The following is a 57,671-nucleotide window of genomic DNA, read 5'->3' on the forward strand; positions in this document are numbered from 1 at the left end:
CGCCGCCCGCCTGACCGTCCGTGGACCCCTGGTCACCAGCGATGCCAAGTTCGGCGACTCCATCGCCGTCAACGGCGTGTGCCTGACGGTCGTGGAGCAGAGTCCCGACGAGTTCACCGTCGACGTGATGGCCGAGACCCTGAACCGCAGCTCGCTGGCCGCGCTCGGCGCCGGCAGCCCGGTCAACCTCGAACGCGCCATGGCCGCGGGCGGTCGCTTCGGCGGTCACATCGTGCAGGGCCACGTGGATGGTGTCGGTGAGATCGTCTCGGTGACGCCGTCCGAGCACTGGACCATCGTGCGTATCGCGGTCCCCGACGAACTGAGCCGCTACATCGTGGAAAAGGGATCGATCACCGTCGACGGGGTCTCCTTGACCGTCGCGGCACTCGGTGACGCCACCTCCGGCGGCACGTGGTTCGAGATCTCCCTCATCCCGACGACGCTGCAGGAGACGAATCTGGGATCCATCACCGCGGGCAACCCGGTGAATCTCGAGGTCGACGTGATCGCCAAGTACGTCGAGCGCCTTCATCCCGCCCTGCGGGAGCGTGCCCACCCACAGGTGGCCACCACGGGCGACGATGGCAGACACGACACGTCAGAAGTGGAGTGATGAAATGACGAGCGGTATGACGGTAGGCGGTGGCGCAGTGACTGGTGGCGAAGTGACCGATTCGGCCGAACACGTGGCACATCAGGGTGTTCGGTTCGACTCGGTCGAACGGGCGATCGCCGACATCGCGGCCGGCAAGGCCGTCGTGGTCGTCGACGACGAGGACCGAGAGAACGAGGGCGATCTGATCTTCGCCGCCGAGATGGCGACTCCCGAACTCGTCGCGTTCATGGTCCGCTACACGTCCGGCTACCTGTGTGTCCCGCTTGCCGGTGAGGACTGCGATCGTCTCGGCCTGCCCCCGATGTACTCGATGAACCAGGACAAGCACGGGACCGCTTACACGGTGACCGTCGATGCCCGCGAGGGCATCGGCACCGGTATCAGCGCAGCGGACCGGGCCACCACGATGCGGTTGCTGGCGGCGCCGGAGAGCAGCGCGGTCGACTTCACCAGGCCCGGGCACGTCGTGCCGTTGCGCGCCAAGGAGGGCGGGGTGCTCCGACGTCCCGGTCACACCGAGGCCGCCGTCGACCTGTCCCGACTGGCCGGACTCGCGCCGGCCGGCGTCATCTGCGAGATCGTCAGCCAGAAGGACGAGGGCTCGATGGCGCAGACCGACGAGTTGCGCGTGTTCGCCGACGATCACGACCTCGCGCTCATCTCGATCGCCGATCTCATCGCCTGGCGACGCCGGCACGAGAAGCACGTCGTCCGGGTTGCCGAGGCCCGGATCCCCACCCGACACGGTGACTTCCGGGCCGTCGGGTACTCGAGCATCTACGACGACGTCGAACACGTCGCGCTGGTCCGGGGCGACATCACCGGACCCGACGGTCTCGGCCACGACGTCTTGGTCCGGGTGCACTCGGAATGTCTCACCGGTGACGTGTTCGGGTCGCTGCGATGCGATTGCGGCCCGCAGCTCGACGCCGCGATGGAGATGGTTGCGGCCGAAGGGCGCGGGATCGTGCTCTACATGCGTGGACACGAGGGACGCGGCATCGGTCTGCTGCACAAACTGCAGGCATATCAGCTGCAGGATTCGGGCTCCGACACCGTGGACGCCAACCTGCAGCTCGGGTTGCCTGCCGACTCGCGCGACTACGGACTCGGGGCGCAGATCCTCGTCGATCTCGGGGTGAGTTCGATGCGGCTGCTCACCAACAACCCCGCCAAGCGCGTGGGGCTCGACGGTTACGGACTGCAGGTCGTCGACCGGGTGGCGATGCCGGTGCGGGCCAACGCCGAGAACCTCCGATACCTGCGCACCAAGCGGGACCGGATGGGCCACGACCTCGTCGGCCTCGACGAGTGGGTGGAGACCGACGGCGAGGCAGGTCCGGCGTGAGCGGTCACGGCGAACCGACCCTCGACCTCGCGGACGCGAGCGCCCTGAGCCTGGCGATCGTGTCGTCGCAGTGGCACGACACCATCTGTAGCGCGCTGCTCGACGGCGCGGTCCGCGCGGCGCGCGCCAACGGCGTCGACGATCCCACGATCGTGCATGTGGCCGGTGCCATCGAGCTCCCGGTGATCGTGCAGGCGCTGGCCCGCAACCACGACGCCGTGGTGGCGCTCGGTGTGGTCATCAAGGGTGAGACGCCGCACTTCGAATACGTCTGCGACGCGGTGACCGCCGGCCTGACCCGTGTCTCGCTCGACGAGTCGACTCCGGTGGGCAACGGTGTGCTCACCACCCTCACCGAGGAGCAGGCGCTGGCCCGGGCCGGACTGCCGGACTCCAAGGAGGACAAGGGCGCCCAGGCCACCACGGCCGCGCTGGCGTCGGCGCTGACCCTGCGGGCGCTGTCCCGGGGCGAACTCCGGTGAACACCGACACCGCCGTGCAGTGGGACCTCGTCTACCGCCCTCGCCGGATGCCGCGCATCGCGGTGGCGGCGGCGGCGGTGGTACTCGCGATCCACATCACGTTCGCGGCGCTGCTGACGATCTCGGACACCGGCGTGCATGTCGGCGGCGCCGATCAGTTCGGGCTGGCCCTGATCGGTCTGGTCGAGGCCGCCGCGATCCTGTTGTTCACCCAACCGCGTCTACGCGTCGGACCGGCCGGGGTGGGGGTTCGCAACCTGGTCGGCGAGCGGGTGTTCGAGTGGGACCGGGTGTACGGCCTGACCTACCCCGACAAGGGCCTCGCCGCGCGGCTGCTGCTGCCCGCCGACGAGCACGTCCCTGTCCTCGCGGTGCAGGCCTGGGACTCCGACAGGGCGGTGGCCGCGATGACCGGGTTCCGTGAGCTCGAGGAACGCTACCGGCCGTCGCGCTAGCACGGGCCGCCCGATCGCCCTCCGGAGTCGTGTCGCACCACTCGACTAGCCTGGGACACGTGGCCGACCCGACAACCTACCGTCCCGCCGCGGGGACGATCCCCACCGATCCGGGGGTCTACAAGTTCCGCGACGTGCACGGCCGGGTCATCTACGTGGGCAAGGCCAAGAACCTCCGATCGCGGCTCACGTCGTACTTCGCCGACGTCGTGTCCCTGCATCCCCGGACCCGGCAGATGGTCACCACCGCCGCGTCGGTCGAGTGGACGGTCGTCGGCACCGAGGTGGAGGCCCTTCAGCTCGAATACAACTGGATCAAGGAGTTCGATCCGCGGTTCAACGTCCGCTACCGCGACGACAAGAGCTATCCCGTGCTGGCGGTCACCCTCAACGAGGAGTACCCACGCCTGTTCGTCTACCGCGGTCCGCGACGTCGGGGGGTCCGCTACTTCGGTCCCTACTCGCATGCGTGGGCGATCCGCGAGACGGTCGATCTGCTCACCCGGGTGTTCCCCGCCCGGACGTGCTCCACCGGCGTGTTCAAACGGCACCGGCAGATCGACCGGCCGTGCCTGCTCGGCTACATCGACAAGTGTTCGGCGCCCTGCGTCGGCCGGGTGTCCGCCGACGAGCACCGCGAGATCGTCGAGGACTTCTGCGACTTCCTCGCCGGTCGGACCGACCAGATGATCCGCAAGCTCGAACGTGAGATGACTTCGGCCGCAGAGGAACTCGATTTCGAGCGCGCGGCGCGGCTGCGTGATGACGTCGGCGCGATGCGCCGCGCGATGGAGAAGCAGGCGGTGGTGCTCGGTGACGGCACGGACGCCGACGTGGTCGCCATGGTCGGCGATGAACTCGAGGTGTCGGTCCAGGTCTTCCACGTTCGCGGCGGACGTGTCCGCGGCCAGCGCGGATGGGTGGTCGAGCGGTCCGACGACGACTCGATGGGGGAGCAGGTGTCGCAGTTCGTCACCCAGTTCTACGGCGCCCAGGTCGATCTCGACGCATCGGTGCAGATCGACGACGGCCGCGCGCGGGGCGAGTCGATCCCGCGCGAGGTGCTGGTCCCCGAACTCCCGGACGATCAGGCGGAACTGCAGGAGTGGCTGTCCGAGCTCCGGGGCAGCCGGGTGGCGCTGCGTGTACCGCAGCGCGGCGACAAGAAAGCGCTCTTCGACACGGTGGCCCGGAACGCATCAGAGGCGTTGACACAACACAAGTTACGGCGGGCAGGTGACCTCACGACACGCTCGGCGGCGCTGACTGAACTGCAGGAGACACTCGGCCTCGACCAGGCACCGTTGCGGATCGAGTGCATCGACATCTCGCACGTCCAGGGCACCGACGTGGTGGCATCGCTGGTGGTCTTCGAAGACGGATTGGCGCGCAAATCGGACTATCGCCACTACTCGATCCGCCAGGCGGCCGGCGAGGGACGGTCCGACGACGTCGCGTCGATCGCCGAGGTCACCCGTCGCCGGTTCCTGCGTCATCGTCAGGACCAGGAGGCACCGGAGCGGCCCGCGGTGGATCCGGAGTCCGGCCGGCCCCGGAAGTTCGCTTATCCGCCAAACCTTTTCGTGGTCGACGGCGGAGCGCCCCAGGTGCACGCCGCGTCATCGGTTCTCGACGAACTCGGCGTGACCGACGTGGCGGTCATCGGTCTGGCCAAACGGCTGGAGGAGGTCTGGGTCCCGGGCGATGATGAACCGGTGATCCTGCCCCGGACCAGTGAGGCGCTGTTCCTGCTCCAACGGGTGCGCGACGAGGCGCATCGGTTCGCGATCACCTTCCACCGGAGCAAGCGCAGCAAGCGGATGACCGAGTCGGTGCTGGACGGGGTACCCGGTCTCGGCCGGACCAGACGCACCGCGCTGGTCACCCATTTCGGATCGGTGGCGCGCCTGCGGGAGGCGACGCTGGAGGACATCTCCGGTGTGCCCGGGATCGGGATGGCGACGGCCCGGGCGGTCGCGGCGGCCCTGTCCGGCGACACCGCGGCCGACGGCACCGCGCCAGACGGTGATGTTCCCGAGAGCGCCGATCCGGTGTACACATCCGACCGAGTGGAGGAGACGACCGGTGACCGAGCACCCTGACACCGTGAGCACCGACGACACCGACGCCGTGGGCGGCCTGATCGTGCTGTTCGTCGCGGGTATGTCCGGTGCCGGCAGATCGACGGCGGCCAACGTCCTCGAGGACGACGGTTGGTACGTGGCCGACAACGTGCCACCCACCCTGATCTCCACGATGATCGAGATGGTCCGTGAGTCCGACCCGGCCATCTCCCGGCTGGCGATGGTGATCCGCGCGTCCGACGAGGCGATCGGCAGTCAGCTCGACGACGTCCGAAAGACGTTGGAGGCGTCGGGTGCCCGCACGATGATCCTGTTCCTCGATGCGAGCGAACAGGTCCTCGTCCGTCGCTTCGAACAGGTCCGGCGCCGCCATCCCCTGCAGGGCAGGGAGACCCTGGTCGACGGCATAGCGCGGGAACGGGTCATCCTCGCACCCATCAAGAACGCGGCCGATCTGGTGGTCGAGACCTCCGCGCTGACCGCGGCCAAGCTGCGGGAGGTGGTCGAGGGGGTGTACCCCGACGAGGCCGACAACCGGCTCAGCGTGGCGGTGCAGTCCTTCGGGTTCAAGTACGGACTGCCGATCGATTCCGATCTCGTCGCCGACGCACGCTTCCTGCCGAACCCGCACTGGGTACCCGAACTGCGGGAACAGACGGGTCGTGACGGGCCGGTCCGCGATTACGTGCTCGGCCAGGACGGTGCGGGGCGTTTCGTCGACCTCTACCTCGAACTCGTCGGTCTGGTGACCCCGGGTTATCTCCGGGAAGGCAAGCGGTACATGACGATCAGCATCGGCTGCACCGGTGGGAAGCATCGCAGTGTGGCGATCTCCGAGGCGATCGGCGCCAGACTGCGCGCGCTGACCGACGGCGGAGGTGCCGCCAGGTACGACGTCCGGGTGATGCATCGCGATCTGGGCCGCGAATGAACGCCCCGGACGAGTCGGCCGCCCGCATGCGGATCGTCGCCCTCGGCGGCGGTCACGGGCTGTACGCGACCCTGACCGCGATGCGCTATCTCAGTTCCGACGTCACGGCGGTGGTGACCGTCGCCGACGACGGCGGGTCGTCGGGCCGGTTGCGCGCCGAGCTCGGGGTGATCCCGCCCGGTGACCTGCGGATGGCCTTGTCGGCCTTGATGTCCGCGCCCGCCGCCCTGGCGGCGCGGTCGTCGGAGCCGGGCCGCCTCAATCGGGACGGGCATCAGTTGTGGGCGAACACCTTTCAGCATCGGTTCGGGGGACGCGGCGCGTTGGCCGGACATCCGATCGGCAACCTGCTGCTGGCGGGGCTGACCGAGATGACCGGCAATCCGGTGGCGGCCCTCGACGAACTGATCGACGTGTTCGACATCGACGGCCGGGTCCTGCCGATGTCGACCGGTCCGCTCGAGATCGAGGCCGACGTCTCCGGCCTGGAGAGCGATCCGCGGATCAGTCGCTGCATCCGCGGGCAGGTGGCGGTGGCCACGACACCGGGGAAGGTTCGTCGGGTGCGGCTGCTGCCGACCGAACCACCGGCCTGCGACGAGGCACTCGAGGCGATCCGCACCGCGGACCTGGTCGTCCTCGGGCCCGGATCATGGTTCTCCAGTGTCATTCCGCACGTGCTCGTACCCGAACAGTTGAATGCGTTGGGGGAGACGGCGGCCCGCAAGATGCTGTTCGTGAACCTCGCCCCCGAGCCCGGCGAGACCACCGGATTCTCGGTGGAACGACACCTGCACGTGTTGCACGCACACGCCGATGTCCTCCGGGTGGATGACATCGTCGTCGACGCGGCATCGGTCCCGGCCGGACGTGAGAGGGATCACCTGGTCCGTGCGGCCGCATTGTTCGGCGCCCAGCTGCATGTCGGTGACCTCGCTGTTCCCGGCCGGCACGTCCATGACCCGGAGAAAGTCGCCACCCTGGTGAACCAACTGTGCGAAGGTGAATTGAGTCGATACGCTGTCCGGGCGCAAGAATCGCAGTGAGTCGTGCACGCCGATGACGGCATGATGATGGCGCCATGGTGGTGACACGGAGTCGGGAGGGCGCGGTCGAGGACCGCAGCATCCCGGCCCCGCGGACGCGCGACCTCCGCGCGGCGGGGATGCCTCGCTGATGCGGATGCAGATGGAGGTCCCCTCCTGGCGCACCACGGCGCGACCCGTGACAGGAGGATCGTGACAGGAGGGCAGGGACCGGTGGCGATGACCGCAGCGGTGAAGGACGAACTCTCTCGTCTGACGGTGACTCAGGTGAGTTGCCGCAAGGCGGAGGTGTCGGCGTTGCTCCGCTTCGCCGGCGGGCTGCACATCGTGGCGGGCCGGGTGGTGGTCGAGGCCGAGGTGGATCTCGGCAATGTCGCCCGCCGACTGCGCAGGGAGATCTTCGATCTGTACGGATACGGCTCCGACGTCCACGTGCTGCGCAGCGGGGGAATCCGCAAGGGCGCCCGCTACATCGTGCGGATCACCAAGGACGGTGAGGGGCTGGCGCGACAGACCGGGCTCCTCGACCTACGCGGACGCCCGGTGCGCGGGCTGCCCGCCCAGGTCGTCGGCGGCAGCGTTGCCGATGCGGAAGCCGCCTGGCGCGGCGCGTTTCTCGCCCACGGGTCCCTCACCGAACCCGGCCGGTCCTCGGCGCTGGAGGTCAGCTGTCCGGGTCCGGAGGCCGCGCTGGCGCTCGTCGGTGCCGCCCGACGACTCGGGGTGTCGGCCAAGGCGCGCGAGGTCCGCGGCGCCGACCGCGTGGTGATCCGCGACGGTGAGGCCATCGGTGCGTTGCTGACCCGGATGGGTGCCCACGACACACGCCTGGTCTGGGAGGAGCGCCGCATGCGTCGCGAGGTGCGGGCCACCGCCAATCGGCTGGCCAACTTCGACGACGCCAACCTCCGCCGGTCCGCCCGGGCCGCGGTCGCGGCGGCCGCCAGGGTCGAGCGGGCGCTCGACATCCTCGGCGACGAGGTGCCCGATCACCTGGTGGCGGCCGGCCAGTTGCGGATCACGCATCGGCAGGCGTCGCTGGAGGAACTCGGTCAGCTCGCCGACCCGCCGATGACCAAGGACGCGGTGGCCGGGCGGATCCGCAGGCTGCTCTCGATGGCGGACAAGAAGGCCCGCACCGAGGGGATCCCGGACACCGAATCGGCCGTCACGTCCGACCTGCTCGACGAAGCCTGACGTCGACCTTCTACCACGCCGGGGCGAATTGCACCCATTGGATGCCCATCTCATGCGGTCCTATTAGGCTGAAGTGGGCCGTGGGTCAGTTCACCATCGTGAACAACGACCGCGTTCCCGGTCCGCAGGCCTTGATGATGAATACCGCTAAGGAGCACAACAGTGACTGTTCGGGTAGGCGTTAACGGATTCGGCCGGATCGGCCGCAACTTCTTCCGCGCCATAGAAGCACAGAAGGCTTTGGGTACCACCGACATCGAGATCGTCGCGGTCAACGACCTGACCGACAACGCGACCCTCGCCCACCTGCTCAAGTTCGACTCCATCCTCGGCCGGCTTCCCCAGGACGTCAGCGTCGACGGTGACTACATCGTCGTCGGCGACCAGCGCATCAAGGCGCTCGAGGTCAAGGAAGGCCCGGCCGCGCTGCCGTGGGGCGATCTGGGCGTCGACGTCGTCGTCGAGTCCACCGGCATCTTCACCGCCCGCGCCAAGGCGCAGGGCCACCTGGACGCGGGTGCCAAGAAGGTCATCATCTCCGCGCCGGCCTCCGACGAGGACATCACCATCGTCATGGGCGTCAACGACGACAAGTACGACGGCAGCCAGAACATCATCTCCAACGCCTCGTGCACCACCAACTGCCTCGGCCCGTTCGCCAAGGTGCTCAACGACGAGTTCGGCATCGTCTCCGGCCTGATGACCACCGTGCACGCCTACACCCAGGACCAGAACCTGCAGGACGGCCCGCACAAGGACCTCCGTCGTGCGCGTGCCGCCGCGATCAACGTCGTTCCCACCTCCACCGGCGCGGCCAAGGCGATCTCGCTGGTCATCCCGGAACTGAAGGGCAAGCTGGACGGGTACGCGCTGCGGGTGCCGATCCCCACCGGTTCGGTCACCGACCTCACCGCGATCCTGGAGAAGGAGGCGACCGCCGAGCAGATCAACGCCGCGATGAAGGCCGCCGCCGAGGGCCCGCTCAAGGGCATCCTCAAGTACTACGACGCTCCGATCGTCTCGAGCGACATCGTCACCGATCCGCACTCGTCGCTGTTCGACGCGGGCCTCACCAAGGTCATCGGCAATCAGGTCAAGGCGGTCTCGTGGTACGACAACGAGTGGGGCTACTCCAACCGCCTCGTCGACCTGGCCGGCCTCGTCGGCAAGTCGCTCTAATCGGACCCTCGAACTCCTAGGAGTAACACCGCCATGGGTGTACCCACACTGAAAGACCTTCTGGATGAAGGCGTTTCGGGTAGGGGAGTGCTGGTCCGGTCGGATTTCAACGTTCCGCTCGACGGGACCACGATCACCGACCCGGGCCGAATCCTTGCCTCGCTGCCGACGCTGTCGGCCCTGATCGACGCCGGTGCGAAGGTCATCATCACCGCCCATCTCGGCCGTCCGAAGGGCGAACCGGATCCGAAGTACTCCCTCGCGCCGGTCGCCGCGCGGCTGGGCGAGGAGCTCGGCCGCAACGTCCAACTGGCCGGTGATGTCGTCGGGACCGATGCGCTCGCCCGCGCCGAGGGATTGACCGACGGTGACGTCCTGCTGCTGGAGAACGTGCGGTTCGACCCGCGCGAGACCTCCAAGGACGAGGCCGAACGGGACTCGCTGGCCAAGGCGCTGGTCGAACTCGTCGGCGACGACGGCGCGTTCGTCTCGGACGGCTTCGGTGTGGTGCACCGCAAGCAGGCGTCGGTCTACGACGTCGCCAAGCTGTTGCCGCATTACGCAGGCAATCTCGTGGCCGCCGAGGTGGAGGTGCTCTCGAAGCTCACCCACGACGTCGCCCGTCCCTACGCCGTCGTGCTCGGCGGGTCCAAGGTGTCCGACAAGCTCGGGGTGATCGAGGCACTCGCACCCAAGGTGGACACCCTGGTCATCGGTGGCGGCATGGCATTCACATTCCTTGCCGCACAAGGGCATCCGGTCGGCACGTCGCTGCTGCAGGAAGATCAGATCGGCGTCTGCAAGGATCTGCTCGAACGCTTCGGCGACGTGATCCGACTCCCGGTCGACGTGGTCGTCGCGGACAAGTTCGCCGCCGATGCGGAGGCGAAGACGGTGCCGGTCGAGGAGATCCCGGACGGCTGGATGGGTCTCGACATCGGTCCGGAATCGGTGAAACGGTTCGCGGCCGTGCTGTCCGGCGCCCAGACCATCTTCTGGAACGGACCCTCGGGCGTCTTCGAGTTCGAGAAGTTCGCCGCGGGTACCCGCGGCGTGGCCGAGGCGATCGCGGCGACCACAAAGGGCGGTGCGTTCACCGTGGTCGGTGGCGGCGACTCGGCCGCGGCGGTGCGCACCCTGGGATTGCCGGATTCGGACTTCTCCCACATCTCGACCGGCGGCGGCGCGTCGCTGGAGTACCTGGAGGGCAAGGAGTTGCCCGGACTGAAAGTGCTGGAGAGCTGATGGGTCGGAAACCGCTGATCGCGGGCAACTGGAAGATGAACCTCAACCACCTCGAGGCCATCGCTCTGGTGCAGAAGATCGCATTTGCCCTGCCCGCCAAGTACTTCGACAAGGTCGATGTCACGGTGATCCCGCCGTTCACCGACATCCGTAGCGTGCAGACGGTGGTCGACGGCGACAAACTCCTGGTGACTTACGGCGCGCAGGACCTGTCCGAGCACGATTCGGGCGCCTACACCGGTGAGATCAGTGGAGCCTTCCTGGCGAAGCTCGGCTGCACCTATGTGGTCGTCGGACACTCCGAGCGCCGCACGATGCACGCGGAGACCGACGAGGTGGTCCTCGCCAAGACCAAGGCCGCGCTGCGGCATGGTCTGACCCCGATCGTCTGCATCGGTGAGGGACTCGAGGTCCGTGAGTCCGGCGAGCAGGTCGCCTACAACGTCGCCCAGCTCAAGGGGTCGCTGGCGGGTCTGTCCGCGGAGGAGATCGGCAAGGTCGTCATCGCGTACGAACCCGTCTGGGCGATCGGCACCGGCCGGGTGGCCAGCGCCGAGGACGCACAGGAGGTGTGCTCGGCGGTCCGCGGCGCACTCGGCGAGATCGCCGACAAGGCGACCGCCGATTCCGTCCGGGTCCTCTACGGCGGGTCGGTGAACGCCAAGAACGTCGGCGACATCGTGGGTCAGACCGATGTGGACGGTGCGCTGGTCGGCGGAGCCTCGCTCAAGTCGGACGAGTTCGCCAACCTGTCGGCCATCGCCGCAGGTGGACCCCTTCCGTGACGATCGGGGCGTAACGCGTAGACTGTGGCAGGTTGTGCCCGGCGGCGGTGATCAGTACTGGTCATCGTGTGTGGCGCGACCTGCCACGGTGCGTTCGTGGCCCACTTCTTGCACCGACGAACAGGACTGACTACACGTGAAGCTCGCACTCGACATCGGATTGGTCATCACCAGTGTGTTGATGGTGGTGCTGGTTCTGCTGCACCGGGGCAAGGGCGGTGGCCTGTCATCGCTGTTCGGCGGCGGCGTGCAGTCCAGCCTGTCGGGGTCCAGCGTGGTCGAGCGAAACCTGGATCGGCTGACCGTCTTCGTCGGCATCATCTGGTTCATCTTCATCATCGGGATCGGCATCGACATCAAGCTCTCGTGAGCGCCTGACCCCACCCTCTTCATCGTCGTCGGCCCGGTGATCTGCCCAGCAGATCACCGGGCCGACGTCATCCCGTCGACGGGTTCCGGGCCGTCGCCGAGATCTCCGGGTCCTCCGAGATGCCACCGCCACCGGAACCCGGGATACTGGCAACCATGAGTGAACCGATCCCCTCTGCAGGTGCCCAGGCATGGCGGCCGTCGATCTCGATCGTCGATCACATCTCGGTCGACGACGAGGGGCGCGCGTTGACCGAGCCCTTGCGTGAGGACATCAGATTGCTGGGCGGCATCCTGGGCGACATGGTGCGTGAGCACTCGGGTTCCGAGGTGTTCGATCTCGTGGAGAGCGCCCGGATCGCCGCGTTCAAGGTGCGGCGCGCGGAGATCGACCGCGACGAACTCGCCGACATGTTCACCGATCTCGACATCTCCGTGGCCCTCCCGGTGATCCGGGCGTTCAGCAACTTCGCGCTGCTGGCGAACCTCGCCGAGGACATCCACCGCGAACGCCGTCGGATGATCCATGTGCGTGCCGGCGACCCGCCACAGAACAGCAGCCTGGATGCGACGTATGCGAAGCTCGCGGCGGCCGACATCGGCGACGAGGAGGTCGGGCGTGCGCTCGCCGACGCCACGGTCGTGCCGGTGATCACCGCCCATCCCACCGAGACACGGCGGCGGTCGGTGTTCGAGGCGCAGAACCGGATCACCGAGTTGATGCGATTCCGGTCGCGCACCGAGCTCACCCCGGCGGAGGACGCCACAGTCGCCGAGGGCATCCGCCGGCAGATCCTCACGCTCTGGCAGACGGCGTTGATCCGGCTCGAGCGCCTCACCATCCAGGACGAGATCCGGTCCGGGCTGCGGTACTACGACGCGTCCTTCTTCGAGGTCGTGCCCAAGATCAACACCGGCGTGCGCGCGGCCCTGCGCGCCGCCTACCCGACGGCCGACCTGGCCGACGATCCCATGCTGCGGATGGGCTCGTGGATCGGCGGCGACCGCGACGGCAATCCGTACGTGACCGACGAGATCGTCACCATGGCCACCACGTTGGCGGCGCGGACCGCGATCGGGCATCACCTCGACGAACTCAAGCAGCTGGCCCAGGAACTGAGCATGTCGACGCGGCTGATGGCGCCGGGGGACGAACTCTACGAACTCGCCGGTGTCCCGCGCGACGACCCGGCCGCCGACGAGCCGTTCCGGCTCGCCTTGCGGCACATCCGTTCTCGTCTGGTCGCCACGGCCACCGAACTGTTCGGCGAAGACGTGATGAAGGCCTCGGATCTGTTCCTCTTCGACGGCGCTCCGGCCTATGCCGCCGCCGCCGAGCTCCTCGCCGACCTCGACGTCATCGACGCCGGTCTGCGCGCGACCGGCGACGACATCATCGCCGACGATCGGCTGTTGTCGCTGCGCGAGGCGGTGCGCACGTTCGGCTTCCACTTGTCCGGCCTGGACATGCGGCAGAACTCCGACATGCACGAGTCGGTCATCGCCGAGTTGCTGGCCTGGGCCGGTGTGCATCCCGACTATCTCTCGCTCGATGAGGCCGATCGGGTGGAGATCCTGACCAGCGAGCTGAATGCCCGCAGGCCGTTGACCCGACCCGACGCCGCGTTGAGCGAGCTCGCCGTCAAGGAACTGAACATCGTCCGGGCGGCGGCCGCCGCCGTCGGGAGATTCGGCCCCCAGGCCGTCCCGAACTACATCATCAGCATGTGCACCTCTGTCAGTGACATGCTCGAGCCGATGATCCTGCTCAAAGAAGCGGGACTGATCGACATCGACGCCGAATCCGGCAAACTGACGTCCAGCGTGCGGATCGTCCCGCTGTTCGAGACCATCGAAGATCTCCAGCAGGGTGCCGAGACGCTCCTGGCAGCGCTCGACATCCCGCTCTATCGGGATCTCGTCGACGGGCAGTTCGGGATGCAGGAGGTCATGCTCGGGTACTCCGACTCGAACAAGGACGGCGGTTACATGGCCGCCAACTGGGCCCTGTACCGCGGTGAACTCGACCTGGTGGAGGCCGCGAAGAAGGCGGGCATCCGGTTGCGACTCTTCCACGGTCGCGGTGGCACGGTCGGCCGCGGTGGCGGTCCCAGCTACGACGCCATCCTGGCCCAGCCGCCCGGCGCGGTGCAGGGTTCCCTGCGGATCACCGAGCAGGGCGAGATCATCGCGGCCAAGTACGCCGAACCGGTCATCGCGGAACGCAACCTGGAGACGCTGCTCGCCGCGACCATCGAGTCGTCGCTGCTCGATGTCGAGGGACTCGGTGACGAGTCCGAGGACGCCTACCGCAACATGGACGAGATCGCCGCGCTCGCCCGGTCGGCGTACAGCGAACTGGTGCACGACACCCCCGGATTCGTCGAGTACTTCACCACGTCGACCCCACTGTCGGAGATCGGCGCACTCAACATCGGCAGTCGGCCCGCGTCACGCAAGCAGACCGAGAAGATCTCCGATCTGCGCGCCATCCCGTGGGTGCTGTCGTGGACGCAGTCCCGCGTCATGCTCCCGGGCTGGTACGGCACCGGTTCCGCGTTCGAACAGTGGGTGGGCGATGACGAGGAGCGGCTCGCCACGCTGCGGCGCTACTACGAGAAGTGGCCCTTCTTCCGCACCGTCATGTCCAACATGGCCCAGGTCCTGGCCAAGTCCGACATGGGGCTGGCTCATCGGTACGCCCAGCTGGTGCCGAACGAGACGTTGCGGGACAAGGTGTTCGGCATGATCGTCGACGAGCATGAGCGCACCATCGCCGTCTACGCGAAGATCACCGGCACCGACGACCTGCTCACCGACAATGCGGCGCTCAAGCGGTCCGTCTACAACCGGTTCCCGTATCTCGAGCCGCTGAATCTCTTGCAGGTCGAGTTGCTGCGCCGGTTCCGCGCGGGGGAGGACTCACCGGCCGTGCGTCGCGGCATCCAGCTGACCATGAACGGTCTCGCCACGGCGCTGCGCAACTCGGGCTAGCGGCCCGCGGGCGAATCAGCCCGGGAGCCGATGGGCGACGTTGCCCGCGATGCCGGGCGAGACGTCGTCGCGGAGCCGGATCGCGTGATCGTAGTACCGCTCGTCGAGGGGGAGGTACCGGATCGGTGCCTCCTGCGCGACACCCCGGAGTCGCCCGGCCAGGTCGTGTTCGACCTCGGGGATGCTCGCCTCGTCGATGTCGCGTGCCCGGGTGATGAGATGTGGCCGGAGCGCCTGCATGCCGGTGTACCACAGGGTTCCGTGCAGCGTCGTCCAGAGCACGTCCTCGACGTCACCGCTGATCCCACGGGGCCCGAGGCTCCCGGCCCGATCGCCTGCGGTGACGATCGTCAGTGCGCGCCGGCCGACCAATCCGCCGTCGCCGTACTTGCGGGCCCTCCCGGTGGCCGGGTCGATCACGTCATAGGCGAAGCCACGCTCGAAGACCCGGTCGATCCAGCCCTTCATGATTGCGGGCATGCCGTACCACCAGAGCGGGAATTGCAGGACCACCAGGTCGGATGCGCAGAGCTTGCGTTGTTCGGCCTCGACGTCGTGGCCGCCTTCGTCACGAAGGACCGGATCCCAGTCCATTGCATAGAGATCTGACCGCGCGACGTCCCAGCCGTTGTCCTGCAACACCTGTGTGCCGACGGTGTAGAGGTGTTTGGTCAGGGATCGTTCGTCCAGATGTGCCACGACCCATAGCGCTCGCATGTCCCGTGCAACGCGTGGGTGTCGTCGAGGCATTCCCCGACCGCATTGTGGACCGCAGGCGCTGCGGACTCCAGCGCTGCGGACTACAGGCGGGCCGCCGCCGGTTGATCGAGGAACCAGACGGTCTCGTCGGTGCCGTGCGCACCGGCGCAGGGCCAGTCGGCGGCGTGGGCGCCGGAGTGTGCGGCGGCGACCGCCTCGGCCTTGTCCGCGCCGGCGACGAGAAACCAGACGGCCTTGCTGCGGTTCACGACCGGCAGCGTCAAGGTGATCCGCCGCGGCGGCGGCTTCGGCGAATCCTCCACGGCGACAACAGTCTTCATCGACTCGGCGGTCGCCGTGGTGTGCGGGAACAGGGAATTGATGTGTCCCTCCCCGCCCATGCCGAGCAGGTGCAGATCGAAATGCGGGACCTGCCCGGCGCCGACGCGACTCAACACGCCGGCGTAGTCGGCGGCCGCGGCGTCGATGTCGTCACCGAATGCGCCATCCGACGGCGCCATCGGATGGACCCGCGCCGGATCGACCGGCACGTGGTCGAGCAGGGCGTCACGCGCCTGCCCGTAATTGCGTTCCGGGTCGTCGTCCGGGACGAATCGGTCGTCACCCCAGAACAACTCGACCTTGGCCCAGTCGATGCCACCGCTGTCGGCGGCGAGCGACCGCAGGATCGCGATCCCGTTGCTCCCACCGGTCAGTACGACCGAGGCGACACCGTGATCGGCCTGCGCGCGGGTCACCAGATCGACGAACCGACGCGCGGCCGTCGTCACCAGGTCGGCCTTGTCGTCGAAGACGAGCGTCTCGGGGATCATCAGGCCACCGCCCCCTCGATCTCGACCTCTGTCACACCGCTCAGCGCCTGTTCGTACACCTCGTCGATGTCCAGGCGCCGCAGCTCCTCGGCGAGCAGCAGCGGGAGTTCGCGACGCGACATCGCGACCCGCCCGTCGGGTTTGCCGGGCATGCAGAGCACCGCGTTGTTGTTCTGGTCGACCGCCAGGACGGTGGGCCCGTCGTCGCGCTGCAATCGCACCTCGAAGCTGCCGACGCGTCGCTTGGTGGGGACGTTCAGGGCGGACCGGAGCCATCCGGCGAGCAGGTCCACACCAGGTGATCGTGCCGGGCCGGTGACCTCGACGGAGAGGATCGGCGTGTGCGGCGGCCGGTCGACCGCCGACGCCAACAGCGCGCGCCAGTGGGTGATCTGGGTCCATGCCAGATCCGAGTCGCCCGGCGCGTAGGTCGCCAGCCGCCGTGCCAGCACCGTCTCCGGATTCGACGACTTGCTGGCGTCGAGGATGCGCCGACGACCCAGCGTGCCCATCGGGTCGGTCGCCGGATCCTCGGGCGCGGCGCCCGGCCACCAGGTGACGACCGGGGTGTCGGGAAGCAGGAACGGGGTGACCACCGACCGCGGATGATCGGCGAGCGCGCCCTGCAGGGTCAGCACCACCACCTCTGACGCGCCCGCGTCGCCGCCGACGCGGATCTCGGCATCGAGGCGGGAGTCGGCGTCGCGGTCGCCGATGCACACCACGATGACCCGGCTCGGGTGTTCACTGCTGGCACCGATCGCCGCCTCGATCGCCCCCTCCGTCGGTTCGCCGTGGTCGGCGCACACCACGAGGGTGAGCACGCGCCCGAGGCTGACCGCGCCCCCGGACTCACGGACCTCGACGATCTTCTTGGCGACCGTGTTGGTGGAGGTGTCGGGCAACTCGACGATCATCGTGCGCCATCCTCTCGGAGGTCTTCAAGGGCGAGGTCTTCATGGGCAAGGTCTTCGGTGGTGAGGTCTTCGGTGGTGAGGTCTTCGGTGGTGAGATCTTCGGGGGTGGGCGTCACCGGGCGTGAGGTCATGGCCGCCGCCACGTGCGACCGACCCGGTCCATCATCGCGTCGGCCGACGCCGGCCCCCAGGTACCCGACTCGTAGGTGTCCGGACGTCCGCTCTCGGCCCACGCCTCGATCACCGGATCCAGGATCTTCCACGACAATTCGACTTCCTCGTTGACCGGGAAGAGTGATGGTTCGCCGAGCAGCACGTCCAGTATCAACCGTTCGTAGGCCTCCGGGGAGGCCTCGGTGAACGCGGTGCCGTAACTGAAGTCCATGTTGACGTCGCGCACCTCCATGCTCGACGCCGGCACCTTGGAACCGAAGCGCAGGGTGATGCCCTCGTCGGGCTGTACCCGGATGACCAGGGCGTTCTGGCTGAGTTCCTCGGTCATCGTCTTGTCGAACGGCAGGTGCGGGGCCCTCTTGAAGACCAGCGCGATCTCGGTCACCCTGCGGCCCAACCGTTTACCTGTCCGCAGATAGAAGGGGACACCCGCCCAGCGGCGTGAGTCGACCTCGAGGGCGATGGCCGCGAAGGTCTCCGTGGTGGAGTCCTGGGAGAATCCCTCCTCCTCCAGCAGCCCCGGCACCTTCTGGCTGCCCTGCCAGCCCGGCCCGTACTGGCCGCGCGCAGTGTTCTCGTCGAGCGGCAGGATGTTGCTGGTCGCGGCGAGAACCTTGATCTTCTCGTCCTGTAACTGCTTGGGCTCGAAGGAGATCGGCTCCTCCATCGCCACCAGCGCCATCAATTGCAGGAGATGGTTCTGGATGACGTCTCGGGCCGCACCGATCCCGTCGTAATAGCCGGCCCGGCCACCGAGTCCGATGTCCTCGGCCATGGTGATCTGCACGTGGTCGACATAGTGGGAGCTCCACAGCGGATCGAACAACTGATTCGCGAAGCGCAGCGCGAGGATGTTCTGGACCGTCTCCTTGCCGAGGTAGTGGTCGATGCGGAACACCGACGACTCGGGGAAGACGCTGTTGACGATCGAGTTCAGTTCCTTCGCCGATTCGAGGTCGTGCCCGAACGGCTTCTCGATCACCACGCGCCGCCAGTTGTCACCCTCCTCGGTCGCGAGACCGCTGCGATGCAACTGCTCGCACACGGTCGGGAAGGCCTTGGGCGGGATCGAAAGGTAGAAGGCGTGATTGCCGTCGGTGCCGCGCTCCTTGTCGAGTCGGTGCAGGGTGTCCTTGAGCCGGTCGAACGCGTCGTCGTCATCGAACGAACCCGACACGAACCGGAAGCCCTCGGCGAGTCGTTCCCACACCTCTTCGCGGAAGCCGGTGCGCGCGTGGTCGCGGACCGCGTCGTGCACCACCTTGGCGAAGTCCTCGTCGTCCCAATCACGGCGGGCGAACCCGACGAGTGCGAACGACGGCGGCAGCAGCCCGCGGTTGGCGAGGTCGTAGACGGCGGGCATCAACTTCTTGCGTGCCAGGTCGCCGGTGACGCCGAAGATGATGAGACTGCACGGACCGGCGATCCGCGGCAGCCGCTTGTCGCGGCGATCGCGAAGGGGATTGCGCCAGACCGAATCCCTGCCGGACAACCCGGTCAGCCCTTCGTGGCCGCGGCGAGTTGTTCGGCGGTCGCCTCGAGCAGTTCGTTCCAGGCATCCTCGAACTTCTGCACGCCCTCGTCCTCGAGGACGACGAACACGTCGGCGAAATCGATGCCGACGGCGGCGATCTTGTCGAACACCTCCTGAGATTCGGCGCCCAGTCCGACGATGGAACCCGTGTTGACCCAACCGTGGTCGGCGAATGCGTCCATCGTCTTGCCCGGCATGGTGTTGACCGTGTTGGGGGCGACGAGCTCGCTCACATAGAGGGTGTCGGGGTAGTCGGGGTTCTTCACCCCGGTCGAGGCCCACAGCGCGCGCTGCGGGCGGGCACCCTGCGCGAGAAGGTCGGGGAAGCGCGACTCGACCTCGAAGACCTCCTGGTACGCCTGGTATGCCAGTCGCGCGTTGGCCAGCGCCGCCTTGCCCTTGAGTCCGGTGGCCTCGGGTGTGCCGATGGCGGCGAGACGTTTGTCGATCTCGGTGTCGACGCGGGAGACGAAGAACGAGGCCACCGAGTGGATGGTGGACAGGTCATGACCCGCCTGCGCGGCGGCGTCGAGGCCGTCGAGGTAGGCGTCCATGACCTCCTTGTAGCGCTCCACCGAGAAGATCAAGGTCACGTTGACGCTGATGCCCTCGGCGAGGGTGCGCGTGATCGCGGGCAGGCCGGCCTTGGTGGCGGGGATCTTGATCAGCAGGTTGGGCCGGTCGACGATCTTCCAGAGTTCGATGGCCTGTGCGACGGTGCCGTCGGTGTCGTGCGCGAGTCGCGGATCGACCTCGATCGACACGCGGCCGTCGACGCCGTGGGACTCCTCGTAGACCGGGGCGAGCACGTCGCAGGCATTGCGGACGTCGTCCGTGGTCACGGTGCGAATGGTCGCATCGACGTCGGCGCCGCGGGCCGCGAGTTCGTTGACCTGTCCGTCGTAGCTGGTGCCCTTGGACAGGGCTGCCTGGAAGATGGACGGGTTGGTGGTCACCCCGACGACCGATTTGGTGGCGGTCAGCCCGGCGAGGTCGCCGGAGCTGATCAGGTCTCGGGACAGGTCGTCGAGCCACACGGATACACCGGCGGCGGACAGTTCGGCGAGCTTCTCGTTCTGGGTCACGATTCTCTCCTCTGGCTTGTGGCCTGTTGTTTGCTGACGGTGCTCCGTGTGGGCCGCGCGACGTCGGGGCAGCGCTATGTGGTGACGGCGCGCTGCGCGGCGGCGATGACCGCTTCGGTGGTGATGCCGAATTGTTCGTAGAGCACCTTGTAGTCGGCGGAGGCGCCGAAGTGATCGAGCGACACGATCTCGCCGCCGGCACCGACGATGCGGTACCACGGCATGGCGATACCGGCTTCCACCGAGACTCGCGGCACCGACGGCGGCAGGACGGAATCCCGGTAGCCCTGCGGCTGCTCGTCGAACCATTCGACACACGGCATCGACACCACGCGAGCCGCGATTCCCTTGTCGGCCAGAGCTTTCTGGGCCTCGACCGCGAGCTGGACCTCAGAGCCGGTGCCGATGAGCACCACGGCCGGGTCGTTGTCGGAATCGCTGAGGACGTAGCCGCCATGGGCCACGCCGTCGGCGGTGGTGCCCTCGAGGATCGGCACGTTCTGTCGGGTGAGCGCGAGGCCCACCGGGTGGTTGCGCCGGCTGAGCAGGTGTTGCCAGGCGTACGCCGTCTCGTTGGCGTCGGCGGGGCGCACCACGTCGAGATGAGGGATCGCGCGTAGTGCGGCCAGATGCTCGACCGGCTGATGGGTCGGGCCGTCCTCGCCGAGGCCGATCGAGTCGTGCGTCCAGACGTAGATCGGATCGATCTCCATCAGCGACGCCAGCCGCACCGCGGGGCGCATGTAATCGGCGAATTGCAGGAACGTGCCGCCGTACGCCCGGGTCGGGCCGTGCAGTGCGATGCCCGACAGGATCGACCCCATCGCGTGCTCGCGGATGCCGAAGTGCAAAGTCCGGCCGTAGGGGTTCGCCGACCATTTCTTGGTGCTGATCGAGGTCGGGCCGAACGAGGCCGCCCCGTCCATCGTGGTGTTGTTGCTACCCGCGAGATCGGCTGAGCCGCCCCACAATTCAGGCAAGATCGCACCCAGCGCGGAGAGCACCTTGCCGGATGCGGAACGAGTCGCCACATCCTTGTCGCCGGGCGTCCAGGACGGCAGTGCGTCGGTCCAGCCCTCCGGCAGCTCGTGGGCGTGCAGGCGGTCGAAGAGCGCCTTGTTGTCCGGATTCGCCGACGCCCAGGAGTCGAACGCGGTGGTCCACTCGGCCTTCGCGGCCTCGCCGCGGGCGATGAGCTCGCGGGTGTGACCGATGACCTCCTCGGAGACCTCGAAGGTCTTGTCGGGATCGAACCCCAGGATCTTCTTGGTCTCGGCGATCTCGTCGTCGCCCAGGGCCGCACCGTGCGCGGCGCCGGTGTTCATCTTGGTCGGTGCCGGGTAGCCGATGATGGTGCGCAGACAGATGATCGACGGCTTGTCGGTGACCGCCTTCGCCGCCTCGATCGCCGCCTCGATGGCCACCACGTCCTCGCCGCCCTCGACGGTCTGCACGTGCCACCCATAGGCCTCGTAGCGCTTGGCCACGTCCTCGGACAGTGCGATGTCGGTGTCGTCCTCGATGGAGATCTGGTTCTGGTCGTAGAAGACGATGAGATTGCCGAGCTGCTGGGTGCCCGCCAGCGACGATGCCTCGGACGTGACGCCCTCTTCGATGTCGCCGTCCGAGGCGATCGCGTAGATGAAGTGGTCGAACGGGCTCGTGCCGGGCGCGGCATCGGGATCGAACAGACCCCGTTCGTACCGCGAGGCCATGCTCATCCCGACGGCGGAGGCGAGGCCCTGACCCAACGGTCCGGTGGTGATCTCCACACCCTTGGTGTGCCGGAACTCGGGGTGGCCGGGAGTGAGTGACTCCCAGGTCCGCAACGCCTCGATGTCGCCGAGTTCGAGGCCGAATCCGCCGAGGTAGAGCTGGATGTACAGCGTGAGGCTGGAGTGGCCACACGACAGGACGAAGCGGTCCCGGCCGACCCAGGTGGTGTCGGCGGGGTCGTGGCGCATGACGCGCTGGAACAGGGTGTAGGCGAGAGGTGCGAGGCTCATCGCCGTGCCGGGGTGGCCGCTGCCGCACTTCTGCACGGCGTCGGCGGCCAGCAGCCGGGCGGTGTCGACCGCGCGGGTGTCCACCTCGGACCAGTCGTCGGGGTGGGTCGGCTGGGTCAACGCGCGAATGTCATCTGAGAGCGCCACGATCGTGCTGTCTCCTGTGCCTTGTCGGTTGCGATGGTGTCGGTTGCCGAAACTGGGCGGCTGATCTGATCGGGGGAGATCCGGTGTCTTCGGCAGCTACGGCCTCCAGAGTAATCTGCCGCACTCGGGCACGGCGCGGCGAGTGACGTGAACGAGGTCAGGAGTCGATTCTTCGATCCCGGAACCCACCGTCTACCATGCTCTGTAGTAGCTCCTTGTGCAGTGTTGCACCGCCGCCGTGGTCCGACGCGCGCCCGGGGCAGACGAGGAGAGGCCGTGAGGATTGGGGATCGTGTGAGCGGAGATACGTCCGCCGCTTCCCGCGCTACCCACGGCTCATCGACCTCGACCGAATCGTCGTCCGATGCGCCCGGGGACTCGTTCCTCGCCCGCAGTCGCGCGACCGTGCTCGCCTACGTCGCACTGACCAAACCGCGCGTCATCGAACTGCTGTTGGTCGCCACCATCCCGGTGATGCTGCAGGCCGACCGCGGACACGTCGACATCGCGCTGATCGCGGCGACGCTGCTCGGCGGCTGGCTCGGCGCGGGTAGCGCCAACACGCTGAACATGGTGGCCGACGCCGACATCGACCAGAAGATGAAGCGCACGGCGCGACGTCCGTTGGCCCGGCATGCGGTCTCGACGCGCAGCGCCCTCGTCTTCGGGATCGTGCTGTGGATCGGTTCGTTCGGAGTTCTCTGGTGGGCGGCCAATCTTCTCAGCGCACTGCTGGTGACCGCGACCATCGCGTTCTACGTCGGCGTGTACACGATGATCCTGAAGCGCCGCACCTGGCAGAACGTGGTGTGGGGCGGGGCGGCCGGGTGCATGCCGACCCTCGTGGGGTGGGCCGCGGTGACCGGGACCATCGGCTGGCAGCCGATCGTGTTGTTCCTGGTGATCTTCTTCTGGACGCCACCGCACACCTGGGCGCTGGCGATGCGCTACAAGGAGGACTACCGCGCGGCCGGTGTCCCGATGCTGCCGGTGATCGCGACCGAGGAGCGGGTCACCCGGCAGATGCTCTTCTACACCTGGGCGACCGTCATCAGCTCGCTGGTCCTCGTCCTGGCCACCAGCTGGATCTACGGTGCCGTCGCGGTGCTGGCGGGCGCCTGGTTCGCGAGCCGGGTGCACAAGCTGTACAAGGAGACGCGTGCGGGTGCCGAGGTCGCGCCCCTGAAGATCTTCCTGCAGTCCAACGAGTACCTCGCGATCCTCTTCTGCGGTCTGGCCATCGACGCCGTCGTGAACCTGCCGCTGATCACCAGCTACTTCTGAGGCCGATCGCGGACGTCGGATGATCACCAACGTCCGCGACCTGCCTGCTCTCGATGACCCCGGTCAGCCCGGGATGAGCACCGTTGTGCCGGTGGTGGAGCGTGATTCGAGGTCGCTGTGTGCCTCGGCGGCGTCGGCGAGACGGTAGTGCTGGCCCACGCGTACATCGATGTCACCCTCCGCGACCGCACCGAGGAACTCCCCGGCACGCCAGCGCAGTTCGTCGGTGTCGGCGATGAAGTGCGCGAGGGTCGGCCGGGTCACCGACAACGAGCCGGCCGCGTTGAGGCGCTGCAGGTCGAACGGGGGGACCGGCCCGGATGCCGCGCCGAACAGGGCGATGGTGCCGCGAACCGCGGTCGACGCGAGCGACTGTTCGAAGGTGTCGGCGCCGACGCCGTCGTAGGCCACCGCAACCCCGCGCCCGTCGGTCAGTGAACGGACCTCCTCGGCCAGCGCGTCGCCGTAGCGCAGTACGTGATCGGCACCCGCCGCCGTCGACAGCGCGGCCTTCTCGTCGCCGGAGACGGTGGTGATGACGCGCAGCCCGCGACGCTTGGCGAGCTGGGTCAGGATCAGCCCGACTCCTCCCGCTCCCGCGTGGATCAGCACGGTGTCACCGCTCTTCGGGTGCGCGCTGCCGTCGAGGAGGTAGTGCGCGGTCAGGCCCCGCAGCATCGCCGAACCGGCGACGTCGTCGGGCACTCCGTCGGGGACGGGTACCGCCCGTGAGGCGGGCACGGCGACGAGTTCGGCATAGCTCGCCGGGCCGTCGACCCAGCAGACCTTGTCGCCCACGGCGACGCCGTCCACCTCCGCACCCACCGAGACGACCTGTCCGGACGCCTCCGAACCCGGGATGTAGGGCGGGACCGAGGGGTACAGACCCCGCCGCAGATATGTGTCGATGAAGTTGACCCCGATGGCCGCGGTCCGCACGAGGACCTCGCCCGGTGCCGGGATCGGGTCGTCGACGGTGCCGTATTCCAGAACTTCCGGACCGCCGTGGCGGGTCACCTGAATTGCGCGCATGGCACTGTTCTACCGCACCGCCCGTCGGGTACCGCTGCGGGAGCGTGCGGGTGGTGGACCGGTATGCTCACCGTCATGAGCGAGCAGTCCGAATCGGAGATCACCGACGTGTCGCCAGTGCCCACCGCGGACACCGACATCAAAGGCGTGGTCGGCTCCATCAAGGGTTTCATCGGCCGGGAGGGTGGATCGGCCAAGGCCGTGCTGCAGCCGATCGGAGCGGCCGGTGTCCGCATCACGCTCGTCGGTGCAGACGGTGGCATCCTCGGTGACCGCGTGGTCGCCGATCTGTCGACCGCGCAGGCCGTCGTCGCGGAGATCGACGGCCTCGAGACGGCCGAGTGGGACCGTGATCTGACGTCGGCGGCGAACGTGTCACCGTCGCACTACCGCAAGATGGCCGGGTGGGTCGCCCGCCAGAAGCGCTTCCCGAAAGCGCGCAATCGCGCGATTCTCTAGCGCGCCTCGCCGGCGGGTGACCACCGCTGACCTGCGGTCGGCTCGACCGCGTCCGCAGGGATGTCGTCGGCAGCGGACGTCCGCATGGTGAACTGCAGGATCAGCCACGTCGCGGTGATCAGTAGCAGGGCACTGACGGCCATGTGTGCGATCACCAGGACGATCGGCAGTCCGGTGTTGTACTGCACCACTCCGATGACGCCCTGGAGGGTGAGCAGGCCGACGAACGTGTAGGCGGTCCGACGCTCGGGCAGCTGCAGGACGCGGGCGAACACCGTGATGGCCACGGCGAGTCCGATGAGCACGAACACCGCATCGGCATGGAGTTGGGTGGCGTGGTCGGGTGCGAGTCCGTTGCGCGGTGCCTCGGTGTCGCCGGCGTGCGGGCCGGAACCCGTCACGACCGTGCCGAGATAGATCACCGCCCAGGTCACCAGGTACTGCAACCAGGCCAGTTGCCGGCCCAGCCGGATCCGCGGCCCCGCCGCCTGCGGCGGCGCCGAGTTCGGCCGGAGGCGATAGACGAGGACCGTCGCACCGGACACCAGCACCATCGACAACACGAAATGCAGCGCCACGACCCACGGGTTCAGTTTCGTCAGGACGGTGATGCCGCCGATGACGCCCTGGAACGGGATACCCAATGCCAGCAGCGTGACGAGCCACTTGTCGCGCCGGACGGACCGTGCATACCGCAGCACCGCGATGAAGGCGCCGATCGCGATGATCGTGAGGACCCAGGTCAACATGCGGTTGCCGAACTCGATCACACCGTGCACGCCGAGTGCGCCGTGCGGGACGAACGAGTCGTCGGTGCATCGGGGCCACGTGGGGCAGCCGAGTCCCGAGCCGGTGAGACGTACGGCGCCGCCGGTGGCGACGATCCCCACGTTCGCGGCGAGCAGCGCGACCGTCCACCAATAGACGAACCGGGCGGTCGGCCGACCGAAGCCGGGCACCCGGTCGAATCGGCCGGCGTGACCCGTTTCCGCCGCGTCCGGCTCGGGGACCTGCGCCGTCGCCGGGGTCTGGGAAGCTGTCATTGGAACCGGAACCACCTCACCGCGAGCACCGCGGCAACCGCCGCCCATGCCAGCAACACACCTACTCCGAAGAAATCCACCGAACCGTGGGTCGCCTGATCGAGCGCCTCGGTCAACGCCCCGGACGGCACACATCGGGCGATCCAATGGGCCGCGGCGGGCACCCGATCACCCATCACCACGAGACTGCCGATACCGACCATCGCGAACCACAGCAGATTGGCGAGGGCGAGCACGACCTCGGCCTTGAGTGTCCCGCCGAGCAGCAGCCCGAGCGCGGAGAACGTGGCCGTCCCGACCGCGATGATCACCACGCCGAGCAGCAGACCCAGCGGCCCGGGTCGCCACCCGAACGCGAGACCGATCGCACCGATGATCAGCGCCTGCAGGGCGACCACCAGTACCACGGCGATCGACTTGCCGGCGATGATGCCCCAGCGTGGGATCGGCGTGGCGCCGAGGCGTTTCAGCGCGCCGTACCGGCGGTCGAAACCCACGGCGATGGCCTGCCCGGTGAACGCCGTCGACATCACCGCGACGGTCATGATCGCCGGCACGAACGTCGTCGCCCGTTCCGCGGCCGAGGTGCCGAGACCGGTGTCCACCGGCAGGAGACACAAGCCGATCAGCAGTGTGATCGGGATGAACATGGTCAGCAGCAACTGCTCGCCGTTGCGCAGCAACAGGGTCAGCTCCATGCGCGACTGCGCCGCGAGGATCGCCGGCAGCGACGCGGCACGTGGCCGGGGGCGAAGGTACCCGGGGCGAATCGGTTGGCGGAGTTCGTCGCCAGGGGAGGGGTCATGAGCGCAGCGCCCGTCCGGTCAGATCGAGGAAGACGTCGGACAGGCTGCGTGTCTCCACACGTAGATCGGTGGCGAGGACGTTGATCTTGGCGCACCACGCGGTCACGGTCGCCAGGACCTGGGGCGTGACCGGACCGTGCACCAGGTAGCAGCCGGGCGCGGTCTCGGTGCAGCGATAGTCCTCGGGCAGGGCGAGCAGGAGGTTCGACACGTCGAGGCCGCGGGGCGCCGAGAAGCGCAGTTCGTTCTCTGCGCCGCGGCTGGTCAGGTCGGCGGGCGTCCCGGCCGCGACGACCCGTCCGTGGTCGATGATCACGACCTGGTCGGCGAGCTCCTCCGCCTCGTCCATGAGATGGGTGGTCAACAGGACCGACACACCATCGCTACGGAGGCGATCGATCAACTCCCACACCATGATTCGTGCGTGGGCGTCAAGTCCTGCGGTCGGTTCGTCGAGGAACACCAGCTCCGGACGCCCCACGATGGCGCAGGCCAGCGACAGGCGCTGCTGTTGCCCGCCGGACAGCCGCCGGAACGGGGTCCGAGCGCAGTCACCGAGTCCGAGCGCGTCGAGCAGCCAGGAGGGGTCGACGGGGTCTGCGCTGTATGCGGCGCACAGCCGCAACATCTCCTCGGCACGCGCGCCCGGGTAGGCGCCGCCACCCTGCAACATCACACCGATCCGCCGCCGCAACGCGTCGTTGTCCGCCACCGGGTCGAGGCCCAGGACACGGATGTCGCCGGCGTCGGGGGTCAGGAAGCCCTCGCACATCTCCACCGTGGTCGTCTTGCCTGCGCCGTTCGGGCCGAGGAGGGCGAGGATCGTGCCGGTCTCGAGTCGGAGGTCGAGGCCGTCCACCGCGGTGCGGTCGCCGTAGCGTTTGACCACGCCGGTCAGGCGCACCGCAGGTGCGGGCGTCGGGGCCTCCGCGCTCACCGTGCGGCCAGCGGTCGACCGATGATCAGGTCGTTGATCATCATCTCGGTACCGCTCCCGCATCGTCGTGCCACGCACACCCGCCAGACTATTCGTTCGCCGCCGTCGTCCAAAAACTGCGGCCGGGTGCCGACCGTCCGGGCGTCAGTCGACGTCGACCTTCTCGGGGGCGGTCGCGCGTGCCCGGCGTGCACGCCACCAGCGATGCACCGGCAGGTCCTCGAAGAACAGTGCGGTCATCACGGCGACCATGATCACGCCGGCCAGGAGTCCTTGGGCGAGTACGACTCCGCTGGTGTTCGAACTCGTCGGCATCACCACGATGGCGATGATCGCCGAGACCGCGATCGTCGTGAGGCGGAACCACGGGCGGGTCGCCCAGGCGGCGAGCGGGATGACCGCCCACAGCAGATACCACGCCTGGACGAACGGGAAGAAGACGACAACTGTGGCCATTGACACACCCAGGGCGCCCAGCGGGTGCAGGCGGCCACCGAGCGACGCGAGCATCCACCGCACGATGAACACCGCGGCGACCAGCTGACCGAGCGGACGACCGACCTCGAGGATCGCCTGGGTCTGGTCGCCGAGTCCGAGTCCGACACCTATTCGTCCGGTGGTCACCGACAGCAGGGTCGGCATCGACATCCACGACCGCACCACATCGCCGGTGGACAGCGTGCTGGTCCATCCGAAGCCGAGTCCGGTGCCCACGCAGATACCGACCATGACGACGACGAGGACGGTCGCATAGAAGGCGGCCGATGCGGCCAGGGCGGCGACCGATCGTCGGGACCGTTCCCACCATTGGCCGATCGGCGCGTGGCGCAGGGCGGGCAGGATCGCACCCCAGCGCTGGGCCAGCGCGATGCCGACGAACCCGAGCGCCAACATCGAGGTCACCTTGACCATCGCCGACGCGGAGATCACCGCCGCTCCCGCGATGAGGGTCCAGCCGGCCGCCGACGGCCAGTACGACCCGGCTCTGCGTAATCGATCGCTGCCGTAGATCGCGCGGAACGACAGCTCGAGGCCGACGAGCATCAGCCCGAGCATCAGCGCCTCGTTGTGGATGCCGCCGACGAGATGCAGGATCAGCAGCGGATTCATCGCCCCCAGCCAGAGCGCGGCCACCGACGACACGCCACATCGTCGGGCCAGCCGGGGCAGCGCCCACACGATCAGCGCGATGCCGACCAGGGCCACCAGGCGATGCAGGAAGATCGCCGCGGTGATGTTGTCGCCGGTGACAGCGGTGATGCCCTTGCCGATCCAGAGGAACAGCGGCCCGTACGGCGCGGGTGTGTCGCGCCACAGATTGGGTACCGAACGCGTGAGCACATGATCGACGCCGAGTCCACGCACCGGACTGATCACGTAGGGGTCCATGCCGCGGAACGCGATCGCACTCTGAGCGAGATAGGAGTAGATGTCCTTGGACAGCAGCGGCGGGGCCACGATGATCGGTGCGATCCACAGCATCAGCGTGCGGTCGGCCTGGGTGCGGGTCATCCGCCGTTCGGGGCTCCGGCCGCGGCGCACCTCGACGCTGAACCGCCCGACGGCGAAGCGGCCGAGCAACAGCCACGCCACGACGAGCATGATGGTCCCGCCGATCGACATCGTGAGGGCGGTACTCCACATCCGGGACGGCAGGGACAGCACCCGCATCCCCGCGACCGGGTTCTGCAGCACGGGTATCGCGCCGGTGCCGAGCGAGCCGATGAGCAGCAACACCGAGCCCGTCGCGCCGAACAGCTTGATCCGGAGGAGGCGACGGTTCTCCGCCTCGTTCAGCGGGCCGACCTCGCGCTCGTCGTCGTGGAGGCGTGCGACGGTCTTGCCGTAATCGCCACGCCGGTCGATGGTGTCGCCGGCGTACGGGCCCGGGGCGTGTCGGGATCTGCTCAGGCCGAGATAGGCCGCCGCACGCCGCAGGAGCGTGGTGCTCTGGCGCAGCGAGCGGCCCCGACCCCGCGTCACTGTGGTTTCTGGCACGCCGACGACTCTAGACGGTGGCCCGCGCGCGGACCCGGCGTGCCACGACCCGCCCGTGGCGGCCCGGTAAGGGCAGCCTTGCTGGCACCTGGGAAGCAATTACGTCACACTTGTGTTGTGAAAACCATGAGGAGCGATACCGTGCTGCCCGACAGCACGTCCACCGCCCCCGCCGATGGTGGTGTCAACGCCGGCATCCATCACGACGGGCAGACGCGTGCGTCCGTGGTTTCCCTGCTGGTCGAGGACGGTCCACTGACCGCGACCGAGATCGCCGACCGGCTGGGCATCAGTGCCGCGGGTGTGCGCAGGCACCTCGACGTACTGGCCGAGGCGGGTGATGTCGAGGCGTCATCGTCGGGATTCGGCAGACGCGGACGTGGCCGGCCGGCCAAGTGGTTCCAACTCACCGCCACCGGTCGCGGCAAGTTGCGCCACGCTTACGACGACCTCGCCGGCGCGGCGATGCGCAGGTTGCGCACCGTCGGCGGCGAAGCAGCTGTTGAGGCGTTCGCCCGCGATCGCGTCGAGGAGATCGTCGCGGATGTCGTTCCCGCCGAGGAGTCGGGATCGATCGCGACGACGGTCAACGAGATCGCCGACGCGCTCACCAGCGCCGGGTTCGCGGCCAACACCCGCGAGGTCGGCACGGGCATGCAGATCTGCCAGCACCACTGCCCGGTGGCACATGTCGCCGCCGAGTTCCCGGAACTCTGCGAAGCGGAGACCGCGATCTTCACCGAATTGCTCGGGACCCATGTGCAGCGACTGGCGACCATCGCCAACGGGGACTGCGCCTGCACCACCCATGTTCCGCTGCACCCACCCCCGGACGGCGCCCGTGCCCCATCCGGGAGCACCACGACGATGACAGTGAGCGATGCACAGCCCGCATCCGCCCATCCGAAGAAGACGAGTCGAAAGGCCTCGCGATGACAGTCACCGAACCAACCGCGACCGACACCGCCGCCCCAGTGGGATCCACGCCGACCAAGCCGTCCCCGCTCACCCAAGAGGAGACAATCGCTTCGCTGGGCACGTACGGCTACGGCTGGGCCGACTCCGACGTGGCCGGGGCGAGCGCCCAGCGCGGTTTGTCCGACGCGGTCGTCGCCGACATCTCGGCCAAGAAGAGCGAGCCCGAGTGGATGCTCGAGCAGCGTCTCAAGGCCCTGCGCATCTTCGACCGCAAGCCGATGCCCCACTGGGGCTCCGATCTCAGCGGCATCGACTTCGACAACATCAAGTACTTCGTGCGGTCCAGTGAGAAGCAGGCCGCCACCTGGGATGACCTGCCCGAGGACATCAAGAACACCTACGACAAGCTCGGCATCCCCGAGGCGGAGAAGCAGCGCCTCGTGTCCGGGGTCGCGGCACAGTACGAGTCGGAGGTCGTCTACCACTCCATCCGTGAGGACCTGGAGAAGCAGGGCGTGATCTTCCTCGACACCGACACCGCGCTCAAGGAGCATCCGGAGATCTTCCAGGAGTACTTCGGTTCGGTGATCCCGGCCGGCGACAACAAGTTCTCCGCCCTCAACACGGCCGTCTGGTCCGGTGGCTCGTTCATCTACGTCCCGCCGGGTGTCCACGTCGACATCCCGCTGCAGGCCTACTTCCGGATCAACACCGAGAACATGGGCCAGTTCGAGCGGACCCTGATCATCGTCGACGAGGGTGCCTACGTGCATTACGTCGAGGGTTGTACCGCGCCGATCTACAAGACCGACTCGCTGCACTCCGCGGTAGTCGAGATCATCGTCAAGAAGGGCGGTCGCTGCCGGTACACGACCATCCAGAACTGGTCGAACAACGTCTACAACCTGGTGACCAAGCGCGCCAAGGCCGAGGCCGGCGCCACCATGGAGTGGGTCGACGGCAACATCGGTTCCAAGGTGACGATGAAGTACCCGGCCGTGTGGATGACTGGCGAGCACGCCAAGGGTGAGGTGCTCTCCGTCGCGTTCGCCGGCCCGGGCCAGCACCAGGACACCGGCTCCAAGATGGTCCACCTGGCGCCTAATACCTCGAGCAACATCATCTCGAAGTCGGTGGCCCGCGGCGGTGGACGCGCCTCCTATCGCGGTCTGATCAAGATCAACAACGGTGCGCACGGCAGTCGCTCGACGGTGAAGTGCGATGCCCTGCTGGTCGACACGATCTCGCGCAGCGACACCTATCCGTACGTCGACATCCGAGAGGACGACGTGACGATGGGCCACGAGGCCACCGTGTCGAAGGTCAGTGATGACCAGCTCTTCTATCTGATGAGCCGGGGTCTGACCGAGGACGAGGCGATGGCCATGGTGGTGCGCGGATTCGTCGAGCCGATCGCCAAGGAACTCCCGATGGAGTACGCGCTCGAACTCAACCGCCTCATCGAACTGCAGATGGAAGGAGCCGTCGGCTGATGGCAGATCCCACATTGCCCGTCGCGTCGACGCCGGTCGCACCCGCGGACCGCGGCGAAGCCGGCCCGGTCAACAAGGGTGAGATGTTCACCTCGTTCGACGTCGATGCGTTCGAGGTGCCCAGTCCGCGCGAAGAGGTGTGGCGGTTCACTCCGTTCCGCCGGTTACGCGGACTACACGACGGCTCGGCACAGCGCACCGCTGATCCGACGATCGTCGTCTCCGGGTCCACTGACGGCGTGACGGTCGAGACCGTCGGCCGCGACGACGCACGGCTGGGCGACGGCGGCGTGCCCTTCGATCGCGTTGCCGCACAGGCATACTCGTCGTTCTCTGACGCGACTGTGGTAACCGTGGCGCGTGAGGTGGAGCTCGCCGAGCCGGTCGTGATCGATCTGACCGGTCCGGGCGCGGGCGAGGTGGCCTTCGGGCACATCCAGATCCGTCTCGAACAGTTCGCCCGAGCCGTCGTCGTGCTCGACCAGAAGGGTGGGGGCACCTACGCGGAGAACGTCGAGTTCGTGGTGGGGGACAGTGCGGCACTGACCGTCGTCAACGTCCACGACTGGGACGACGACGCCGTGCACGTCGCCGCCCACCACATCCGCGTCGGCCGCGATGCCGTCGTGCGTCACTTCGCGATCAGCCTCGGTGGCAACCTCGTTCGACTCTGTCCGGTGGTGCATTACGACGCCCCCGGTGGCGACGTCGAACTCTGGGGTCTCTACTTCGCCGACGCCGGTCAGCATCTCGAGCAGCGCCTGCTCGTCGACCACAGTCAGCCCAATTGTCGCTCGAATGTGGTGTACAAGGGCGCGCTGCAAGGAGATCTGAGCGGTGACCGTTCGCGCGAGGCGCACACGGTCTGGATCGGCGACGTGCTGATCCGGCCGGCGGCCGAGGGCACTGACACCTTCGAGCTCAACCGCAACCTCGTGCTGACCGACAACGCCCGTGCCGACTCGGTGCCCAACCTGGAGATCGAGACCGGAGAGATCGTCGGCGCCGGACATGCCAGCGCCACCGGACGCTTCGACGACGAGCAGCTGTTCTACCTGCAGGCGCGTGGCATCCCGGAGGACCTGGCGCGACGTCTGGTGATCCGCGGGTTCTTCCGCGAGATCATCGCGAAGATCTCCGTCCCCGATCTGCGCGAGCGGCTCGAGGCGGCCATCGAGTCCGAGCTCGAACTCGCCGGCGCCTGAGCTGACCGACGCCTGACCGACCGGCACCGCACGACGAGAAACCCTGACCGTTGATCGAAAACACGACCGAGGCGCCAGCCAGGACGTATCGATCACAGCCTGAGAAAGACACTCCACATGACCACACTGGAAATCCGTGACCTGCACGTCGACGTCGCCCAGAGCGACGCCGACGCCGAACCCATCCACATCCTCAAGGGTGTCGACCTGGCCGTGTCGTCGGGCGAGACCCACGCGATCATGGGGCCGAACGGCTCCGGCAAGTCGACGTTGTCGTACGCGATCGCCGGCCACCCCAAGTACCAGGTGACTCAGGGGTCGATAACGCTCGACGGCGAGAACGTCCTGGAGATGAGCGTCGACGAGCGTGCCCGGGCGGGCCTGTTCCTGGCCATGCAGTACCCGGTCGAGGTCCCCGGCGTGTCGATGTCGAACTTCCTCCGGACCGCGGCCACCGCCGTGCGCGGTGAGGCGCCCAAGCTGCGCCACTGGGTGAAGGAGACCAAGGAGGCGATGACCGCGCTGGACATCGATCCGTCCTTCGGCGAGCGCAGCGTGAACGAGGGCTTCTCCGGTGGCGAGAAGAAGCGCCACGAGATCCTGCAGCTCGACCTGCTCAAGCCGCGGATCGCGATCCTCGACGAGACCGACTCCGGTCTCGACGTCGACGCGCTGCGGGTGGTCAGCGAGGGCGTCAACCGCTACAAGGATCGCGAGCACGGTGGGGTCCTGCTGATCACCCACTACACCCGCATCCTGCGCTACATCCAGCCCGACCACGTCCACGTGTTCGTCAACGGACGCATCGTCGAATCGGCCGGCCCCGAACTCGCCGACGAACTGGAAGCGAACGGCTACGTCCGGTTCACCTCGGCGGCGGCCGCAGGCTGATCCACCACCCGGTGAAGGAGGCACAGCCATGACCCTCTCACCCGAGACCGTCGCGCCGGCACTGGACGTCGAACGGTTGCGTGCGGATTTCCCGATCTTGTCGCGCACCGTCCGCGACGACAAACCGCTGGTCTATCTGGATTCGGGGGCGACCTCGCAGCGACCGGTCCAGGTACTCGACGCCGAGCGGCAGTTCCTCACCACGCACAACGCGGCGGTTCATCGCGGGGCTCACCAGCTCGCGGAGGAGGCCACCGACGCCTACGAGGCGGCGCGCGCGGCAATTGCCGTGTTCGTGGGTGCGAGCCCCGAGACGATCGCATTCACCAAGAACGCGACCGAGGCGCTGAACGTCGTCACCTACACGCTCGGCGACGACCGCTCCGGCGCGGTGCTGGGCGGGAAACCGCTGGGTCCCGGTGACACGGTGGTCATCACCGAGCTCGAGCACCACGCGAATCTCGTTCCGTGGCAAGAGCTCTGCCGGCGTACCGGTGCCACCCTGAAGTGGTACGGGGTGACCGAGGACGGTCGGATCGACCTGGATTCACTGGTTCTCGACGAGACGGTCAAGGTCGTATCGTTCACCCACCAGTCCAACGTCACGGGCGCTGTCGCCGACGTCGCCGAGATGGTGCGTCGAGCACGCGAGGTGGGCGCGCTGGTGGTCCTGGACGCATGTCAGTCGGTGCCGCACGCGCCCGTCGACTTCACCGCGCTCGACGTCGACTTCGCGGCCTTCTCCGGGCACAAGATGTTCGGGCCGTCGGGCGTCGGTGTGCTGTACGGCAAGGCCGGACTGCTCGAGGCGCTGCCCCCGTTCATCACCGGTGGATCGATGATCGAGACCGTGTCGATGGAGGTGTCCACCTACGCGCCGCCGCCCCAGCGGTTCGAGGCAGGCGTTCCGATGACCTCGCAGGTCGTCGGACTCGGTGCCGCGGTCGACTATCTCACCGCGATCGGGATGGATTCCATTGCGGCACACGAGCACCAGCTCACCTCGTACGCACTGGATCGACTTTCCGCGATCGACGGACTGCGGATCATCGGTCCGGCCACCGCCGAAAACCGCGGCGGAGCGGTGTCCTTCCTGGTGGACGGCATCCATGCCCACGACCTCGGTCAGATCCTCGATGACGAGGGTGTCGCGATCCGCGTCGGACACCACTGTGCGTGGCCGCTGCACAAGCGTTTCGGCGTCGCCGCCACGGCGCGCGCATCATTCGCCGCCTACAACACGGTGTCCGAGGTCGATGCGCTCACCGATGCGATCGTGCGGGCACAGAACTTCTTCGGGGTGATCTGATCGTGCGGATGGAGCAGATGTACCAGGAGGTGATCCTGGACCACTACAAGCATCCGCACGGGCGGGGACTGCGCGAGCCGTTCGGGGCCGAGGTGCATCACGTGAACCCGACGTGCGGTGACGAGATCACGCTGCGGGTCGCGCTGTCGGCGGATGGGTCGACGGTGGAGGACATCTCCTACGACGGCCAGGGTTGCTCGATCTCGCAGGCATCGACGTCGGTGCTGCACGATCAGATCGTCGGACAACCGGTCGCCGAGGCATTGGCCACGCTGGATTCGTTCAATACGATGATGACGTCGCGTGGAGCGAACGCCGGAGACGAGGATGTCATCGGCGACGGTGTGGCCTTCTCGGGTGTCAGCAAGTACCCGGCACGGGTCAAGTGCGCACTGCTGGGATGGATGGCGTTCAAGGACGCGTTGTCCCGGACAGTCGAACGAGATGAATCTTCAGAAGTGGAGTCAGCATGAGTGACGAAACAGCCACACCCGAGGCCCCGACCACCTCGCTGCCACAGCTCGAGGACGTGGAAGAGGCGATGCGCGATGTCGTCGACCCCGAACTCGGTATCAACGTCGTCGATCTCGGCCTCGTCTACGGCATCGACATCACCGACGACGCGGTCGCCAAGATCGACATGACCCTGACGTCGGCGGCCTGTCCGTTGACCGACGTGATCGAGGATCAGTCGCGGGCCGCGCTGGTGAGCAGCGGACTGTGTACCGATATGGAGATCAACTGGGTCTGGCTCCCGCCGTGGGGCCCCGACAAGATCACCGACGACGGCCGCGAGCAGTTGCGGGCGCTGGGCTTCACCGTCTGATCAGCGTCTGATCACTGGCGATGACCGCCACGTCCGACGAGCAACCGTCCGACCAGGGTCGGTTCCGACGCGTTCGCCGCTGGCAGCCGCCGCGGTACGAGTCGCGGGTCGAGAAGATGATCCGGGAGGCCACCGAGCGTGGCGAGTTCGACAATCTGCCGGGGATGGGCAAGCCCATCGACCTCAGCGACGCCGACGATCCCGACTGGTGGGTCAAACGCAAGATCCGTGACGAGAACCTCGATTCGTCGGCGCTGCTGCCCATGCCGCTGCAATTGCGCAGGGAGGCACAGGACTTCCCGGATTCGTTGGTCTCGATCGCCGACGAGGACGCGGTCCGCGAGATCCTCACCGACTTCAATCGCCGTGTGCGAGAAGCTCATCTGGTCTCGCGATCAGGTCTGCCGACCCTGGTCACGGCGCACACCGTGGACGTCGACGACCTGATCGACAGGTGGCGGGAGCTGCGCCGGTCGCGCGGGTGAACACTCGCGCGACACGAGATCGCCGTCGTGGTTGCGGTTCCGGTCGCGGTCGCGGTCGCGCAGAGCGGTAAACCCGTTGCGGGCATCAGTAGGGTTTGCCCTGTGATGATGACTCTCGAGGTGCGCGGCGACCGTGATACCCCGGCCACCGATCTTGGATACCTGCTGCACAAGCACCCGGACCGCATGCAGACCTTCGACACCTCGCAGGGCACCGCGCGCGTCTTCTATCCAGGGGCCGGTGTGCACGAGTGCCGTGTCGCCCTGCACGTGGACGGCGAGGGCGTCCGTTCGCGCGACGAGACGGAACGCCACGTCAGCACCATCCCGTATGCCGCGTCGTCCCGATTCGTCGTCGCGATCGGCAAGGTTTTCGGTGACGCCCTCGCCGGTCGGTGCGCCCGTCCCGAGTTGGTCGAGCACTCCTGGCCGATCGCCATCACCGTGCCGTCGGTGCCCATCGGGGGACAGGTGGGACCCGACGAGCTCTTCACGCCGTTGGGCTGGCGCGTCGAGGTCTCCCGGCAGCCGCTGCGGCCCGCGGGGTGGGGCGACTCGCCGTACGCGGGAGTCTCGCTACAGGGCCGGCATACGGTCCGTGACGCTCTGCGCCACCTCTGCGTGCTGCTGCCCGTGATCGCCGACGACAAGCACTATTTCGTCGACGAACTCGAGATCGACAAGCTCGAGCGTCTCGGCGACGGCTGGCTGTCCACCCACCCGCACCGGGACCGCATCATCAGCGGCTACGTCAAGCGAGTGCGCCCGCTGGTCGACCTCGCCGTCGACCGGCTCACCGGCTCTGACCCGACCGACGCCGATCCGACCGACGCCGATCCGACCGGTCCGGGGACGGCCGATCAGCGGGGCGCCGAGACACCGGGAACCGCGAGGCAGGCCGGGTCGGCGGTCGCCGCCCGTCGGGAGAGCCTGGCCCGCAGACGACTCGATGCGGTCGTGGAGTCGGTGCGTGCGGCACACGGACGATCGGTCCTCGACCTCGGATGCGGCGAGGGGCGCCTCCTCGCCGCGCTCGCAGCCGACGGCACCCACACGCGCCTGGCGGGCGTCGACGTGTCCGTGGCGGCCCTGAACCGTGCCGCCGAACGGTTCGGCCGTCGACGCGATGTCGCACTGTGGCAGTCGTCGTTGATGTACGCCGACTTCCGCTGCCGCGGGTTCGACGTCGCCGTCCTGATGGAGGTCATCGAGCACATCGATCAGACGCGGCTGCCCGTTGCCGTCGCATCGGTCTTCGACGGCATGGCGCCGGGGACCGTCGTCGTGACGACACCGAACCGCGAGCACAACTCCCGCTACGGCCTCGGCGACGACGAGTTCCGGCACCCGGATCACCGATTCGAGTTCACCCGTGCGGAATTCGCCCGCTGGTGCGATGACGTCGCCGCCGAGTACCGCTACACCGTGGCGCTCGGCGAGATCGGAGATCCCGACGCCGAGGTCGGCGCGCCGACCCAGAGTGCTGTGTTCACCCGGATCGACGAGGAGAGCCGATGACCACACCGACTGCCTCGCACCCGATCACCGACGATCCGATGCCGATAGAACTGCCCGACCTGTGTCTGGTCGTCCTCGTCGGGGTGTCCGGATCCGGGAAATCCACCTTCGCCCGCAACCACTTCCGTGACACGGAGGTGCTGTCGTCGGACACGTTCCGGGGTCTCGTCGCCGATGACCCGACCGATCAGGGCGCCACCGCGGACGCCTTCGGCGCGCTGTTCGACGTCGCCGGACGGCGGCTGCGCCGTGGGCTGCTGACCGTCGTCGATGCCACCTCGGTCCGAGCCGAGGACCGGCGCAAGCTACTCGACTTGGCGAAGGACCACGACGTGTTCGCCGTCGCCGTGGTCCTCGACGTCGAACTCGACGTGCTCAAGCGGCGGTCGGCGGCGCGCACGGATGTCGACGAGGGAGTCGTCGTCCGTCAGCACCGCCTGCTGCGGCAGCAGGGAAAGAACCTGCGCAAGGAGGGTTTCCGCTTTGTCCACCGGCTGGTCGGTGCGGCGGCGATCGATGATGTGAGTGTCGTCCGGACACGGCTGTTCAACGACCTCACCGACCAGCACGGCCCGTTCGACATCATCGGCGACGTGCACGGTTGTCGTGCCGAACTCGAGACGTTGCTGCGCGACCTGGGATGGACGATCACGTCGTCGCCGGACGGCGCGGTCGATGTGCTCGACCACCCGGAGGGCAGGCGAGCGGTCTTCGTCGGGGACCTGGTCGATCGTGGACCGGACACGCCCGGGGTGCTGCGGCTGGTCATGTCGATGGTGGCGTCGGGTCAGGCGATCTGCGTCCGCGGCAATCACGAGGAGAAGCTGCTCCGTGCCCTACGGCAACGCGACGGTGGTCGTCGCGCCGACAAGCCGGTGCAGCTCACCCACGGCCTGGCCGAATCGGTGCAGCAACTCGATGCGTGCCCAGCCGAATTCCGCACTGCCGTCATCGAATTCCTCGACGGACTCGTCTCCCACTACGTCCTCGATGACGGGCGCCTGGTGATCTCGCATGCCGGGCTGGCCCAGCGCTATCACGGCCGCACGTCCGGTCGTGTCCGCAACCTGGCCATGTACGGCGAGACCACCGGCGAACAGGATCGGTGGGGTTACCCGATCCGCGTCGACTGGGCGCGTGACTATCGGGGCGATGCCCGGGTGGTCTACGGACACACGCCCGTGCCGACGGCGGCCTGGATCAACAACACGATGTGCCTCGACACCGGCTGCGTGTTCGGCGGGCGCCTCACCGCGCTGCGGTACCCGGAGGGTGAGCTCGTCGATGTCCCCGCGGGCCGGACGTACTGGCCGTCGGAGCGTCCGATGGGATATGGGGACTCGGCCGCCGACGCCCGCGTCCGGGCCGGGCTGACACTCGACGACGTCGTCGGAAAGCGCACCGTCACCACGCGTTTCGGACCTCCGGTGACGGTTCGGGAGGAGAACGCGGCCGCCGCCCTCGAGGTGATGTCGCGGTACGCGGTGGATCCCCGGTGGTTGCGCTATCTCCCGCCGACGATGAGTCCGGCCGGCAGTGCCGATCCCGACCTGCTGGAGGACCCGCAGTCCGCGTTCGCCTCCTACGCAGAACTCGGCGTGACCGAGGTGATCTGCGAGGAGAAGCACATGGGTTCACGGGCGGTCGTGGTGGTGACCCGCGACGACGACGCCGCCCGCCTCGGATTCGGCGTGTACGACGGTGGGCCCGGCGCGATCTACACACGAACGGGCCGCCCGTTCTTCGAGCCGGGGACGACGGGTGCCCTGCTCGCGCGGATCCGGGCCGCGGCGCAGGGTGTCTTCGACGACCTGGGCTGTGATCGACTGATTCTGGACGCCGAGCTCCTGCCGTGGAACATCAAGGGCGAGGGACTGATCCGCGATCACTTCGCGTCGGTACCGGCCGCCGCCGAGCCGGAGCTGGCGTTGTTGACGTCCGAATTGCGCGACGCAGCCGAGCGCGGGCTCGACGTCGCGGAGCAGATCGCGGTGACGACCCGCCGCAGCACCGACGTGTCGGCGTTCGCCGACGCCCTGCTCCGCTACATCCGACCGGGTGCCGGTGTCGACGACATCCGCATCGCGCCCTTCGAGCTGCTCGCGGCCGGAGCGGACGGCGGCCACGAGACATTCGAGAATCGTCCGCACACCTGGCATCTCGAGATCGCCGACCGTCTGGCGGGTGCCGATCCGGAGCTGTTCACCACCACGCGACGACGTGTCGTCGACACCGGGTCGGAGCGCTCGCGTGCCGACGGCGCCGCCTGGTGGGCGGAGATGACGGCGGATGGGGGAGAGGGCATGGTCGTCAAACCGATCGGCAACCTCGTACGCGACGCACGCAACCGGGTGGTGGTCCCCGGGCTGAAGGTGCGGGGGCCGAGTACCTGCGGCTCATCTACGGGCCGTCGTATCTCGGCGACGTGCACCGGCTGCGTTCGCGAGACCTGCGGCACAAGCGCTCGATGGCCATGCGTGAGTATCAGCTCGCGCGGGAGGCGCTTGCGCGCCACCGTGAGGGAGCGCCGTTGTGGCGAATCCACGAATGCGTGTTCGCGATCCTCGCGTGCGAGTCCGAGCCGGTCGATTCACGGCTCTGAGTAGTAGTTCTCACCCACACCGGACGGATCGGCGTGGACATCAGTCCTGGACGTCACAGCGGAGATGGTTACCGTGGAGGTGTACCAACGAACGCGACAGTCGGAAGAGGTGCGCGATGACCGTGAACGACCCGATCCCGTCCGCCGACGACGCAGACCTCATCGAACAGTCGATCGAGGTCGGCGACGATGCCGAGGACTACCCGGCGACCGACCGTGACGTCATCACCGACGAGTCCCAGGCGTTCGCGCCGGTGACCCTGGACCAGCGCCGCTGATCGGTTCTGACGGATGCCCCGGAGCGTGTCATCGCCCGGTCAGGACGGCGCGGGCGAGTGTGCGTCGGGTCCGGTGGTCCGCCCGCGCGAACAGGGTGAGCATCGCCGCGACGGACCCGGGCAGATCGGTACGTCCCGACAGGTACGCGCGCTGGCGCGCGACCGGTAGGCGGGCAAAGGTGGCGAAGAACCCCCGGGTCTGGTCCGCGTCGAGGGCCAGCAGCGCGTGCAGGCCCGCCGTACGGAGTCGATGCACGGCACGGGCTCCCGCCGGCCACAGGTCGTCGGCCGGCGCCCGGCCGTCGGCAATCGCATCGGCGACGACGCGCGCCGCGGCGAGTGACATGCCGATGCTGTAGCCGGTGGCCGGGTGCAGCAGTCCGCCTCGTGCACCGAACGACAGCGGCTTGTGCCGCCATGGGGAGTCGATGCCCTCGAGCGAGAACGAGACGGATTCGGTGTCGAGCGCATCCTCTGCGAGCCCGCCCAGTCGCGCCTCGAGCCGGCCGCGCAGCTCGGTGATGGTCAGGGGCGGGTCCCCGGCCAGGCAGGTCTCCTCCAGGAGCACCCGCTCGTCATCGAGCGGGATCGCGTAGAGGAACGACGGCATGCCCGAGTCGTCGAGCGTGCGGCCGTCGGTCTCCTCGATGGGTGTCCAGTCCATCAACACCGCCTCGGCCGCACCGAGGACAGGACGTGCCCGCTCGCGGGTGACCACCACGCCGAAGGCGGTCTGACGCGGTCCCTGACCGGACGTGCCCCGGGCGTCGACAACAGTGGACGCCCGGACGATGCCGGAGTCGGTGATCAGGTGGTCGGCAGCCACCCGGGTCGCCCGCTCGGCGACGATGCGCGCCCCGTCGACGGTCAGGGCGCGTTGCAGGCCCGCGTTGTCGATCACGCTGTAGCCCGGGCGATCCGGGCCGCGTCCGGGGTGCGGATCTCGACCGAATCGACCTGGGCCGACACCGCGTCGGCCGGTAGCCACGGCGGCAACTCGTCGGTCCAACAGGCATAGGTCGGGCGCCAGGGCGCGTTCGGGTGGGGATCGACGAGCGTGACGGTCAGCCCCCGAAGGAGCAGGTGGTGGGCCAGTGCGCGACCCGCAGGTCCCGCACCGACCACGGCCACGTCGGTGACCCCGGTGGTCACATCGAGCCGGTGGAGAGGGTTCCGCCGTCGACGGCCAGGGTCTGTCCCGTGATCCATCCGGCCTCCGCGGAGGCGAGGAACGCGGCGGCCCGCGCGATGTCGTCCGGCTCGCCGAGACGGCCCAGCGGATAGGACTTGACGGCGCGAGCTTCGTTGTCGCCGGCGATCAGGTCCTTGGCGAACTGGGTTTTGACGATGGCCGGGGCGATCGCGTTCACCCGGATGTTCGCCGGCCCGAGTTCCCAGGCCAGTTCGGATGTCAGTCGGATCATCGCAGCCTTCGACGCGCCGTAGGCCGCGATCACGCCGGTGGATCGGATGCCGGCGACCGACGAGATGTTGACGACAGCGCCTCCGCTCTCGCGCATACCGGCGTGGAAGGCCTGCTGGATGAAGCCGAGTGCGGCCACGACATTGGTGTCGAGGAGCTTGCGGAATCCACCCAGGTCGGCGTCCATCAGCGGACCGAACAACGGGTTGATTCCGGTGTTGTTGATGAGGATGTCGATTCCGCCGCCCTGGGCGACCGTCGCGGCGACCGCCTCGGCGCGGTGAGTTTCGTCACCGGTGTTGCCCGGGCAGGCGGTCACCACGGCGCCGGTCACATCGGTGCGGATCTGGTCGGCCGCCTCCGCGAGTGGCTCGGGTTTGCGGCCGGTGATCACCACGGCGGCACCGCGTCGGGCCAGTTCGGTGGCGATCGCCAGGCCGATGCCGCGGCTCGCGCCGGTCACCAGTGCGGACTTGCCGGTCAGGTCTGAGGACAGCTGTGTGGGTGTGGGTTCGGTCACGCCCCACACGGTAGTGGCAGTGCCATCGGTCGGTGGCGTCCTCGGGTGGAAAAACCGGTGGCCGGACGTGGGTAGACTGGTCCGTCGTGATCACCGCGACCGACCTGGAAGTTCGAGCGGGCGCTCGGACCCTGCTGTCGGCGCCCGGTTCAGCCCTGCGTATTCAGCCTGGCGACCGCATCGGCCTGGTTGGCCGTAACGGCGCCGGGAAGACGACCACGCTGCGGATCCTCGCGGGCGAAACGGAGCCCTACGCCGGCACGGTCGTGCGGAGCGGGGAGCTCGGTTACCTGCCTCAGGACCCGAAAGAGGGCGATCTCGACGTCCTGGCGAAGGACCGCGTCCTGTCCGCCCGCGGGCTCGACTCGATTCTCCGTGACATGGAGAAGCAGCAGGCCTTGATGGCCGAGGCCGCCGACGATCGGGTGCGAGACAAGGCGGTCGCCAAGTACGGCAGGCTCGAGGAGCGCTTCTCGTCACTGGGCGGCTACATCGCCGAGTCCGAGGCGGCCCGCATCTGCCACAGCCTCGGTCTGCCGGACCGCGTGCTGGGTCAGGCGCTGCGGACGCTCTCGGGTGGCCAGCGTCGGCGAATCGAGTTGGCGCGCATCCTGTTCGCCGCATCCGACGGTTCCGGTAAGTCCGACACCACTCTGCTGCTCGACGAGCCGACCAACCACCTCGACGCCGACTCCATCACTTGGCTCCGCGGATTCCTGCAGAACCACGAGGGTGGTCTGGTGGTCATCAGCCACGACGTCGAGCTCCTGGCCGACGTCGTGAACCGTGTCTGGTTCCTGGACGCCGTGCGCGGTGAGGCCGACATCTACAACATGGGCTGGAAGCGCTACCTCGACGCGCGCGCAACGGACGAGCAGCGTCGTAAGCGCGAACGCGCCAACGCCGAGAAGAAGGCCGGCGCATTGCGTGCGCAGGCCGCGAAACTCGGCGCGAAGGCCACCAAGGCGACCGCCGCGCAGAACATGCTCAAGCGGGCGGATCGGATGCTCGACGCGCTCGACGAAGAGCGCGTGGCCGACCGCACTGCCCGTATCCGGTTCCCCGAGCCGGCAACGTGCGGCAAGACACCGCTGATGGCCAGTGGTCTCACCAAGAACTACGGATCCCTCGAGATCTTCACCGGTGTCGACCTCGCCATCGACAAAGGCAGTCGTGTTGTGGTGCTCGGGCTCAACGGCGCCGGCAAGACCACGCTGCTCAAGTTGCTTGCCGGTGTCGAGGCAGCGGACACCGGAACGATCGATCCCGGGTACGGCCTGAAGATCGGCTACTTTGCGCAGGAGCACGACACCCTCGATGACATGGCGACCGTGTGGGAGAACATCCGACATGCCGCGCCTGATGCGGGGGAACAGGACCTGCGAGGGCTGTTGGGCGCCTTCATGTTCAGCGGTGCCCAGCTCGATCAGCCGGCGGGGACCCTGTCCGGCGGTGAAAAGACGCGTTTGACCCTGGCCGGCCTTGTGTCGTCGGCGGCCAATGTCCTGCTGCTCGATGAGCCGACCAACAACCTCGACCCCATCTCGCGTGAGCAGGTGCTCGACGCATTACGCAGCTACACCGGCGCGGTGGTGCTGGTGACGCATGACCCGGGTGCCGCCGGAGCCCTGGACCCGCAGCGGGTGATTCTCCTGCCGGACGGCACCGAGGACCACTGGTCCGAGGAGTATCAGGAGCTCATCGAGCTCGCCTAGTGCGCCGACGACTCATCGTGGGTGGGTGATCACGTCCTGTCCGGTGGTCGGGTTGTGCCAGGTGATGGTGCGGTCGGTGTGCATGGTGGGTAGCCAGATTCCGAGGTGTTTGCGGTGGTGATCGGGTGTGCAGATGGGTGCCAGGTTGGCGTCGATGGTCCAGCCGCCGGCGTGGGGGTCGGCGTGGTGGAACTTGACGAGATGATCGAGCTCGCAGTCGTGGGAGGGGCTGCTGCACCACGGGTATCGACAGGTCAGATCCGTGTACAGGATGTGTCGGCGTAGTCGTGGCGATGGGGTGTAGGTCAGTGCTCCCGGTGGTGGATGCTCGTATCCGCCGTGTCCGGTGGGATCGACCGGTGGCGCCGGTGGTGCGGGGTCGTGGTCGCCGACGATGATCAGCCCGGAAGGGCGGCGGCGCTGCGCGTGGGTGGGTGCGGGGATGAGTGTCGACTTGTGCGCCAGGTTTGTGGCGAGGGCAGGGTCGATCGCCCCGTATCCGCGGAGTCGGGGGACCTCGGTGGTGGTGGTGGTGGGGTCGAGGAGCAGGGTCCAGGCGGGTGGGGATGGTGGCGCCGAATCCTTCCTCACTGCAGTGTCTTCGGCGACGCCAGGGTCGTCGGCGGGCGCATCGTTCTCGCCGGACGCAGCATCCTCGCCGGACCCAGCATCTGCCCTGGGCGCAGCATGGTCGCTGGGCGCAGCATCTGCGCTCAGTGCGGCATCGTCGGCGGGACCATCGGTGTCGCCAACGTCGCCGGCGCCCGCCTCCGACGGAGTCTCCTCGGCACCATACCCATTCGCGTCCGGCGACTCTGTCGGCTCGACGAGACCCTCGGGAGCGGGCGGACGGTTCGGACCGCTCGGGCCGCTCGGGCCTGTCGTGTCCGTCGGGCCGTTCGGGTAGCTCGGACCGCTGGGATCGTTCGGACCGTTCGGGCCGTTGGGGTCGTTGGGGTTGGGTGTGTCGGGGGTGGGGTTGTGGGGGCAGTCGCTGCGGCCGCAGCCGCAGGTCAGTGTTTTGCCGGGTACGCCGGTGATCTCGGCCAACGCCATCACCCGTTGTTGCCCGATGCGGCGCGGGTCGCGGCGACACAGTCGTGCGGCGATCAACGCGGCGATGCGGTGGGCGAGGTAGACGCCGTCTTCGGCGGGCACACACCCATCGATATTCATGTGTCCCGACGAGTCGGCGGTGACGGTCAGGTTTTGCCACGCCTGCCCGAACTCCTCACGCGTTTGTGCGGCGCCCTCGGGATCGAGACTGATCACCGCCTCGGCCAACTGATCACGCAACACTGGATCGGTCGTCGGACGCGACCCCAACTCCAACGCCAGATCCTCAAACGTCCACTCCGACGACGCATCATCGGCGGCGGGGTCGTGCCCGTCTGAATCAGCGGCATCAGCCGGATCGACCGGATCGGCTGGATCGACCGGATCGGCTGGATCGACCGGATCGACAGGATCGACAGGATCGGTGGGATCGGTGGAATCAGCAGGATCGGCGGGATCGGTGGGTTGGTCGCCGGTGCTCGGCTCGGTGGGATCGGTGTTGGGGGTGTCGCCTGTGCTCGGGTCGGTGATGATGCCTTCGGGTGCGGCTTGGGCGGCGTAGACCATGGTTGCCATTCGGGGGGTGCTGAACTCGCCGGCCAGATATCGCATCCGGATCTTGGGGAGTCGTTGCAGCGCTTCACCCAGGTTGAACCAGGAGCCGGCTTTGGTGCGTGATAAGCCCAACGCCAGCGAGACCTCCCCGACGGCGGCTTTGTCGGCGGTGTTGCGGGCCCGCATCTGCCCGGTGGCGTTCAGCGATACCAGCATGTCGTCATAGACCGACTGTCCCAACCGGTACGCCGCGAGCAGGGCACGGGCTTCGTGTTGGCGGCTGACTGAAGTACCCCAGGTTTAGTTCCGTCATCTGTAGGAGGATGGAGCCATGCCACGTCAGTATCCGCCGGAGTTCCGGCAGAAGTCTGTGCGCATGTTGGAGACGGCGTTGGAGGCCGACGCCGAGCTCTCGGAATTCGAGGCAATCCGTCAAGTTGCGGCCAAGCAGCAGGTGGCCGAGGAAACGCTGCGCCGGTGGCGCCGTAAAGCCCAGATCGACGCCGGGCAGCGGGCCGGCACCAGCAGCGAGGAGCACGCCGAGATCCGGCGGCTGAAGAAGGAAGTCGCCGAACTGCGGCGGACCAACGAGTTACTCAAGTCGGCGAGCGCGTTTTTCGCCTCGGAGCTCGACCGGACCACGACGAGATGATCGCGTTCATCGACAAGTTTCGCGATCAGTTCGGGGTCGAGTTCATCTGCCGCACCCTGCGCGCGGCAGGCGTGGTGTTCCTCACCTCGCGAGGATATCGGGCAGCGAAATCCCGCGCCGCGTCGGCACGTTCGATTCGCGATACCGAACTCGTGGCGGTGGTCAAGCAGGTCCACAGCGACAACTATGCGGTGTACGGGGTCAAGAAGGTGCACGCCGAACTGCGCCGCAAGGGTCATGTGGTCGGCCGTGAGCAGACCCGCCGACTGATGCGGTGCGCCGGGGTGCGCGGGGTGCAGCGTTCGAAGAAAGTGTTCACCACCCGCGCGGACCCAGCCGCTGCGGTTCCGGAGGATCGGGTCAAGCGCACTTTTGTTGCCACACAACCGAATCAGCTGTGGGTCGTGGACATCACCTATGTGCGGACCTGGCAGGGATTCGCCTATGTCGCGTTCGTCACCGACGTCTGTACCCGCAAGATCATGGGCTGGCACGTCGCCTCGTCGATGCGGACTGAGGACCTTCCCCTTCCGGCGTTCGATCACGCTGTGTGGCAGGCGAATACCAATCTATCCGGGTTGACCCATCATTCCGACCACGGGTCGCAATACCTATCGCTGGCCTATACCGACCGACTGATCGAGTTGGGAATCACACCGTCAGTAGGGACCGTCGGGGACTCCTACGACAACGCGCTGGCCGAAAGCGTGAACTCGGCCTACAAGACCGAGCTGATCCGCCAGCGTGGTCCCTGGCGCACCGTGGAGCAGGTCGAGTTGGCCACTCTCGAATACGTGTGGTGGTACAACAACCAACGCCTGCACGAAGCCCTCGGCTACGTTCCCCCAGCCGAGTACGAGGCCACCTTGACCGGGGCCTCACACCCCAGCGAGCCAGCCGACCCGGCCCTCGCAACCACATAGGAACTAAACCTGGGGTACTTCAGACCCGTAGATGCTCACCCGCGGCCACCGCAGCATCAGCTGCCGACGCGCAGGTGATCGCCGCATCCGCGGCGACAGGATCCGAACAAGAGAACACCAGCACAGGCCTTCACACTCGCGACCGACAGGGACACCCTCATCAACTGCCCGTCATCACACAGCGCACGCCCACACCACAACCAACTCACCAAACAGCATATTCAGCGGGTCCGACAGACATCGAAACCCAAACCCCCGGCCCCGGGGGTCGGTCCGCGGTGTCGACGCATTCCGCGTGAACCGAAGACAGTCTCTCACCGGCCACCGACAGAAACGGGGACCCCGGTGAGTGTGGTCTCGATACGCCCACTCGGCTAGCGCCTCGCGACCTACTCGACCAGCGGGGGAGGCGCCTCGCGACCTACTCGACCAGCGGGGGGCGGCGCCTCGCGCGCTGCTCGACCACCGGTGGGCGGGCGCCTCGCGAGCCCTTCGAGTCACTCGCGCCGACGGCGCCCGGGCCTCAGGCGATCTCCGCGGTCACCCGCAGTGCCGCGACGATGTAATCGGTTGTGGCACTGTCGGCGACGGTAAGCCGGAAACCGTGCTCGCCGCATTCCTTACCCAGCACTCCCACACAGCGCAGGAGCCGACCCAGCGCGATGCCGTCGGCTCCCGGCAGGAATACGAAATTGGCGTGGCTCGGTAGGACCGGACAGCCGATCGCGGCGAGCATCGTCGTCAGCCGTGCACGCTCCGCACGCATCGCCCGCACACGATGGCGCAACTCGTCCTGCGCGGCAAGTGAGATCGGTACCGCGCATTCCGCGGCTGTACCGACCGCGAACGGCATCTCGTGGCGTCGCGGCCCGGCGAGGGTGTCGGCTCGACCGATCGCATACCCGACGCGCAGACTCGCGAGTCCGTACGCCTTGGAGAATGTCCGCAACAGAACAAGATCCGGGAAGTCGGCGAGTAGACCGGCGCCGTCCGGCGCGTCGTCGCAGAACTCGACGTAGGCCTGATCCAGAATCACGCGCAGGCCTGGCCGCAGCGATCGCAGGAATCTGCGCAATTCCGCCTCGACCACGACGGCTCCGGTCGGGTTGTGCGGTGAACACACGATGACCGCGGCGGTGGACGGCCCGATCTCGGCGGCGAGGGCCGTGAGGTCAGGCCGGCCGTCGTCGGTCAGCGGTGTCGTGTCCAGGCCGGCGCCGACCATTCCGGCAAGTAGCTGGAAGCCGTCGAATGTCGGTGCGGGGGTGGCGATTCGCGGGTCCTGGATTCCCGCGGCGCGCGCTCGTGACGCGGCATCGGCCAAGATGGCGAGAGCGACCGCGGTCGCGCCCGCTCCGACGGTGACGTGATCCCGCGGCAGCCGGTGGTGATCCGCGATCGCCGCACGCAGGCGATCGGGGAGGAACTCCGGGTAGCGGTTGGTCCGACCTGTTTGCGCCCGAAGAGCATCGACCACTGCGGTCAGCGGTGGGTAGGCGGACTCGTTCAGGTCACATCGCGCGATGATCGGGGTACGTGTCTCGACAGCGGGTGCGCGCTGCAGAGTCGTCACGACCGTCCGTTCCACCGGATCGCACCCGCGGCGGCGAAATCGCCCGCATGCGCGAACGCCGACATCATGACCACCGCACCGGAGTGCACCCGGCCCTCGTCGATCGCGGCATCGAGAGTCATCGGTATCCCGACGGCGAAGAGGTTGCCACACTCGTCGAACGTGTCGGGATGCCGCTCCTCGGGCAGCTCGAGGGCATCGCGCCAGTTGCGCAGGAAGATCCGATTCGGCTGGTTGGTGATGAACAGGTCCAGATCGGCCGGTCGCACACCGATCTGGTGCGCTACGTCGAGCGCCACCTCGGGCACCATTCTGTTGCCACGGGCCAGGACTTTCGCGATCTTCGCCTCGGTGAAGCCGACATGGATCTGTCCCGGCCCTGCCTCCCAGTACTTGCGCTCGGGTTGCGCCACGGCGGTCATGTCGGCGGAGTACTCGCCGAACGACCGGGACACGGTCCCGAGGACGGGGTTGCCGTCGTCGCCGAGTGTCAGTGTCGCCACCGCCGCACCGTCGCCGGGAATGGCCGCCTGCGCCTTCCCGCGCACCTGCTCCTGGGTGAAGATCTGGCCGGCGCTGTTCTGCGCGAGGCCCAACAGCGCCTTGCGGCCGCCGCCCGCCTGTAGCAGCGCACCCGCGATCTCGATCATGTGGACGAACGCGGCACAGCCGCCGTTGTGAACGTCGAGCACGGTGGTCGGACGCAGGCCGAGGCGATGCGCGACCTCTCCGACGCACCCGCGCACCGGAACCTCCGGAAGTTGGCTGTGGGTGAGCACCACATCGACATCGTCCAGGTAATCATCGCCGTGACGCTCGACGAGAGTCCTTGCAGCCGTGTCGATCATGTCCGCCGACGTCTCGCCGTCGGCGGCGTGGTGCCGGAACGCCGGGGACCGGAACATCACATTCTGCGACAGCTCGTCACTCTCCGCGAACTGCGTGAAGTGCTCGGCCGGAACACGCTTGGCGGGGCGATAGGTCGCGATATCGGCAATGGCGACGGACCGGGTCATGAGCGCATCCATTCAGGGGTGAGGGGCAAGCCGTTGCGGTGGCGATACTCCGCGATCGCGGTCAGGTTGTCGAGCTCGATCTGATGACCGGCGGAGAACATGTCCCAGAGATCTCCGACCCATTCGGTTCGGTCGGCGGGAGCGGACTCGGGGTAGGGATTGCGGTCGTAGAACGGGTGCCTGCAGTTGGTCCACATCACCACCGAGCCCGGTTTGCCGAGCACGAGTCGGGCATCGACCACCCGCATGAGGTAGATCATCCACAGGTGGTCTCCCTGATCTCACGCGCAGTGGTAATCGACCGTCATCGCATCCGGATTGGCGACGGTCCGCGCGTAGATCTTGGTGTCCTCGTTGAGCATGTCGTGACCGACCCACAGGCCGGGCTCGTCCGCAGCGATGAATCCCCTTGTGCTGTAGGTCCATTCCTCCAACGACCGGGTGTCGGAGAGCCACTCGTACAATTCTCGCGGTGGCGCATCGACGTATCCCTGCACGGTGCAGTAGTCACCGAAGATCTGGTGATGCGGATAGACCGATCGCACCATGTCGACAACCAGGTGGGTGTTCGCGGCACGCGGATGTGTCTCCACGCGGATGACGCCGTCGAGGTGGGCGGCGGCCTCGCCGAGATCGGACAGCGCGGGCGGTCCTGCACTCATGGGGTTCCTCTCGTCAGAAATGGGGCGAACGGCGGCACCTCGTCGGGATCGACGTCGACCACCAGGCAATTGGGTCCGGGCCGGTTGAGCAGTTCGGCGCAGGCGGCACGGAGCGAATCGGGGTCGTCGGCATGGCGCACCTCGAGGTCACCGAACATGGCGTTGACCCCGGCCGCGATGTCGGTCGGTCTGAACCGGTTGCTGCCGGGGTACTCGGGGAAATAGAGACTCTCGCGCGTGACGCACATGCCGTGCGCATTGTTGTTCAGCACGATCAGGGTCACCGGCGCGTCGTACTCGATCGCGGTGTGCAACTCCATGCCGTGCATGAAGAACGAGCCGTCACCGGCGATCACGACGGAGCGGGGAGCACCATGACGCGCGGTGCCCCGCGTGCTCGCGCGCGCCGTGCCGATGGCTGCCCCGATCCCGGCGGCGATGGCGTGTCCCATACCGCCCATACCGAGCGCGACGACGAATCTCCCAGCCCCGAACGGCAAATGGTGGATCGTGGTCGCCCCGGCGTTCCCGGCGTCGGCGAACACACTGGAATCGAGCGGCAGGTGGGCACCGATCAGCTCGACGGCCGTGCGCATGGGGAGAGCGGCGTCGGTACTGGGGGTGGTGAGGTACTCGATCGGCACCGGCGCCGGATCCCTGCAGCGTTCACCGTGGTGGTCGCGAACGGCTGCGATCAGGGCACGGACCATGGCTGTGAGATCTGGGGTCGGGATGTGCTCGCCGATGCCCGGAGCGCGGGGCGCATGGGCCCCGAGGTGGATTACGGTGGCGTCGCCGAGCGCATCGTCGAATCCGCCGCGATCGGTCAGCGACATCCGGCAGCCCAGGACGAGGCAGACCTCCGCGTCGCGTACCGCCCGCAGCGCCGACGGATGACCCATGACCCCGGTGACACCCGCGCAGCCCACCCCTCCGACGTCACGTCCGCCCGGCGAGACGACCGACGTCGCGCCCAGGAGTTCGGTCAATTCGCTGACGGCCCAGGCCAACCGGAGTCGGGACGCTTCTTCACCGGCCCAGATACACAGCGCGCCGTCAGAGGCCGCGACCCGGACCAGCAGACGGGCGAGATCATCGATGACCGCCGCGGGCGGATCGTCCGGCCGCTGGGCGCCGCACCGCCCGGACACCGCGCCCGACGGAGTTTCGGCGGGCGCGGCCTGGACGTCCTTGGGTATGACCAGAGCGGCCGGACACCCGGCGTGCAGGGACTCGTACGCCATGTCGAATGCGGCGTCGAGGGCCGCGGGTTCCTCGACCACCGCACATGTGCCGACCACACCCGACAGGACCCTCGACAGATCGATGGTGTCCGGCGGGGACAGCATGTCCTGGAATCCGCCACGCCCGACACTGGCTCGTCCTGCGCTGCCGATCACCGCGAGTACCGGCACCCGGCTGTCGTAGGCCTCGCCCAGGGCGGGTACGACGTTGAGTGCGGCACCCCCAGACGTGGTCAGCACTGCCGACGGCGCCCCGGTGATCCGCGACAGCCCGTCGGCCATCGCGCCGGCGCCGAACTCGTGCTTCGCGGTGACCGGCGTGACGTCGGGGTGGCGAACAGCGGCTGCCCACAGGTCCTCGGCGTTGGCGCCGTGGACCCCGAACACGGTCGAGATCTGAAGGGCGAGAAGTCGTTCGACGATCCGGTCGGCGACGAGGTGTCGCGTCCGCGCTGACTCCGCGTTCATATGGCCCCTGCGCTCCCACCCGACCGACGATCACGCGAACGCGAGTGGCCTCCGGCCCCGCATCGCGAAGTTAGCTTAGCGTAAGCTAATACTCGCGGATACCCGGAGGCGGTGTGCCGATCGGCGGGGGTGCGGCGCCTGACCGGTCAGCCGACGGCTTCGGGCCAATACCTCTTGCGGAGCTCGCCTTTCACCAGTTTTCCGGTCGGGGTGCGGGGCAGGTCGTCGACGAAATCGATCGACCGGGGCACCTTGTAGCCGGCGATCGAGTCCTTCGTGAACGCGATCAACTCGTCCGCCAGCTCCTGCGACGCCGCGAATGCGGGGTCGAGTTGGACGCAGCCCTTGACGACCTCACCGAGATCGTCGTCGGGGATGCCGATCACGGCGACGTCGTAGACGGCCGGGTGGTTGATGAGGACGTTCTCCGCCTCCTGCGGATAGATGTTCACCCCACCGGAGATGATCATGAACGCCTTGCGATCGGTCAGATAGAGGTAGCCCTCTGCATCGACGTAGCCAACATCGCCTGTGGTCGACCAGTTCTCGTGCTTCGGATGCTGCGCCTTGCGCGTCTTCTGGGGATCGTTGTGGTACTCGAACGCGACCTCCTCGCGTTCGAAATAAACCAGACCGACCTCGCCGATCGGCATCTCGGCACCGTCCTCGTCGCAGATGTGTACGACGCCGAGCAGCGGTTTACCCACCGATCCGGGATGCTCGAGAGCTTCGGCCGGGCCGATGAACGTCGCGCCGGCAGCCTCGGTGGAGGCGTAGTACTCGTGGATCACCGGGCCCCACCAGTCGATCATCGCCCGTTTGACCTCCACCGGGCAGGGCGCGGCGGCGTGGACGGCGACCTTCATGCTGCTGACGTCGTACTTCCCGCGGACCTCCACCGGCAGCTTCAGCATCCGGATGAACATCGTCGGGACCCACTGGCTGTGCGTGGTCCGATGGGCGTCGATCGTCGCCAGGGCCGTCTCGGGATCGAACCGGTCGAGGAAGACGACGGTCCCGCCCACCGAGTTCGTGACGCCGCAATAGCGTAGTGGCGCGGCGTGATACAGCGGTGCCGGGGACAGGTAGACGGTGTCGGCGTCGAACCCGTACATCGGGGCGAAGATCGCCGTGTAGGCGTCCGGGATCTGGTCTACCTGACCGTCGGGCAACGGGGTCTTGATGCCCTTGGGGCGGCCCGTGGTGCCTGACGAGTAGAGCATGTCGGTGCCCCGGGGCTGATCGGTGCGTGGCGCGTCCGACGCGGCCGCGAGTACGTCCTCGTACGCATCGAACCCCGGGATCTCGCCACCCCAGGCGATGCGGCGTCCGGCCCGGTCCAGGTCCGGGATGGTCGCGCTGTCGGCGACCGTCTCGGCCACGCTCGCGCCGGCGAACAGCACCTGCGCATTGCAGTCGGTGAGGATGTAGGCGGTCTCCGCTGCGGTCAGGTGATGGTTGATCGCCGTGACGTACAGACCGCTGCGCAGCGCGGCCCAGTAGACCTCGAACATGTGCAGGTCGTTGGGCGACACCATCGCGATGGCGTCGCCGGGCCGGAGTCCCAGCTCATCGAGGTAGTTGGCGAGGCGCGTCGAGTTCTCGTCGAGTTGCCGATAGGTCAGCTGTTCGCCCGTGGCCGCACGGATGACGGCGGGCTTGTCCGGGGTGGACGCGGCAAAGACTCCAGGGAACAAGTGGTACTCCTCTGACGAAGGGATGGTGACGCTGCCCTGATCGCACACCGAGCGTTCGATCGGGGGTGTTGCGCATCACAGTACCGGAGTCGTGCGGCATTGCGTTCAGTGCGTCACCACGAACCGATCCATCGTGCGCTCGGCCATCGCCGCGATGGTGAGGGACGGGTTCACGAGCCCGACCGCACCCGGTGCGAACGCCCCGTCGACGACGTAGAGGTTGTCGTAACCGTGGACGGCTCCGTTCTGGTCGGCGGCCTGGTTGATCACGACTCCGCCGAGTCCGTGATAGGTACTGCCCGAACCGAATCCCGCGGCGCGTGAGTACACGGGGAAGCCGCCGACGCGGCCGTGACGCGCCTCGGCACGTTGATGGAAGTGCTCGGCGAAGGCCGCTCCGCGTCTGTCGAGGACGTTGCCCTCGGGATGGGGGTAGTTGAGCACCGCCGCGCGGCCGGCGTGGTCGTAGTCGACGGTCCCGCGTTCATCGGTGTGCACCTGGATCAGGTTCGTCGTCAGGGTCTTGCCGAGCGGCGACGGCAGGGGAGTCGAGTGATAGACCATCGACACGGGGCCGCCCGCCATGCCGTCCTCGTACACTCGGCCGAATCCGGGGCCGCCCTGTATGGCGCCGTAATCATCGGTCAGTCCGGCACGTGCCGTCAGGAAGTCGCCGTTTGCACCGAACCCGTCCCCGATTCGGGTGGAGAGTCGGGGGAGGGTGCCTCTGGCGCGGGCCTCGACGAGCAGGCGGGTCGTGTGGAACGAGCCGGCACCCAGGAAGAGATGGTCGGCCTCGGCGGTGACGATGCGCACCGTGCGGTGCTGATCGTCGATCACCCGCGCCTTGACGATGAAACCCGCCCGGCGCGAACGGGGTCGGATCTCGAAGACCTCGTGCATCGGTTTGATGGTGACGTTGCCGGTGCGCTCTGCGGCCGGAAGGTAATTGTGGTCGGTGGAGTTCTTCGCGCCACTGTTGACGCCGAAACCGAGCTCGCCGATCGTGATCGACGGGGTCGCCTTCCCGCTCAACTCGTCGCGCACGATGTCCCAGTCGATCGCATAGTCGAATGCGACCGGCTCCTTGCCGTACCGACGAACCGTCGCGGCCCACGACCGGGCGCCGACGTAGCGCGGATGCGCCATGATGTCGGCAGGCAACGGGGAGGCGTTCAGCATCGCCAGGGCGCGCGGATAGTAGGTCGCGGCAAGGGAATCGTAGTCGGCGACCTCGGGGAAGACGTGCCGGAAATCCTGCTTGCGCGGGATGGCCGTGAACGCGCCGAACGCCAGCGATCCACCGCCGACCCCGACCCCGTAGACCGACGAGATCCCGTTACCTTTCACCGTGTCCAGGAGGCCGGGATAGCGCTGGACGGGAATGCCCAGCGTCGAGGTCAGTCCGACAGTGTCGCTGAACCACGCAGCGCGGCCGTCCGGCGCGGTCGTCGATGCGAATGTGTTGCCGTCCTTGCGGATCGTCCAGCGGCGGCCACGTTCGAAGACCGTGGTCCGGAAGCCGGCCTCGCCCAGGCGCAGTGCGGCGACCGACCCGCCGAAGCCGGTCCCGATGACGATGGCACTCTTGCCGGAATCATTCGGGGCAGCAACGGCATTCGCGCCCGCGGCAGCCAGGGCGCCGAGTGCGCCGAGGCCGGCAGCCGAGCGGAGGGCGGTCCGACGCGAGATCCGCGTCGTGTGGCGGAGATCAGAATTCACCCGGTGACCTTAGCGTGACCTAAGTAAGGTTAGGAATACCTTAAGGCTGCGTTAAGGTGTGGGATGAATCACGCCTGTCCGCCAGGCTCAGCGGCCGGCCAGGAACCTGTCCATCGTGCGTTCGGCGAGGGCGGTGATCGTCAACGACGGGTTCACGAGCCCGACGGCGCCGGGGATGAACGAGCCGTCGACCACATACAGGTTGTCGTACCCGCGCACCGCGCCGTCCATCGTCGCGGCCGATCCCATCACCACGCCGCCGAGGCCGTGGAAGGTGCTGGCCGACCCGAAACCCATCGCGCGCGACGAGAGCGGAATCCCGTTGGCGGGGTAGCCGAACCGCGTCTCGGTCCGCTCATGGAAGCGATTGATGAACGCGTTGCTCCGCCGATCGAGGTCGCTGGTCCCCTCGGCGTACGGATAGTTGAGGACGGCTCGCCGGGTGGACTGGTCGTAGTCGATGGTGCCGCGCTCATCGGTGTGCGCCTGCACGAGGTTGGTCGTCAGCACCTTGCCCAGGGGTGAGGGCAACGGCGTCGCCTGGTAGACCATCGAGACCGGACCGCCGGGCAGGGTGTCGTCGTAGAACCGGGCATACCCGGGACCGCCCTGGATGGCGCCGAAGTCCTCGCGCGGGTTCGACCGCGTGGTGAGGAAGTCGCCGTTGACGCCGAAGCCGTCGCCGATGCGGGGGGACAGCCGGGGCAGTGCACCCTGTGCCCGCGCACGCACGAGCAGCGCGGTGGTGTGGAACGAGCCCGCGGCCATGAACAGATGGTCGGCCTCGGCGGTCACCGTCCGGACCGTCCGTCCGCGTTCGTCGAGCACGCGTGCCGACACCACGAATCCCTTACGCCGCGAGCGCGGTCGGATGTCGAAGACCTCATGCATCGGTTTGATCGTCACGTTGCCGGTGCGTTCGGCCGCCGGCAGCACGGTGTGATCGAGGGACTTCTTGGCGCCGCTGTTCACGCCGTAGCTCAGGTCGCCGACGGAGACACCCGGTGGCTTGGTGCCGCGCAGTTCGGCGCGGACCAGATCCCAGTCGATGGCGAAGTCGAAGAGATGCGGCGTCGCGCCGTACCGGGCGACGACCTTCAGCCAGGACCGTGCGCCGACGTACTGCGGGTGGGCCAGGATGTCGTCGGGCAGCGGAGAGACGCCGAGCATCTTCTTGGCCCGCGGGTAGTACACGCGGGCCAGCTCGGGATAGTCGGCGGCCCGGGGGAAGA

At 67.8% G+C, this 57,671-nt stretch carries 49 protein-coding genes, 2 pseudogenes and 1 other annotated feature (2 of these 52 cut by a window edge); of the genes and pseudogenes, 28 read left to right on the plus strand and 23 right to left on the minus strand.

Annotated elements, in window-relative coordinates:
- The 13 genes from D7316_RS04315 to ppc form a co-directional block, all read left to right on the plus strand.
- Positions 1 to 616, plus strand: the 3' portion of a protein-coding gene (locus tag D7316_RS04315) for a riboflavin synthase (RefSeq protein WP_124707195.1). It extends 59 nt beyond the left edge of the window; the window shows 616 of its 675 coding nt (coding positions 60-675); the start codon falls outside the window, past its left edge; its stop codon occupies positions 614 to 616.
- Positions 617 to 620: 4 nt separating this feature from the next.
- Positions 621 to 1,967, plus strand: a complete 1,347-nt coding sequence (locus tag D7316_RS04320; protein ID WP_232016755.1) for a bifunctional 3,4-dihydroxy-2-butanone-4-phosphate synthase/GTP cyclohydrolase II — start codon at positions 621 to 623, stop codon at positions 1,965 to 1,967.
- Positions 1,964 to 2,449, plus strand: a complete 486-nt coding sequence (gene ribH / locus D7316_RS04325; protein WP_124707197.1) for a 6,7-dimethyl-8-ribityllumazine synthase — start codon at positions 1,964 to 1,966, stop codon at positions 2,447 to 2,449. Before D7316_RS04320 ends, ribH begins: the two co-directional genes overlap by 4 nt.
- A gap of 47 nt (positions 2,450 to 2,496) precedes the next feature.
- Positions 2,497 to 2,904, plus strand: coding sequence for a PH domain-containing protein (locus D7316_RS04330; protein WP_124711099.1), 408 nt, complete (start codon positions 2,497 to 2,499; stop codon positions 2,902 to 2,904).
- Between the two features lie 59 nt (positions 2,905 to 2,963).
- A complete protein-coding gene (gene uvrC / locus D7316_RS04335) occupies positions 2,964 to 5,006 on the plus strand; it encodes an excinuclease ABC subunit UvrC (RefSeq protein ID WP_124707198.1) in 2,043 nt (680 codons plus the stop codon).
- The gene (gene rapZ / locus D7316_RS04340; RefSeq protein WP_408609967.1) at positions 4,990 to 5,919 is read left to right on the plus strand and encodes an RNase adapter RapZ; all 930 of its coding nucleotides are present in this window, start codon (positions 4,990 to 4,992) and stop codon (positions 5,917 to 5,919) included. The genes uvrC and rapZ overlap by 17 nt, the downstream gene beginning before the upstream one ends.
- On the plus strand, positions 5,916 to 6,965 hold the full coding sequence (locus D7316_RS04345; RefSeq protein WP_124707200.1) for a gluconeogenesis factor YvcK family protein: 1,050 nt from the start codon (positions 5,916 to 5,918) through the stop codon (positions 6,963 to 6,965). Before rapZ ends, D7316_RS04345 begins: the two co-directional genes overlap by 4 nt.
- Before the next feature lie 219 nt (positions 6,966 to 7,184).
- Positions 7,185 to 8,162, plus strand: a complete 978-nt coding sequence (gene whiA, locus D7316_RS04350; protein WP_197718323.1) for a DNA-binding protein WhiA — start codon at positions 7,185 to 7,187, stop codon at positions 8,160 to 8,162.
- Positions 8,163 to 8,324: 162 nt separating this feature from the next.
- Positions 8,325 to 9,341 (plus strand): type I glyceraldehyde-3-phosphate dehydrogenase, encoded by a 1,017-nt coding sequence (gene gap / locus D7316_RS04355; protein ID WP_124707201.1) that lies wholly within the window; start codon positions 8,325 to 8,327, stop codon positions 9,339 to 9,341.
- A 33-nt stretch (positions 9,342 to 9,374) separates the two neighbouring features.
- Entirely contained in the window at positions 9,375 to 10,586 is a 1,212-nt protein-coding gene (locus D7316_RS04360) for a phosphoglycerate kinase (protein ID WP_124707202.1), read from the plus strand.
- The gene (gene tpiA / locus D7316_RS04365) at positions 10,583 to 11,371 is read left to right on the plus strand and encodes a triose-phosphate isomerase (RefSeq protein ID WP_124707203.1); all 789 of its coding nucleotides are present in this window, start codon (positions 10,583 to 10,585) and stop codon (positions 11,369 to 11,371) included. The genes D7316_RS04360 and tpiA overlap by 4 nt, the downstream gene beginning before the upstream one ends.
- Positions 11,372 to 11,507: 136 nt before the next feature.
- On the plus strand, positions 11,508 to 11,741 hold the full coding sequence (secG, locus tag D7316_RS04370; protein ID WP_124707204.1) for a preprotein translocase subunit SecG: 234 nt from the start codon (positions 11,508 to 11,510) through the stop codon (positions 11,739 to 11,741).
- A gap of 155 nt (positions 11,742 to 11,896) precedes the next feature.
- The gene (ppc, locus tag D7316_RS04375; RefSeq protein ID WP_124707205.1) at positions 11,897 to 14,734 is read left to right on the plus strand and encodes a phosphoenolpyruvate carboxylase; all 2,838 of its coding nucleotides are present in this window, start codon (positions 11,897 to 11,899) and stop codon (positions 14,732 to 14,734) included.
- A gap of 15 nt (positions 14,735 to 14,749) precedes the next feature.
- On the opposite strand, the gene D7316_RS04380 is transcribed toward ppc, so the two are convergent.
- From D7316_RS04380 to tkt, 7 genes are all read right to left on the minus strand, one after another.
- Complete coding sequence (locus D7316_RS04380; protein WP_269462484.1) at positions 14,750 to 15,484, minus strand: NAD(P)H-dependent oxidoreductase; 735 nt, start codon at positions 15,482 to 15,484, stop codon at positions 14,750 to 14,752.
- Between the two features lie 50 nt (positions 15,485 to 15,534).
- A complete protein-coding gene (pgl, locus tag D7316_RS04385; protein ID WP_124707207.1) occupies positions 15,535 to 16,266 on the minus strand; it encodes a 6-phosphogluconolactonase in 732 nt (243 codons plus the stop codon).
- Positions 16,266 to 17,183 (minus strand): glucose-6-phosphate dehydrogenase assembly protein OpcA, encoded by a 918-nt coding sequence (locus D7316_RS04390; protein WP_124707208.1) that lies wholly within the window; start codon positions 17,181 to 17,183, stop codon positions 16,266 to 16,268. Before D7316_RS04390 ends, pgl begins: the two co-directional genes overlap by 1 nt.
- Positions 17,180 to 17,314 (minus strand): hypothetical protein, encoded by a 135-nt coding sequence (locus D7316_RS27595; RefSeq protein ID WP_269462485.1) that lies wholly within the window; start codon positions 17,312 to 17,314, stop codon positions 17,180 to 17,182. Before D7316_RS27595 ends, D7316_RS04390 begins: the two co-directional genes overlap by 4 nt.
- Positions 17,311 to 18,858, minus strand: a complete 1,548-nt coding sequence (gene zwf, locus D7316_RS04395; protein ID WP_408610064.1) for a glucose-6-phosphate dehydrogenase — start codon at positions 18,856 to 18,858, stop codon at positions 17,311 to 17,313. Before zwf ends, D7316_RS27595 begins: the two co-directional genes overlap by 4 nt.
- Positions 18,855 to 19,976 carry a transaldolase gene (gene tal / locus D7316_RS04400; RefSeq protein ID WP_124707210.1) on the minus strand — a complete coding sequence of 374 codons (1,122 nt, stop codon included), beginning with the start codon at positions 19,974 to 19,976 and terminating at the stop codon, positions 18,855 to 18,857. Before tal ends, zwf begins: the two co-directional genes overlap by 4 nt.
- Before the next feature lie 74 nt (positions 19,977 to 20,050).
- Entirely contained in the window at positions 20,051 to 22,129 is a 2,079-nt protein-coding gene (gene tkt, locus D7316_RS04405; protein WP_124707211.1) for a transketolase, read from the minus strand.
- A gap of 294 nt (positions 22,130 to 22,423) precedes the next feature.
- Here tkt and D7316_RS04410 point away from each other — a divergent pair, with 294 nt between their 5' ends.
- The gene (locus D7316_RS04410) at positions 22,424 to 23,413 is read left to right on the plus strand and encodes a heme o synthase (RefSeq protein ID WP_124707212.1); all 990 of its coding nucleotides are present in this window, start codon (positions 22,424 to 22,426) and stop codon (positions 23,411 to 23,413) included.
- Positions 23,414 to 23,476: 63 nt separating this feature from the next.
- Here the strand turns inward: D7316_RS04410 and D7316_RS04415 are convergent, their stop codons facing one another.
- Positions 23,477 to 24,445, minus strand: coding sequence for a quinone oxidoreductase family protein (locus D7316_RS04415; protein WP_124707213.1), 969 nt, complete (start codon positions 24,443 to 24,445; stop codon positions 23,477 to 23,479).
- A 75-nt stretch (positions 24,446 to 24,520) separates the two neighbouring features.
- Here D7316_RS04415 and D7316_RS04420 point away from each other — a divergent pair, with 75 nt between their 5' ends.
- Positions 24,521 to 24,904, plus strand: coding sequence for a hypothetical protein (locus tag D7316_RS04420; RefSeq protein WP_232016757.1), 384 nt, complete (start codon positions 24,521 to 24,523; stop codon positions 24,902 to 24,904).
- Here the strand turns inward: D7316_RS04420 and D7316_RS04425 are convergent.
- The 4 genes from D7316_RS04425 to mptB all read right to left on the minus strand — a co-directional run bounded on the left by D7316_RS04425 (position 24,901) and on the right by mptB (position 29,688).
- On the minus strand, positions 24,901 to 25,947 hold the full coding sequence (locus tag D7316_RS04425; RefSeq protein WP_124707214.1) for a COX15/CtaA family protein: 1,047 nt from the start codon (positions 25,945 to 25,947) through the stop codon (positions 24,901 to 24,903). The two genes, D7316_RS04420 and D7316_RS04425, sit on opposite strands and share 4 nt — an antisense overlap.
- Positions 25,944 to 26,645 carry an ABC transporter permease gene (locus tag D7316_RS04430; protein WP_124707215.1) on the minus strand — a complete coding sequence of 234 codons (702 nt, stop codon included), beginning with the start codon at positions 26,643 to 26,645 and terminating at the stop codon, positions 25,944 to 25,946. The genes D7316_RS04425 and D7316_RS04430 overlap by 4 nt, the downstream gene beginning before the upstream one ends.
- A 103-nt stretch (positions 26,646 to 26,748) precedes the next feature.
- A complete protein-coding gene (locus D7316_RS04435; RefSeq protein WP_232016758.1) occupies positions 26,749 to 27,768 on the minus strand; it encodes an ABC transporter ATP-binding protein in 1,020 nt (339 codons plus the stop codon).
- Positions 27,769 to 27,834: 66 nt separating this feature from the next.
- Positions 27,835 to 29,688, minus strand: a complete 1,854-nt coding sequence (mptB, locus tag D7316_RS04440) for a polyprenol phosphomannose-dependent alpha 1,6 mannosyltransferase MptB (RefSeq protein WP_408609968.1) — start codon at positions 29,686 to 29,688, stop codon at positions 27,835 to 27,837.
- 126 nt (positions 29,689 to 29,814) lie between these two features.
- Here mptB and D7316_RS04445 point away from each other — a divergent pair, with 126 nt between their 5' ends.
- From D7316_RS04445 to D7316_RS27070, 11 genes and pseudogenes are all read left to right on the plus strand, one after another.
- On the plus strand, positions 29,815 to 30,624 hold the full coding sequence (locus D7316_RS04445; RefSeq protein ID WP_197718184.1) for a helix-turn-helix transcriptional regulator: 810 nt from the start codon (positions 29,815 to 29,817) through the stop codon (positions 30,622 to 30,624).
- Positions 30,621 to 32,099, plus strand: a complete 1,479-nt coding sequence (gene sufB / locus D7316_RS04450) for a Fe-S cluster assembly protein SufB (protein ID WP_232016759.1) — start codon at positions 30,621 to 30,623, stop codon at positions 32,097 to 32,099. Before D7316_RS04445 ends, sufB begins: the two co-directional genes overlap by 4 nt.
- The gene (sufD, locus tag D7316_RS04455; RefSeq protein WP_124707216.1) at positions 32,099 to 33,304 is read left to right on the plus strand and encodes a Fe-S cluster assembly protein SufD; all 1,206 of its coding nucleotides are present in this window, start codon (positions 32,099 to 32,101) and stop codon (positions 33,302 to 33,304) included. Before sufB ends, sufD begins: the two co-directional genes overlap by 1 nt.
- Positions 33,305 to 33,421: 117 nt before the next feature.
- Positions 33,422 to 34,195: a Fe-S cluster assembly ATPase SufC gene (gene sufC / locus D7316_RS04460; RefSeq protein WP_124707217.1), complete on the plus strand. Its 774-nt coding sequence runs from the start codon at positions 33,422 to 33,424 to the stop codon at positions 34,193 to 34,195.
- A 28-nt stretch (positions 34,196 to 34,223) separates the two neighbouring features.
- Positions 34,224 to 35,504: a SufS family cysteine desulfurase gene (locus D7316_RS04465; protein WP_124707218.1), complete on the plus strand. Its 1,281-nt coding sequence runs from the start codon at positions 34,224 to 34,226 to the stop codon at positions 35,502 to 35,504.
- Between the two features lie 2 nt (positions 35,505 to 35,506).
- Complete coding sequence (sufU, locus tag D7316_RS04470) at positions 35,507 to 35,977, plus strand: Fe-S cluster assembly sulfur transfer protein SufU (protein WP_124707219.1); 471 nt, start codon at positions 35,507 to 35,509, stop codon at positions 35,975 to 35,977.
- Positions 35,974 to 36,330: a metal-sulfur cluster assembly factor gene (locus D7316_RS04475; protein ID WP_124707220.1), complete on the plus strand. Its 357-nt coding sequence runs from the start codon at positions 35,974 to 35,976 to the stop codon at positions 36,328 to 36,330. The genes sufU and D7316_RS04475 overlap by 4 nt, the downstream gene beginning before the upstream one ends.
- 20 nt (positions 36,331 to 36,350) lie before the next feature.
- Positions 36,351 to 36,815: a DnaJ family domain-containing protein gene (locus D7316_RS04480; RefSeq protein WP_124707221.1), complete on the plus strand. Its 465-nt coding sequence runs from the start codon at positions 36,351 to 36,353 to the stop codon at positions 36,813 to 36,815.
- 105 nt (positions 36,816 to 36,920) lie between these two features.
- Positions 36,921 to 38,333: a 3' terminal RNA ribose 2'-O-methyltransferase Hen1 gene (locus D7316_RS04485; RefSeq protein WP_197718325.1), complete on the plus strand. Its 1,413-nt coding sequence runs from the start codon at positions 36,921 to 36,923 to the stop codon at positions 38,331 to 38,333.
- A gap of 38 nt (positions 38,334 to 38,371) precedes the next feature.
- Positions 38,372 to 40,935 (plus strand): annotated as a pseudogene (locus D7316_RS04490) (polynucleotide kinase-phosphatase).
- A 116-nt stretch (positions 40,936 to 41,051) separates the two neighbouring features.
- A complete protein-coding gene (locus tag D7316_RS27070; protein ID WP_164473722.1) occupies positions 41,052 to 41,213 on the plus strand; it encodes a hypothetical protein in 162 nt (53 codons plus the stop codon).
- Positions 41,214 to 41,241: 28 nt separating this feature from the next.
- Here D7316_RS27070 and D7316_RS04495 read toward each other — a convergent pair whose 3' ends face one another.
- The 3 genes from D7316_RS04495 to D7316_RS04505 are packed head-to-tail and all read right to left on the minus strand — an operon-like array spanning position 41,242 to position 43,165.
- The gene (locus tag D7316_RS04495) at positions 41,242 to 42,114 is read right to left on the minus strand and encodes a lycopene cyclase family protein (protein ID WP_164473723.1); all 873 of its coding nucleotides are present in this window, start codon (positions 42,112 to 42,114) and stop codon (positions 41,242 to 41,244) included.
- Positions 42,111 to 42,365 (minus strand): FAD-dependent oxidoreductase, encoded by a 255-nt coding sequence (locus D7316_RS27600; RefSeq protein WP_164473724.1) that lies wholly within the window; start codon positions 42,363 to 42,365, stop codon positions 42,111 to 42,113. The genes D7316_RS04495 and D7316_RS27600 overlap by 4 nt, the downstream gene beginning before the upstream one ends.
- Positions 42,362 to 43,165: an SDR family oxidoreductase gene (locus tag D7316_RS04505; RefSeq protein ID WP_408609969.1), complete on the minus strand. Its 804-nt coding sequence runs from the start codon at positions 43,163 to 43,165 to the stop codon at positions 42,362 to 42,364. Before D7316_RS04505 ends, D7316_RS27600 begins: the two co-directional genes overlap by 4 nt.
- Before the next feature lie 77 nt (positions 43,166 to 43,242).
- Here D7316_RS04505 and D7316_RS04510 point away from each other — a divergent pair, with 77 nt between their 5' ends.
- On the plus strand, positions 43,243 to 44,871 hold the full coding sequence (locus D7316_RS04510; RefSeq protein WP_124707226.1) for an ABC-F family ATP-binding cassette domain-containing protein: 1,629 nt from the start codon (positions 43,243 to 43,245) through the stop codon (positions 44,869 to 44,871).
- Positions 44,872 to 44,883: 12 nt separating this feature from the next.
- Here the strand turns inward: D7316_RS04510 and D7316_RS27605 are convergent, their stop codons facing one another.
- Positions 44,884 to 46,698 carry an HNH endonuclease signature motif containing protein gene (locus D7316_RS27605; protein WP_124707227.1) on the minus strand — a complete coding sequence of 605 codons (1,815 nt, stop codon included), beginning with the start codon at positions 46,696 to 46,698 and terminating at the stop codon, positions 44,884 to 44,886.
- 115 nt (positions 46,699 to 46,813) lie between these two features.
- On the opposite strand from D7316_RS27605, the gene D7316_RS04520 reads away from it, so the two are divergent.
- Positions 46,814 to 48,057, plus strand: a protein-coding gene (locus tag D7316_RS04520; RefSeq protein WP_408609970.1) for an IS3 family transposase whose coding sequence is annotated in 2 segments (ribosomal slippage) — positions 46,814 to 47,099 and positions 47,099 to 48,057 — 1,245 coding nt in all. Because the reading frame shifts where the segments join, the coding sequence is not laid out codon by codon here.
- Positions 47,092 to 47,193, plus strand: a sequence feature (AL1L pseudoknot). Its footprint overlaps the gene before it by 102 nt.
- A gap of 523 nt (positions 48,058 to 48,580) precedes the next feature.
- Here the strand turns inward: D7316_RS04520 and D7316_RS04525 are convergent.
- The 7 genes and pseudogenes from D7316_RS04525 to D7316_RS04555 all read right to left on the minus strand — a co-directional run.
- Positions 48,581 to 49,630 (minus strand): pyridoxal phosphate-dependent aminotransferase, encoded by a 1,050-nt coding sequence (locus D7316_RS04525; protein WP_232016761.1) that lies wholly within the window; start codon positions 49,628 to 49,630, stop codon positions 48,581 to 48,583.
- Positions 49,627 to 50,646, minus strand: a complete 1,020-nt coding sequence (locus tag D7316_RS04530; RefSeq protein WP_124707228.1) for a 3-oxoacyl-ACP synthase III family protein — start codon at positions 50,644 to 50,646, stop codon at positions 49,627 to 49,629. The genes D7316_RS04525 and D7316_RS04530 overlap by 4 nt, the downstream gene beginning before the upstream one ends.
- Positions 50,643 to 51,308: pseudogene (locus tag D7316_RS04535) on the minus strand (SRPBCC family protein). The gene D7316_RS04530 and the pseudogene D7316_RS04535 overlap by 4 nt, the downstream one beginning before the upstream one ends.
- Positions 51,305 to 53,020: a thiamine pyrophosphate-binding protein gene (locus tag D7316_RS04540; protein WP_124707229.1), complete on the minus strand. Its 1,716-nt coding sequence runs from the start codon at positions 53,018 to 53,020 to the stop codon at positions 51,305 to 51,307. Before D7316_RS04540 ends, D7316_RS04535 begins: the two are co-directional and overlap by 4 nt.
- Before the next feature lie 146 nt (positions 53,021 to 53,166).
- Positions 53,167 to 54,717, minus strand: coding sequence for an acyl-CoA synthetase (locus D7316_RS04545; protein WP_124707230.1), 1,551 nt, complete (start codon positions 54,715 to 54,717; stop codon positions 53,167 to 53,169).
- Between the two features lie 105 nt (positions 54,718 to 54,822).
- On the minus strand, positions 54,823 to 56,439 hold the full coding sequence (locus D7316_RS04550) for a GMC oxidoreductase (protein ID WP_124707231.1): 1,617 nt from the start codon (positions 56,437 to 56,439) through the stop codon (positions 54,823 to 54,825).
- 87 nt (positions 56,440 to 56,526) lie between these two features.
- Positions 56,527 to 57,671, minus strand: the 3' portion of a protein-coding gene (locus tag D7316_RS04555) for a GMC oxidoreductase (protein WP_124707232.1). 469 nt of this gene lie beyond the right edge of the window; only the last 1,145 of its 1,614 coding nucleotides appear in the window; its start codon lies beyond the right edge, outside the window; it ends in the stop codon at positions 56,527 to 56,529.

It is taken from the genome of Gordonia insulae, from assembly GCF_003855095.1.
GTDB lineage: Bacteria > Actinomycetota > Actinomycetes > Mycobacteriales > Mycobacteriaceae > Gordonia > Gordonia insulae.

Excerpts from the sequence above, each read along its gene's own strand:
- sufC (WP_124707217.1), top strand. The coding sequence starts at position 33,422 with ATGACCACACTGGAAATCCGTGACCTGCACGTCGACGTCGCCCAGAGC.
- D7316_RS04485 (WP_197718325.1), top strand. The coding sequence starts at position 36,921 with ATGATGACTCTCGAGGTGCGCGGCGACCGTGATACCCCGGCCACCGAT.
- D7316_RS04430 (WP_124707215.1), bottom strand. The coding sequence starts at position 26,645 with ATGGAGCTGACCCTGTTGCTGCGCAACGGCGAGCAGTTGCTGCTGACC.
- pgl (WP_124707207.1), bottom strand. The coding sequence starts at position 16,266 with ATGATCCCCGAGACGCTCGTCTTCGACGACAAGGCCGACCTGGTGACG.
- D7316_RS04360 (WP_124707202.1), top strand. The coding sequence starts at position 9,375 with ATGGGTGTACCCACACTGAAAGACCTTCTGGATGAAGGCGTTTCGGGT.
- D7316_RS04465 (WP_124707218.1), top strand. The coding sequence starts at position 34,224 with ATGACCCTCTCACCCGAGACCGTCGCGCCGGCACTGGACGTCGAACGG.
- D7316_RS04530 (WP_124707228.1), bottom strand. The coding sequence starts at position 50,646 with ATGACCCGGTCCGTCGCCATTGCCGATATCGCGACCTATCGCCCCGCC.
- D7316_RS04390 (WP_124707208.1), bottom strand. The coding sequence starts at position 17,183 with ATGATCGTCGAGTTGCCCGACACCTCCACCAACACGGTCGCCAAGAAG.
- D7316_RS04320 (WP_232016755.1), top strand. The coding sequence starts at position 621 with ATGACGAGCGGTATGACGGTAGGCGGTGGCGCAGTGACTGGTGGCGAA.
- sufB (WP_232016759.1), top strand. The coding sequence starts at position 30,621 with ATGACAGTCACCGAACCAACCGCGACCGACACCGCCGCCCCAGTGGGA.
- D7316_RS04345 (WP_124707200.1), top strand. The coding sequence starts at position 5,916 with ATGAACGCCCCGGACGAGTCGGCCGCCCGCATGCGGATCGTCGCCCTC.
- D7316_RS04540 (WP_124707229.1), bottom strand. The coding sequence starts at position 53,020 with ATGAACGCGGAGTCAGCGCGGACGCGACACCTCGTCGCCGACCGGATC.
- sufD (WP_124707216.1), top strand. The coding sequence starts at position 32,099 with ATGGCAGATCCCACATTGCCCGTCGCGTCGACGCCGGTCGCACCCGCG.
- D7316_RS27595 (WP_269462485.1), bottom strand. The coding sequence starts at position 17,314 with ATGACCTCACGCCCGGTGACGCCCACCCCCGAAGATCTCACCACCGAA.
- D7316_RS04380 (WP_269462484.1), bottom strand. The coding sequence starts at position 15,484 with ATGCCTCGACGACACCCACGCGTTGCACGGGACATGCGAGCGCTATGG.
- whiA (WP_197718323.1), top strand. The coding sequence starts at position 7,185 with ATGACCGCAGCGGTGAAGGACGAACTCTCTCGTCTGACGGTGACTCAG.
- D7316_RS04330 (WP_124711099.1), top strand. The coding sequence starts at position 2,497 with ATGCCGCGCATCGCGGTGGCGGCGGCGGCGGTGGTACTCGCGATCCAC.
- D7316_RS27605 (WP_124707227.1), bottom strand. The coding sequence starts at position 46,698 with ATGCTGGTATCGCTGAACGCCACCGGGCAGATGCGGGCCCGCAACACC.
- D7316_RS04480 (WP_124707221.1), top strand. The coding sequence starts at position 36,351 with ATGACCGCCACGTCCGACGAGCAACCGTCCGACCAGGGTCGGTTCCGA.
- D7316_RS04415 (WP_124707213.1), bottom strand. The coding sequence starts at position 24,445 with ATGCGCGCAATTCAGGTGACCCGCCACGGCGGTCCGGAAGTTCTGGAA.
- D7316_RS04425 (WP_124707214.1), bottom strand. The coding sequence starts at position 25,947 with ATGACAGCTTCCCAGACCCCGGCGACGGCGCAGGTCCCCGAGCCGGAC.
- D7316_RS27070 (WP_164473722.1), top strand. The coding sequence starts at position 41,052 with ATGACCGTGAACGACCCGATCCCGTCCGCCGACGACGCAGACCTCATC.
- D7316_RS04475 (WP_124707220.1), top strand. The coding sequence starts at position 35,974 with ATGAGTGACGAAACAGCCACACCCGAGGCCCCGACCACCTCGCTGCCA.
- D7316_RS04445 (WP_197718184.1), top strand. The coding sequence starts at position 29,815 with ATGAGGAGCGATACCGTGCTGCCCGACAGCACGTCCACCGCCCCCGCC.
- D7316_RS04420 (WP_232016757.1), top strand. The coding sequence starts at position 24,521 with ATGAGCGAGCAGTCCGAATCGGAGATCACCGACGTGTCGCCAGTGCCC.
- ppc (WP_124707205.1), top strand. The coding sequence starts at position 11,897 with ATGAGTGAACCGATCCCCTCTGCAGGTGCCCAGGCATGGCGGCCGTCG.